We start from the raw sequence: 57,671 nt of genomic DNA, 5'->3' as shown, positions 1-57,671 counted from the left end.
TCGCGACCGGCGCCCGGCCGATCCGCCCGGACCTGCCGGGCACGGACGCCGCCGGCGTGCACGGGGTGCAGACCCTGGACGACGGGCAGGCGCTGCTCGACACGCTGGCCCGCACGCGCGGCCGGCGGGCCGTGGTGGTCGGGGCCGGCTACATCGGCGTGGAGATGGCCGAGGCGCTCATCAAACGCGGCTACGAGGTGACGGTCGTCAACCGCGCCAAGGAGCCCATGTCCACGCTCGACCCGGACATGGGCCGGCTGGTGCACCGGGCGATGGCGGGCCTCGGAATCACCATGGTCGACGACGCCGAGGTCACCAAGGTGCTCACCGGGGAGGACGGCCGGGTCCGCGCGGTGGCCACCGAGGGTGCCGAGTATCCGGCGGACGTCGTCGTCCTGGGCATCGGCGTCCGCCCCGAGACGTCCCTCGCCGAGGCGGCGGGCCTCCCGCTCGGCGCCCACGGCGGGCTGCTCACCGACCGGGCGATGCGGGTGCTCGGCCACGAGGACATCTGGGCCGGCGGCGACTGCGTCGAGGTGCTGAACCTGGTCTCCGGGCAGGAGCAGCACGTCCCGCTCGGCACCCACGCCAACAAGCACGGCCAGGTCATCGGCACCAACGTCGGCGGCGGCTACGCCACCTTCCCGGGCGTGGTCGGTACGGCCGTCAGCAAGGTCTGCGACCTGGAGATCGCCCGCACCGGCCTGCGCGAGAAGGACGCCCGCCGGGTCGGCCTGCAGTTCGAGACGGTCGTCATCGAGTCGACCAGCCGCGCGGGCTACTACCCCGGTGCCTCCCCGATGACCGTGAAGATGCTCGCCGAGCGCCGCACCGGACGACTGCTCGGCGTGCAGATCGTCGGCCGGGAGGGCGCGGGCAAACGTGTCGACGTCGCCGCGGTGGCCCTCACGGCCGGACTGACGGTGGAGCAGATGACAGCCCTGGACCTGGGCTACGCCCCACCGTTCTCACCGGTGTGGGACCCGGTACTCGTGGCGGCACGGAAGGCGGCGGCGAAGGTACGGGCCGGCGCGTAGTCCCCTCAGGCCGTGCCGCTGATCCGGGGCAGCGACGTCACGCCCGCGGTGGATGACACCGCGGCCGGCTGCTCCCCCGCCGGCTTGGCGTGCGCGGCACTCGGCCGGGTCGAGCGCAACCGGTTGCTGACCGCCTCGTCCAGCGTCACCGGCCGCTGCATCTGGGCCGCGAGGCGGCCCGCCTCCTGGCCGAGTCGCGCCACGTCCTCCCAGGGGAGCCGTACGACGAGGGAGATCTCCGCCTCGCCGTCGGGCAGTGCGTGCATCGGAGGAATAACCCGTTCGTTCATCGCCTGATCCTCACGTCGGTTGACAGGAGATACGCACGTCCGCCGGGCGGTGTTCACCGATTCACGGCCCGCATCGGGGGCAGTACTTGTGTGTGGTCATCCCCGTTCATGACGTGAACCCGCTGCGCCGCACGCCCTGGGTGACGTACGCGCTGATCGCCGCGAACGTCCTGGTCTTCCTGTTCACGCCCGGCCTGGCCGGCTCCGTGGCCGGTGGCAGCGACCTGGCGCAGCTGTGCCATCTCCAGGCCTTCACGGACCACTACGCGCTCGTGCCCCGAGAGCTGATCCACCATCAGATGCCGCGACTGGTCCCGACCGGTGACGTGGGCCTGGGTCCGCACGGCGCGGGGTGCGTGGTGGCGCCGCCCGGCTATCACAAGTCGCCGCCGCTGTCGGTGTTCACGGCGATGTTCCTGCACGGCAGCTGGCTGCACCTGCTGGGCAACATGCTGTTCCTGCTGATCTTCGGCAACAACGTCGAGGACCGGATGGGCCACATCCGCTACTTCCTCTTCTACGTCGTCTGCGGCTACGCGGCCGGCTACGGCTTCGCGCTCCTCAACGCCACTTCCGGGGACCCTCTGATCGGCGCGTCCGGCGCGATCGCCGGCGTCCTGGGCGCCTATCTGGTGCTGTATCCGAGGGCCAGGGTCTGGGTGCTGGTGCCGTTCCTGATCTTCCTGCCGCTGCGGCTGCCCGCCTGGCTGGTGCTGGGCTTCTGGTTCGGCCTCCAGGCGGTGTACTCATCCGGCCACGGGGTCTCCGGCGCCGGAACGGTGGCCTACACGGCGCACGTGGCCGGCTTTGTCGCGGGCATGCTGCTGGCGCTGCCGCTGCGTCCGGGCACCCCGCCCCCGCCGGAACCGCGCCGCCTGCTGTTCGGCAGACAGGCCCGGCCCCGGCACACCTGGTAGGTCAGCGGGCGGTTCGCGTGTGGACGTACTCCGCGAGCCGGGTCAGCGCGTCCGGGTCGGTGGACGGCATCACGCCGTGGCCGAGGTTGAAGACATGGCCCTCCAGGCCCGCGGCGGCGTCCAGCACCTCGCGGGTCTTGGCCTCGACGACGTCCTGCCCGGCGAACAGGACCGTCGGGTCGAGGTTGCCCTGCAGCGCCTTGCCGGGGCCGACGCGGCGGGCGGCCTCGTCCAGCGGGACGCGCCAGTCGACGCCGACGACGTCCGCGCCGGCCTCGCCCATGAGTCGCAGCAGCTCACCGGTGCCGACGCCGAAGTGGATGCGCGGGACGCCGTACCCGGCGACGGCCTCGAAGACCTTGGCGGAGGCGGGCAGCACCGAGCGGCGGTAGTCGGCCGGGGCCAGCGCGCCGGCCCAGGAGTCGAAGAGCTGGACGGCCGAGGCCCCGGCCTCGATCTGCACCTTCAGGAAGGCGGTCGTGATGTCGGCGAGCCGGTCGAGCAGGTCGGCCCACAGCTCGGGGTCGCCGTACATGATCGCCTTGGCGTTCTCGTACGTGCGCGAGGGGCCGCCCTCGACGAGGTAGCTCGCGAGGGTGAAAGGCGCGCCGGCGAAACCGATGAGCGGGGTCGCGCCGAGCTCGCGGGTGAGCAGGCCGATCGCCTCGGTGACGTACCAGACGTCCTCGGGGGTCAGGTCGCGGAGCTGGGCGAGGTCCGCACGGGTGCGGATCGGGTGGGCGACGACGGGGCCGACCCCCGGCTTGATGTCGAGGTCGACGCCGATGGCCTTGAGCGGGACGACGATGTCACTGAAGTAGATCGCCGCGTCGACACCGTGCCGGCGGACCGGCTGGAGGGTGATCTCCGTGATCAGGTCCGGGCGCGTGCACGACTCCAGCATCGGGACGCCCTCGCGCACCTTGCGGTACTCCGGCAGGGAGCGCCCGGCCTGCCGCATGAACCACACGGGCGTGTGGGGCACGGGTTCGCGCCTGCACGCCTTCAGGAAGGCACTGTCGTACGTCGCTGTCGGCTGCTGGCCCGTGGGGCTTGCGTTGGCACTCACGACGGCAAGTCTCGCACGGCCCGGAAACGGGCATGGCCGCGCCCTTGGCGGTCCATAGGGGTGTCTCTCCCTGCGTCGGGGCCCCGTTCCCCTTACTCTTCCCCGCATGGCTGCGGCTCAGGGACGACTGTCGGACGGCGCTGACGGGATGGACGACGCGAAGGAGACCGGGGAGGCGGAGGGGCATGCGGGCACCGGGGCGCCACCGGCCTTCCGGGCCGCGGTCGACGCGCTCAGGACCGCGCGGCTCAGGCCGCAGGTCGAGGTGGAGCCGACGCCCGCCCCGCAGCGGCTGGCCCCGTTCTCGTACGCGCTGGAGGCCGCGGTCGTCGACGGCGACCAGGACCTGGCCGACGGCCGGCTGGTGCTGCTGCACGACCCGGCCGGGCACGACGCCTGGCGCGGCACGTTCCGGCTGGTGACGCTGGTGCGCGCGGAGCTGGAGCCGGAGATGGCGGCCGATCCGCTGCTGCCCGAGGTGTGCTGGTCGTGGCTGACCGGCGCGCTCCAGGCGCGCGGACTCGCCTACGGTGAGCCGAGCGGCACGGTCACGCGCGCGAGTTCGCACTATTTCGGCGGGCTGTCCGAGCGTCCCGCCGCCTCGCAGATCGAGATCCGGGCCTCCTGGACGCCCCGGGAGGGTCTGGGCGGCGCCCCGGACACCGCCGCCCACCTCGCCTCCTGGTGCGATCTGCTGGCGCAGGTCGCGGGCCTGCCGCCGGCCGGTCCGGGCGACGCCTCGGTGGTGACCCTGCCGCAGCGCAGGGGCCCGCAGTCCCGCTGAGTCACCCCTCGCCCATCCGTCCGCCCCCCGCCCGCGCCCGCGTCCACCCGCGTCCCGGAGACTCACCCGCCGTTGACCATCTCTTTGTCGATACGGCCACTTTCTGACCTGGAATCGCCTCGACCCGAACCGACTCGACCTTCGGATGATCGATCGAGTGTCCGAATTGCGCGGAATGTTCTCACTAGATCGTGATCATTCTCTAAAGGCGGACGGGTTTGCTGCCGAAGACGACTGTGACCTTGAAAGCACGGTTCGTCCCGGCTTCCTCCCCACAAGCCGGCCCCGTCCCCCACCCAGGAGGCCTGGTGTCCGTTCTCCTAGAGCAACCCGCAAGCCTGGTCGCCTACCGCCCGAACAAGCCCACCGCCATGGTGGTCGTGGCCGACCCGCGCGTGCGTTCCACCGTCACCCGACACCTGTGGGCGCTGGGTGTGCGCGATGTCATCGAGGCCTCGTCCGTCGCGGAGGCTCGTCCCCGCATCGGCAACCCCCGCGACATCTGCGTCGCCGACGTCCATCTGCCCGACGGCTCGGGCCTGACCCTGCTCTCCGAGACCCGCGCGGCGGGCTGGCCCAACGGGCTGGCGCTCTCCGCCGCCGACGACATCGGCGCCGTGCGCAACGCCCTGGCCGGCGGAGTGAAGGGCTACGTCGTCACCGGCACCCGCACCAACATCGGGCTCCCCACCCGACCGGGCGCCGCCCCCATCGGTTCCGCCGCCGCCCGTATGCACCGCCGCCCCCCGGGTTCCCCGAGCCACCCGGGTGGTTACCGCGAGCTGTCCGGCCGTGAGGTCGAGGTGCTGCGACTGGTCGCGGAGGGCCAGTCGAACAAGGCGATCGGCGTCTCGATGGGGCTGTCCGCACTGACCGTCAAGAGCCACCTCGCCCGCATCGCCCGCAAGCTGGGCACCGGCGACCGCGCCGGAATGGTGGCGGTGGCCCTGCGGACGGGGATCATCCACTGACCCACCCCCACACCACTTCCCCGGTTCACCCATGTGAACAGGGGGTTTCACCTGCCTGACCGGTTTACGACCCTCTGACGCCCGTCGACGGAACGTTCCGTCGACGGGTGCTGTCCACACACAGATACCCTTGACAGGTGACCGACGCCCAAGAGACCGCAGCAGACAGTTCCCTGCGCACCGCCGGAGGCACCCCTCCGGATGAGACCGGGTCTTCTGTGACGGAGGCGCCGGTTCCGTTGCTGGAGCCCCGCGAGGGCATTCCGCCGGTGATCGCGGACGAGGCCGCCCTCGCCGAGGTGATCGCCGCCTTCGCCGCCGGCTCCGGTCCCGTCGCCGTCGACGCCGAGCGCGCCTCCGGCTACCGCTACGGGCAGCGCGCCTACCTGGTGCAGCTGCGCCGCCAGGGCGCCGGCAGCGCGTTGATCGACCCCGTCGCCTGCCCCGACCTGTCGGGCCTGGGCGAGGCGCTGTCCGGCGTCGAGTGGGTGCTGCACGCGGCCACCCAGGACCTTCCCTGTCTGCGCGAGATAGGCATGGTGCCCAGCCGGCTGTTCGACACCGAGCTGGCCGGGCGGCTCGCCGGTTTCCCCCGGGTCGGCCTCGGCGCGATGGTCGAGGGCGTGCTCGGGTTCGTCCTGGAGAAGGGCCACTCCGCCGTCGACTGGTCGACCCGTCCGCTGCCCGAGCCCTGGCTGCGGTACGCGGCGCTGGACGTCGAACTGCTCGTCGACCTGCGCGACGCGCTGGAGAAGGAGCTGGACCGGCAGGGCAAGCTGGACTGGGCCCAGCAGGAGTTCGACGCGATCGCGGCCGCGCCGCCCGCCGAGCCGCGCAAGGACCCCTGGCGCCGTACGTCCGGGATGCACAAGGTGCGCAGGCGCCGTCAGCTCGCCGTCGTACGGGAGCTGTGGGAGACCCGGGACCGGATCGCCCAGCGGCGGGACGTGTCGCCGGGCAAGGTGCTCTCGGACGCGGCCATCGTCGAGGCCGCGCTCGCCCTGCCGGCCAACGTCCACGTGCTCACCGGGCTGAACGGCTTCGGGCACCGGGTCGGCCGGCGGCAGCTGGAGCAGTGGCAGGCCGCGGTCGACCGCGCCAAGGCGCTGCCCGAGGTGCGGCTGCCGCAGCCCGGGCAGCCGGTCGCCGGACCGCCGCCGCCCCGGGCCTGGGCCGACAAGGACCCCGCCGCCGCGGCCAGGCTGTCCGCCGCCCGGGCCGGGGTCTCCGCGCTGGCCGAGCAGCTGAACATGCCGCAGGAGAACCTGATCGCCCCGGACACGGTCCGGCGGGTCTGCTGGGAGCCGCCCAAGGCCGTCGACCCCGACTCCGTGGCGGCGGCCCTGGTCGGGCACGGTGCGCGCGCCTGGCAGGTGGAGCAGGTGACGCCGGTCCTGGTGGCGGCGCTGACGGCCAAGGGGGACCAGGTCCAGTAGGCCCGGCCCCCGGGGCGTCCCACCGGGGCGTTTCGGCTACTTCGTGGCTCCCCTCATGAAGCCGTTGTAGATGAAGCGCTGCAGGCAGAGGAAGACGATCAGGGTCGGGAGGATCACCAGGACCGCTCCCGCGGAGATGATCTCCCAGTGGGCTCCGTAGGGGCCGCGGAAACGGAACAGGGACGTCGAGATCACGCCAAGATCCTGGGAGGGCATGTAGAGGAAGGGGATGTAGAAGTCGTTGTAGACGGCTATCCCCTTCACGATGACCACCGTGGCGATCGCCGGTTTCAGCAGCGGGAGGATCACCCGCCAGTAGATCGTGACGGCGTTGGCGCCGTCGAGGCGGGCCGCCTCGTCCAGGGAGATCGGGATCGATCGTACGAACTGCAGGAAGATGTAGATCGAGACGATGTCCGTGCCCATGTAGAGCGCGATCGGCGCCCAGCGGGTGTCGAACAGGCCGAAGCTGTTGACGATCTGGAAGGTGGCCACCTGGGTGGTCACCCCGGGCACCAGAGCGGCCAGCAGGAACAGGGCCACCACCAGCTTCTTGAAGCGGAAGGTGAAGCGGTCGATCGCGTACGCCGTCATCGAGCCGATGAGAACGGTGCCGCCGACGGCGAAGACCACGATGAACAGGGTGTTCCCGAAGGCCCGGAGCATCCCGCCGTCCTGGAACGCGGTCACGTAGTTGTGGAAGTCGAACAGGTCCTTCGGGAGCGTGAGCGCCCCGCTGCCGTTCGCCATCTCGTCCGACGACTTCAGGGAGGTGAGCAGGACGACGCCGAGCGGCAGCAGGACGACGAGGGCCGCGACGACCAGGCTCAGGTGGACGAGCGTGCGGGCGACGGTCCGGCGTGTCATACGAGGTCCACCCTCTCGTCGGGTACCAGGCGCCGTTGCAGCCAGGTCACCGCCAGCACGATCAGCAGCAGGACGACCGCGGCCGCCGAGGCGAGCCCCGTCTTGTCGTACTGGAAGGCCAGCTTCACGGTCTGGGTCACGAAGGTCTCGGTGCCGGTCGCGCCGCCGGTCATGATGTACGGCACCTCGAAGACGGAGAGGGAGCCGGAGACCGAGAGGATCACGGTGAGGGTCACCACCGGTTTGATGCCCGGCGCGATGATGTGACGGAACTGCTGCCAGCGGTTCGCGCCGTCCAGATCGGCCGCCTCGTACAGCTCGCCCGGGATCGACTGGATGGCGCCGAGGAAGAGCACGAAGTTCAGGCCCAGGTAGCGCCAGACGGAGACGCCGGCGAGGGAGATGTTCGCCGAGACGGGCGTGCCCAGCCAGGCGTGGTGCGTGTGCACGCCGAACAGCCGCAGCACGGTGTCGAGGGTGCCGCCGTCCTGGAAGAAGTAGAGGAAGACGAAGCCGATCGCCACCCCGTTGATCAGGGACGGGAAGAAGAGCACACCCTTGAAGAAGTTCTGGAAGCGGACCTTGAAGCTCAGGATCGTCGCGAAGTAGAGCGCGGCGACGATCTGCACGGCGGAGGCGGCCAGGTAGTAGCCGCTGACGAAGAAGACCTCGAAGAGGTCCGGCCGGGTGAAGATCTCGGTGTAGTTGTGGGCGCCCGTGTAGTGCAGTTCGGGGCTGACGCCGTCCCAGTCGGTGAAGCTGTAGGCGACCATGTTGGCGATCGGCGCGTAGGTGAAGGTGATCAGCAGGGCGAGCGGGACGAGCAGGAACAGCCAGGGCGTGAGGGTCCGCCGCACCCGCGCCCGGCGCGGGGCCGGGGCGGGGGCGGCCGGGGCGGTGGCCGTGCTGCTCGGGGGCGTCGCCCGGTGGGTGGTGTCCGTCATCAGGACCCCGCGGCCTTGGCTGCCCGGGTCCACTTCTGGCCGAGGTCGTTCAGGAAACCGTCGAGGCTGCCGCCGCGGGCGCCGCGCGCCAGGTCGACCAGCTTCTGCCGGTAGTCGGGGGCGTACAGGCCCACCTCGGACTGGGAGTCGATCAGCTTGACCTTGGCGCCGGCCGCGTCGTTCAGCTCGATCAGCTTCACGCCCGCGTCCTCGTAGGGCTTGAGGACGGTCGGCAGCGGCGCGTCCTTGAGCGGGGAGACCGCCAGGTTGTCCCGGTCGTAGCCGGACTTGTCGGTGAACCAGTCGATCCAGGCGCGGGCCGCCTCCTTGTGCGCGGAGTGGACGTTGACGGCCTGGTTGTAGTCGGGGCCGACGACGGCGCAGAACCTGCCGCCCACCTGCGCCGGGAAGGGCATGAAGCCGATGTCGTCGGGACTCACGCCGGCCTTCTTGGCCGCGTCCTGGAACTGGATGACCGCCCAGGTGCCGAGCCACTGCGTGGCGATCCTCCCCTTCGCCAACTGGGCCTTGGAGGCCTCCCAGTTGGTGGTCGTCGGGTCGTTCTCGGCGAGGTGCTGGTGCACGATGTCGTACAGCAGCGTGTCGCCCACCCGCAGGTCCGCGCCCGGGGCCCACGGGTCGCCGTCCGCGAGCCTGGTGGTGGCCTGGGTGTCGCAGTGCACGGAACCGTTGACGAACGTCCAGGAGGTCAGCGGCCACTGGGCGGCGAAGTTGGTGTAATAGGGCGTGGCGCCGGTCTTGTTCTTGATCGCCCGGAGGTCGGTGAGGAACTCGGCGGGGGTGGTGGGCCACCGGGTGACGCCGGCCTGCTTCCAGACCCGCTTGTTGTAGACGAAGCCGGGGGTCACACCGATCGGGCTCTGGCCGTACACCTTGCCGTCGACCGTGGTGAAGTCGGTGAAACGGTACTTCTTGGCCCGTTCGCTCTGGGTGCCGAGGGAGGCGAAGAACCTCGGGTAGTCGCTCTTCTTGATGACCGCGGGGATCAGCAGGACGTCCCCGTAGTTCTCGGTGTTCATGCGGATCTTTACTTCGGCCTCGTAGTCGGTGAGGGCCTGGAACTTCACCTTCACCTTGGGGTACGTCCTGTTGAACTCGGCCGCGTACTTCTTCATCGTGCCGTCCTGCACGAGGTCGGTCCGCTGGGTGAGGACCGTGATGGTCCCGCTCACCTTCGCGGGGTCGGCGGGCGCGTCGGCCTCCGCGCCCTTGGCCGAGCCTCCGGTACCGGTGCAGGCCGCGAGCAGCAGGGCGGTGGCTCCCAGGGCGGCGGCGAGGTTCGTACGGCGGTTCATGTGCATCGACTCCGTTCTCGGTACGGAAGTGCACGTGCGAGGTGGGTGACGAGGGGCTGACGGGATGGCTGATTCCGCACTCTGACAGCGCTTTCCTCAACCGGTAAAGTCCCAATCCCGCCAAGGATGTGGAAAGTACGCCCACCGCTGCCGTAGACCGGTTTAGGGAGTGCGCATGCCGGAGGTCACACCGCTCACCGAGGGCTGGACCCTGCTGCACGAGGGGAAGGCGCTGCCCGCCCGGGTGCCGGGGTGCGTGCACACCGATCTGCTCGCGGCCGGGGTGATCCCGGACCCCTTCCTGGGGCGCGCCGAGAGCGAGGTGGCGTGGGTCGGGCGGCGCGAGTGGACGTACGAGACGCGGCTGCGGGCGGGGTCGGCGCACGAGCGGACCGACCTCGTCTTCGAGGGTCTCGACACCGCCGCCGAGATCACCCTGGACGGCCGGCTCCTCGGCCGGGTGCGGAACATGCACCGCTCCTACCGCTTCGACGTCACGGGCCTCGCGGGGCGGCTGGCGGTGCGTTTCCGGTCCGCCTACGCGGAGGCCGAGGCGGTGCGCGAGCGGGTGGGCGAGCGGCCCGCCGCCTACGCCGAGCCCTACCAGTACATCCGCAAGATGGCCTGCTCCTTCGGCTGGGACTGGGGGCCCACGCTGGTGACGGCCGGAATCTGGCGGCCGGTGCGGCTTGAGCACTGGTCGACGGCCCGGATCGGCCGGGTGCGCCCGCTGGTGACCGTCGAGGACGGTCTGGGGGTCGTCGAGCTGCACGTCGAGGTCGAGCGCGGCCGGGCCGCGGCGCGGCTCGGCCTGGAGGCCCGGGTGGGCGGCCGGCGGGTGCGGGCCGAACTCGACGGGCCGGGCGCGGTGGTGCGCGTCGAGGTGCCGGACGCCGAGCTGTGGTGGCCGCGCGGATACGGTCGCCGGCCGCTGTACGACGTGGAGTTGACGCTCTCCGACGGCGAGGGGGCGCTCGACGTGTGGCGGCGCCGGGTGGGCTTTCGGACCGTGGAGCTGGACCGGCGGCCGGACGCCCACGGCACCGGGTTCACCCTGGTCGTCAACGGGGAGCGGCTGTTCGCGCGGGGGGTCAACTGGATCCCGGACGACGTGTTCCCCTCCCGCGTCACCCGCGACCGGTACCGGGAGCGGCTCGGCCAGGCGGCCGGCGCGGGCGTGGACCTGGTACGGGTCTGGGGCGGCGGGATCTACGAGAGCGAGGACTTCTACGACGTCTGCGACGAGCTGGGCCTGCTGGTCTGGCAGGACTTCCCGTTCGCCTGCGCCGCCTACCCCGAGGAACAGCCGCTGCGGGGCGAGGTGGAGGCCGAGGCGCGGGAGAACGTCGTACGGCTGATGCCGCACCCCTCGCTGGTGCTGTGGAACGGCAACAACGAGAACCTGTGGGGTTTCCGGGACTGGGACTGGGAGCGGCGGCTGGCCGGGGACTCCTGGGGCGAGGGCTACTACCTGGGCGTACTGCCGCGTGTGGTGGCCGAGGAGGACCCGACTCGGCCGTACACGGCGGGCAGCCCCTGGTCCGGCTCCTGGGACCACCATCCGAACGATCCCGCCCACGGCACGCACCACTCGTGGGAGGTGTGGAACCGGGAGGACTACGCCGACTACCGGCTGAACGTGCCGCGTTTCGTGGCCGAGTTCGGCTGGCAGGCGCCGCCCGCGTACGCCACGCTGCGGCGGGCGCTGCCCGGTGAGGACCTCGCGCCGGACTCCCCCGGCATGCTGCACCACCAGAAGGCGGACGACGGGAACGGGAAGCTGGAGCGCGGGCTGGCCCGTCATTTCGCCGTGCCCGAGGGCGACTTCGACCGGTGGCACTACCTCACCCAGGTCAACCAGGCGCGCGCCGTCGCCGCCGGGATCGAGCACTGGCGGTCCCGCTGGCCGGTGTGCGCGGGCACGGTCGTCTGGCAGCTCAACGACTGCTGGCCGGTGACCTCCTGGGCCGCGATCGACGGGGACGGGCGGGAGAAGCCGCTGTACCACGAGCTGAGGCGGCTGTACGCGGACCGGCTGGCGACCTTCCAGCGGCGCGGGGGAGCACTGGTGCTGGCGGCCGTCAACCAGTGCGCCGAGGCATGGACCGGGGTGCTGCGGCTGCGCCGGATGACCGTCGACGGGGAGGTGCTCGGGGAGGCGGGCCTGCCGCTGGCCGCCGGGCCCCGGTCGGTCGCGGACCTCGCGGTGCCGCGCGAGCTGCGGCCGCAGGGGCCGAAGGAGTTCCTGGTCGCGGACGCGGACGGGCTGCGGGCCCTGCACTTCGCGGCCGAGGACCGCGACATCCCGTACCCCCGGCCCGAGTTCGAGGTGGGCGTGGCGCCCGGCGGGGTGACGGTGACGGCCCGCACCCTCGTCAGGGACCTGCTGCTCCAGGCCGACCGGCTGGACCCGGCCGCGCGGGCCGACCGGGGGCTGGTCACGCTGCTTCCCGGCGAACGGGTCACGATCGGCGTGCGCGGCTGGAAGACTCCTGACCCGGCCGCCGCCCGGGCCGCCCTGTACTGCGTGGAGCCCACCCCATGACCGCACCCCGCGTCACCATCAAGGACGTCGCCGCGCGCGCCGGCGTCTCCAAGGGGGCCGTGTCGCTGGCCTTCAACCACAAGCCGGGGCTGTCCGAGGCGACCCGGGACCGGATCTTCGCGGCGGCCCGGGACCTGGGCTGGGCGCCCAGTCTCACCGCCCGGTCGCTGGCCGGGGCGCGGGTGGACGTGGTGGGCCTGGCGATCTGCCGGCCCGCCCACATGCTGGGCCTGGAGCCCTTCTACATGGAGTTCATCTCGGGCGTGGAGAGCGTCCTGACCGAGCACTCCTGCTCGCTGCTGCTCAGGCTCGTACGCAATCCGGAGGAGGAGGCCGGGCTGCTGGAGTCCTGGTGGAAGGGGCGGCACATCGGTGGGGCGATCCTGGTGGACTTCCGGGCGGACGACCCCCGGGTGGCGGCGGCCGAGCGGCTCCGGATACCCGTGGTGGCGGTCGGGCACCCCTCGCTGACCGGCGCTCTCACCTCCGTGTGGACCGACGACGCGACCGCCGTCACCGAGGCCGTCCGTTATCTGGCGGCGCTCGGGCACCGGCGGATCGCCCGGGTCGGCGGTGCCGCCGCGCTCGGGCACACGAACATCCGTACGGCGGCCTTCGACGAGGCCGCGCGGACGCTGGGGCTGGCCGGGGCGCTCCAGGTGGCGACCGACTACTCCGGCGAGGCGGGCGCCCGGGCGACGAGATCGCTGCTCACCGCGGCGCCCGCGGACCGGCCGACCGCGATCGTCTACGACAACGACATCATGGCGGTGGCCGGTCTCTCGGTGGCCGCCGAGATGGGCCTCAGGGTGCCCGCCGACGTGTCCCTGCTGGCCTGGGACGACTCCCAGCTGTGCCGGCTGACCCATCCGACCCTGTCGGCGATGAGCCACGACGTGCACGGATTCGGCGCGGACGCGGCCCGGACGCTGTTCGGGGTGATCATGGGAGAGGGGCCGGGCTCCCATCGGGTGCCGACGCCGGTGCTCACGCCACGGGCGTCGACGGCGCCTCCGGGGGTGTGACCTTCGCCGCTTGGAGCACCAGGGGTGGGCAGCTACATTACCCACAAGTAGCATGGGTTCTGAGCGCGCGCTCAGCGCATCGCAGCAGTGCCATCCCGCACCCTGGAGGAGAGCCATCGTGCCTCGTACCGTCAGGGACGTCGTGTTTGTCGACGGCGTCCGCACCCCGTTCGGCAAGGCGGGCCCGAAGGGCATCTACCACGAGACCCGTGCCGACGACCTCGTCGTGAAGGCGATCCGGGAGCTGCTGCGCCGCAACCCCGGCCTCGACCCGAAGAAGATCGACGAGGTCGCCATCGCCGCGACCACGCAGATCGGTGACCAGGGCCTGACCCTGGGCCGCACGGCCGGCATCCTCGCGGGGCTGCCGCAGTCGGTGCCCGGCTACTCCATCGACCGCATGTGCGCCGGCGCCCTGACCGCCGTGACCACCACCGCCGGTTCGATCGCGTTCGGCGCCTACGACGCCGTCATCGCCGGTGGCGTGGAGCACATGGGCCGCCACCCGATGGGCGAGGGCGTGGACCCGAACCCGCGCTTCGTCAGCGAGAAGCTGGTCGACGAGTCCGCCCTGTTCATGGGCATGACCGCGGAGAACCTGCACGACCGCTACCCGACGATCACCAAGCAGCGCGCGGACGAGTACGCGGTGCGCTCGCAGGAGAAGGCCGCCAAGGCGTATGCCAACGGCAAGATCCAGCAGGACCTGGTGCCGATCTCGGTGCGCCGCACCAGCCCGGAGGCCGGTGAGACGGGCTGGGGCCTGGTCACCGCCGACGAGCCGATGCGTCCGGGCACGACGCTGGAGAACCTCTCCGGCCTCAAGACCCCCTTCCGCGTGCACGGCCGGGTCACCGCCGGCAACGCGGCCGGTCTGAACGACGGCGCGACCGCCTCGATCATCGCGAGCGAGGACTTCGCCCGCGAGCACGGCCTGCCGGTCAAGATGCGCCTGGTCTCCTACGCCTTCGCGGGCGTGGAGCCGGAGGTCATGGGCTACGGCCCGATCCCGGCGACCGAGAAGGCCCTCGCCAAGGCGGGCCTGTCGATCGAGGACATCAACCTCTTCGAGATCAACGAGGCCTTCGCCGTCCAGGTGCTGGCCTTCCTGGAGCACTACGGCATCGCGGACGACGACGAGCGCGTCAACCAGTACGGCGGCGCCATCGCCTTCGGTCACCCGCTGGCCTCCTCCGGCGTCCGGCTGATGACGCAGCTGGCCCGCCAGTTCGAGGAGAAGCCCGAGGTCCGCTACGGCCTGACCACCATGTGCGTCGGCTTCGGCATGGGCGCCACGGTCATCTGGGAGAACCCGCACTTCGACGGAGGCGACAAGTGAGCACCACCGAACTCCTCAAGGGCGCGGCCGAGCTGTTCCCCGACGAGGTCGTGACGTCGGCGCACGTACGCCACCTCGACCTGCCCTTCGGCGCCGGTCGCTTCGCGCTCATCACGCTGGACAACGGCTTCGACCACACCAAGCCGACCACCTTCGGCCCGGGCTCGCTGGCGAACCTCAACACCGCCATCGACCAGGTCGAGAAGGAGGCCGCGGCCGGCGAGATCGTCGGTGTCGGCATCACGGGCAAGCCGTTCATCTTCGCGGTCGGTGCCGACCTCAAGGGCGTGGAGATCCTCAAGGATCACGACCACGCGCTCGCCATCGGCAAGGGCGGCCACGAGGTCTTCAAGCGCCTCGGCGGCCTCGCGGTCCCGACCTTCGCCTACTACAACGGCGCCGCGATGGGCGGTGGCGTCGAGGTCGGCCTGCACTGCAAGTACCGCACGGTGTCCGCGGCCCTGCCCGCCTTCTCGCTCCCCGAGGTGTTCCTCGGCCTGGTCCCCGGCTGGGGCGGCTGCACCCTGCTGCCGAACCTGATCGGCGCCGAGAAGGCCGTCTCGGTGATCATCGAGAACTCGCTCAACCAGAACAAGCAGCTCAAGGGCGCGCAGGTCTACGAACTCGGCATCGCCGACGCCCTGTTCGAGGGCGCGGACTTCCTGGAGCAGTCGCTGCTGTGGACGGCGGCCGTCCTCAAGGGCGAGATCGTCGTCGAGCGTCCGGCCGTCGACCGCGGTGAGGCCTGGGACCAGGCCGTCGCCAAGGGCCGCTTCATCGCGGACTCCAAGGTGCACGGCGCCGCTCCGGCCGCCTACCGCGCCCTGGACATCATCGAGGCCGCCAAGAACGGCGACCTCCAGCAGGGCTACGACGCCGAGGACCAGGCCCTCGCCGACCTGATCATGGGTGGCGAACTGCGCGCCGGCATCTACGCGTTCAACCTGGTGCAGAAGCGCGGCAAGCGTCCGGCGGGCGCGCCGGACAAGAACCTGGCGCGTCCGGTCACCAAGGTGGGCGTCGTCGGCGCCGGTCTGATGGCCTCCCAGCTCGCCCTGCTCTTCCTGCGCCGCCTGGAGGTGCCGGTCGTGCTGACCGACATCGACCAGGAGCGCGTCGACAAGGGCGTGGGCTACGTCCACGCCGAGATCGACAAGCTGCTCGGCAAGGGCCGCATCAACCAGGACAAGGCCAACCGCCTCAAGGCCCTGGTCACCGGTGTGCTGGACAAGGCCGAGGGCTTCTCCGACGCCGACTTCGTCATCGAGGCCGTGTTCGAGGAGATCGGCGTCAAGCAGCAGGTGTTCGCCGAGGTCGAGGCGGTCGCCCCGGCGCACGCGATCCTCGCCACGAACACCTCCTCGCTGTCCGTCTCCGAGATGGCGTCGAAGCTGAAGCACCCCGAGCGGGTCGTCGGCTTCCACTTCTTCAACCCGGTCGCGATCCTCCCCCTCCTGGAGATCGTGCGCGGCGAGCAGACCGACGACGCGTCGCTGGCCACCGCGTTCGCCGTGGCCAAGAAGCTGAAGAAGACCGCGGTCCTGGTCAAGGACGCCCCGGCGTTCGTCGTGAACCGCATCCTGACCCGCTTCATGGGCGAGATCCAGAACGTCATCGACGAGGGCACGCCGGTGGCGGTCGCGGAGCAGGCGGTGGAGCCGCTGGGCCTGCCGATGTCCCCGCTCGTCCTGCTGGAGCTGGTCGGACCCGCGATCGGCCTGCACGTCTCGGAGACCCTCAACCGGGCCTTCCCGGACCGCTTCACGGTCTCCCCGAACCTCGCGGCCGTCGTCAAGGCGGGCAAGCGCGGCTTCTACGTCTACGACAGCGGCAAGCCGGAGCTGGACCCCGAGGTCGCCGCGCTCCTGAAGCAGGGCGACAGCGTCCTGTCCGAGGAGCAGGTCCGCGAGCGCGTCCTGGACGCGGTGGCGCAGGAGATCGGGCTCATGCTCGACGAGGGCGTCGTCGCCGAGGCCCAGGACATCGACCTGTGCCTGATCACGGGTGCGGGCTGGCCCTTCCACCTGGGCGGCATCACGCCGTACCTGGACCGCGAGGGCGTCTCCGAGCGCGTGAACGGCAAGAAGTTCCTGGCTCCGGGCGTGGCGAGCGTCCCGGCGTAACGCGATCCGCTGGCTCGTACGGCGCCCGGCACACCACATGGTGTGCCGGGCGCCGGCGTGTCAGGTGCCGAGGGTCGGGCGGGCGTCCTCGACGTGGACCACCCGCAGTTCCCTGCCGTCCCGGTCGCGCCGGGACCGGCCGAGCATGCCGACGGCCAGGTGCGAGGGCTCCTCGGGGTCGTCGCCCGGCACGAAGGTGACGACGTCCGGGTGGTGCCCGGTCACCAGCCACCCCTCGCCGTTGCCGAGTTCGAGCACGCGGAAGTCACCGGCCGCGGTGGCCACCTGCACGGGGCCGAACTCCCTGAGGACGTCCACGGCCTGCGCGGCGAGGTCCGCCGCGGGCTGTTCGAGCACCACGCAGGTGCCGTGCTCGAACAGCACCCACGACTTGCCGGAACCGGTGAGGAAACGCCGCCAGGCGTCGATGAGTTTCTCGGTGTCCACGGTGGCCATCATGGCGCACTCGGGGCTTCGTGGTCACAGCCGCTTCGCGCTGCGGAACAGCCCGGCGTAGAAGCCGTTGCCGTCGATGCGGGAGACACCGCCCTTGTCGCCGATCGTGGGACCGTTCTGCTCCTTGCGGCTGGAGACGAACACCTTGTGGCCGTCGGTGTCCAGCCCCAGGTAGAGGGCGACGTGGTCGATGTGGTCGCCGGTGCGGTGGTCTGATGCCGGGGAACTTCAGGTTGTTGGAGGCGACCAGCAGCAGCTGCGGTTCGCCCGGCCAGGACAGCAGCGCGAAGGACAGCAGGCGCGTCTCGCCGTTGCGCAAGCGGACCATGCGCGGCGCGAGTCCGCCCTCGTCACCGAGGGCGGAGGTGTTCACCGAGGTCAGCGGCGCGGTCTCGCCGCGGGCCGCGACGAGTTCGCCGGCGCGGATCTCGACGACGGCGGTGCCCGTCCACTTCTGGTAGGTGCTGCCCAGCTTGTCGAGGACCGCGTCGCCGGAGAGCGGCCGGCCGGCGCTGCACAGCGCGGCGGACCGGGTGAGGTCGGTCACGGACTCGTCGACGGAGGCGCGCAGGGCGGTGGCGCCGTCCTCCGCGAAGTGCTGCTGCGAGGTCAGCACCGCCTTCGGCACACCGGCGTCGCCGGGTCGGCCCAGCACCAGCGCGGTGAGGCCGGCGAGCGACAGCAGGAGCACCGACAGGACCGCGATCGGCGGGCGGATGCCTCCGATGAGCGACATGCCGGCTCGGCGACGGGCTCGGTGCTGCCGCGCCGGGGGCGGTGACGCCAAGGGAGGGTCCTCTCACGGTCTTCGGGTGCTCGGGGCCGCCTGTGGCACAGGTGGACCCGCAGCACTGAGACAGGTAAGAGATTTACAAGGTTGCTTACTTACTTATGTGATCTGAACGACAGCGGCCCTGATGCGATCAGGACAGCTCGGTCAGCGGCCTCAGGGCGTCCTCGGCCGCGCCGCGGTGGGGCCTTCGGGCCTGTTCACCGGGATATCTTGATACGACCATGAGAGCCACCCGATCGCGCATCATGACGATCGCGACACTTCTGCTGGTCGCCGCCGGTCTCGCCGGTGGCCTGACCGCGCTGCTGCTCCACGCCACCCGCGACCGGGGCACGAGCACCGCGGCACCCCCCTCGGACCGAGGTGGCGGACAGGTCGACCTGGCGAGCGAAGTGGCGGACTACACCAGCCGGTTCGGCCCGGACCACGGCTACCGGCAGCCCGGTGACGCGGATCGCACGGCCATCGCCGAAGGCGTCGGCCTGCTCCTGGACGGCCGCCGCGCACAGGCCGAACGGCTGCTCTCCGGACGCGACTTCACGGTACGCACGATCCTCGACCGGGTGTCCGGGCACCGCTACGCCGAAGTGGCCGACCGCACCGACGCCTCCGACGCACCGCGCGGCTGGGGACGGGTCTACCTCGACCTGGAGCACCGTCCGCGCTGGTCGGTCCAGGTCCCGCACCCGGTCGCCGACCTGCACACCGAGCAGCTGGGCGTGCGTGTCCTGCGCGCCTCCCCGGGCGGGGTTCTGGTGATCGCGGGCGCCCATCGCAAAGCGGGGCAGGGGAATTCGGCGGACGTGGCGCACCGCCAGGACACCGTCTTCTACGCCATCTGCGCCGAGCTGGTCCGCCGCGGCCTGCCCGGGGTCCAGCTGCACGGCATGGCCGCCTCCGCCGCCCCGGGCTACGACGTGGTCGCCTCCACCGGCGCCGGGACGGCGGGCCGCCCGGACGGCGGTCTGCTGGCCGACGCCCTGGGCGCGCGCGGCTTCCGGGTGTGCCGGGCCTGGGTCCGCGACTGCCCGCTGGAGGGTCAGGAGAACATGGAGGGCCGGGCCGCCGAGGCCGCCCGTGTTCCGTTCCTGCACGTCGAGTTCGCCCCCGGGGTGCGGGCCGGCGGGCAGGCCGCCGAGCGCGCGGCCTCCGCCGTCGGCGCGGTCACCCGGCGCTGGGCGACGGCGCCTGTGACAACCTGAGGACATGGCGGACGACCGAGACACCCCGGACGGCACGGACCGGACCGCTCCCCTGCCGCTGCTCGTCGTGGACGGCGCGAACGTCGTCGGGTCGCGTCCGGACGGCTGGTGGCGGGACCGCCGGGGGGCCGCCGAGCGGCTACGGGACCGGCTGGCCGCCGAAGGGCTGCCGGGCCGGGCCGAGGCCATGGAGATCGTGCTGGTCGTGGAGGGCGCCGCCCGTGGGGTGGAGTCCGTGCCGGGGGTACGGGTGGAGTCGGCGCCCGGCAGCGGGGACGACCGGATCGTGGAACTGGTGGCTCACGACTTGGGCCGGCCGCGCCTGGTGGTCACGGCCGACCGCGAACTGCGACGCCGGGTGACCGGACTGGGCGCCGAGGTGACCGGCCCCCGGGCCGTCCTCGGCTGATCCGTCCGGAATCCGGCGGGCAGGGTTCGGGGCCGGTGCCGGCAGGCCGGGTACGTTACGGCGTGTTGCCCTTCGGGGAGGGGGCGGACCCGTCGGCGGCGGCCTCCTCCCGCCGGCCCAGTCGGCTGTGCGAGTGGCCGTAGAGGAAGTACACGGCGAAGCCGATCACCATCCAGATGGCGAACCGGAGCCAGGTCTCGGCCGGCAGGTTCACCATCAGCCACAGGGTGGCGAGCACGGAGACGACCGGCAGCACCGGCACGAACGGCGTGCGGAAGGAGCGGGGCAGGTCGGGCCGGGTACGGCGGAGGATGATCACGCCGAGGGCGACCACGACGAAGGCGAACAGCGTGCCGATGTTCACCAGGTCGGCCAGCGCGCTCAGGCTGGTGAAGCCGGCCAGGATCGCGATGACCACGCCCAGCAGGATGGTCGGCCGGTGCGGGGTCTTGAACCGGGGGTGGACGTGGGAGAAGAAGCGGGGCAGCAGTCCGTCCCGGCTCATCGCGAAGAAGACCCGCGTCTGGCCGAGCAGCAGGATCATGCAGACGGTGGTCAGACCCACGGCGGCGCCGAAGCTGATCACACCGGCGAACCAGGGGTGCCCGGTGGCCTTGAACGCGTCGGCGAGCGGGGCGTCCAGGGACAGCTTGGTGTAGTGCTCCATGCCGGTGACCACGATGGACACCGCCACGTACAGGGCGGTGCAGATGACGAGGGAGCCCAGGATGCCGCGCGGCATGTCCCGCTGCGGGTTCCTGGTCTCCTCGGCCGCGGTCGCCACGACGTCGAAGCCGATGAAGGCGAAGAAGACGACCGAGGCGGCGGTGAAGATGCCCAGCACACCGAAGTTGGACGGCGCCCAGCCGGCCATCAGCTGGAGCAGCGGCGCCTTGAGGTTGCCGCCGGCCTGCACCGGCTCGGACTTGGGGATGAACGGCGAGTAGTTGCCGGACTTGACGAAGAAGGCGCCCGCGACGATCACGATGAGCACGACGGCCACCTTGACGGCGACGACCACCTCGGTGACCCGCGCGGACAGCTTCATGCCGAGGACGAGGATGCCGGTGAGGACCAGGACCAGGGCCGCGGCGAGGATGTCGAAGCCGAAGCCGTGGGCTCCGTCCCGGCTGCCGAGGTAGGCGGGCAGGTGCCAGCCCGCGTTGTCCAGCAGCGAGCGGATGTAGCCCGCCCAGCCGACGGCCACCACCGCCGTGCCGAGCGCGAACTCCAGCACCAGGTCCCAGCCGATGATCCAGGCGGGCAGTTCACCGAGGGAGGCGTACGAGAACGTGTACGCGGATCCGGCCACCGGGAGGGTGGAGGCGAACTCCGCGTAGCACAGCGCGGCGAGGGCGCAGACGACGCCGGCCACGACGAAGGCCAGGGAGACCGCCGGGCCCGCGTTCTCCTTGGCCACCTTGCCGGTCAGGACGAAGATGCCGGTGCCGATGATGACGCCGACGCCGAAGACGGTCAGGTCGAGCGCGGACAGGGATTTCCTGAGCGCGTGCTCGGGCTCCTCGGTGTCGCGGATGGACTGCTCGACCTTCTTCGTCCGGAAGAGGGTGCTGCTCACGGGCGGACCTCCCACGCTCGGCGTCCTCGACATGATCGAGAGGGGGCGTGGTACGTATGCCCCGGCGCGGCCCGATTCACGCAGATGGGCCGGTTTCCCCACCCCCCGCGGCGGGGAAACCGGCCCGTCCGGACGGCTCGTGGGCCGGTCCGGCCGGTCCGGTCGCGGCGCTAGTGCTGCGACCGGAAAGGTTCACCGGCTCGCCAAACCTTTCCGGTCACAGCACTAGTCGCGGGCGGTTTCCACCGAGTCGACCTCGGCCGCCGCGCTGGTGTACCTGCCGTCCAGCCGGGAGACCAGGCCGGTGACCTGGCGGGCGATGGCGGGGGCGGTCAGCCCGATCTCGGTCATCACCTCGGCGCGGGAGGCGTGGTCGAGGAAGCGGGGCGGGATGCCGAAGTCGCGCAGCGGCACGTCGACGCCCGCGTCCCTGAGGGCCTGGGCGACGGCCGAGCCGACGCCGCCGACGCGGCTGTTGTCCTCGACGGTGACGACCACCCGGTGCCGCTCGGCGAGCGGTGCCATGGCCTCGTCGACCGGCTTGACCCAGCGCGGGTCGACGACGGTGGTGGAGATGCCCTGCTGGTCGAGGAGGGCGGCGATCTCCAGGCACATGGGGGCCAGGGCGCCCACGGAGACCAGGAGCACGTCCGGGCGGTCGGTGCCCGGCTCGCGCAGCACGTCCATGCCGCCGACGCGTCCGACGGCCGGTACGGCGGGGCCGACGGCGCCCTTGGAGAAGCGCACCACGGTCGGCGCGTCGTCCACCTCGACGGCCTCGCGCAGCTGGGCGCGGACCTGGTCGGCGTCGCGCGGGGCGGCCAGCCTGAGGCCCGGTACGACCTGGAGGATGGACATGTCCCACATGCCGTTGTGGGAGGCGCCGTCGGTGCCGGTGACGCCGGCCCGGTCCAGCACGAAGGTGACACCGCACTTGTGCAGGGCCACGTCCATCAGCACCTGGTCGAAGGCACGGTTGAGGAAGGTGGCGTAGACGGCGAAGACCGGGTGCACTCCGGCGTGCGCCAGGCCGGCCGCGGAGACGGCGCCGTGCTGCTCGGCGATGCCGACGTCGTAGATCCGGTCGGGGAAGGTGTCCGCGAACTTCTTCAGGCCGACGGGCTGCAGCATCGCCGCCGTGATGGCCACGATGTCCTCGCGCTCCTGGCCGAGGCGGACCATCTCGTCGCCGAAGACGGAGGTCCAGTCGGCGCCGGAGGCCTTGACGGGCAGGCCAGTGTCGGGGTGGATGGGGCCGATGCCGTGGAAGCGGTCCGCCTCGTCCTGGAGGGCGGGCTGGTAGCCGCGGCCCTTCTCGGTCAGGCAGTGCACGATCACCGGGCCACCGAACCGCTTGGCGCGGGCCAGCGCCGACTCCAGCGCCTCGATGTCGTGGCCGTCGATCGGGCCGACGTACTTGAGGCCGAGGTCCTCGAACATGCCCTGCGGGGCGATGAAGTCCTTCAGCCCCTTCTTGGCGCCGTGCAGGGTCTCGTACAGCGGCTTGCCGACGACCGGGGTGCGGTCGAGGATGTCCTTGGTCCGGGCGAGGAAGCGCTCGTAGCCGTCGGTGGTGCGCAGGGTCGCCAGGTGGTTGGCGAGGCCGCCGATGGTCGGGGCGTAGGAGCGCTCGTTGTCGTTGACGACGATGACGAGCGGGCGGTCCTTGGCCTCGGCGATGTTGTTCAGCGCCTCCCAGGCCATGCCGCCGGTCAGGGCGCCGTCACCGATCACGGCGACGACGTGGCTGTCCCGCCGCAGCAGTTCGTTGGCCTTGGCGATGCCGTCGGCCCAGCCCAGCACCGTGGAGGCGTGGCTGTTCTCGATGACGTCGTGCTCGGACTCGGCCTGCGAGGGGTAGCCGGACAGGCCGCCCTTCATCTTCAGCCGGGAGAAGTCCTGCCGGCCGGTGAGCAGTTTGTGCACGTAGGACTGGTGGCCCGTGTCCCACAGCACCTTGTCCCTCGGGGAGTCGAAGACACGGTGCAGGGCGATCGTCAGTTCCACGACACCGAGGTTGGGGCCGAGGTGGCCGCCGGTCTTGGAGACGGCGTCGACGAGGAAGCTCCGGATCTCCCCTGCCAGCTGGTCCAGCTCCTCCAGGCTGAGCCGGTCCAGATCGCGCGGTCCCGTGATGCGGGTCAGCAGCGGCACCCGTGCCTCCTTGCAGTAAAAGCTGATCGAGCTGTTGCCGGGCCAGTCGAGTCTAAGACAGGCCGGTGCCCGGTACCTCGAAGGCACCGGGCACCGGGCGTACCTGAGGGCTGCGGCGCTACGCGCGGCCCGCGGTCTTCTGCGTCTTGCGGGTCACCGCGTCGATGACCACGGTCGCCAGCAGCACGCCACCGGTGATCATGTACTGGACCGGCGAGGCGATGCCCTCCAGGGCGAGGCCGTACTGGATCGAGACGATCACCAGCACACCGAGGAGCGCGTTCCAGGTGCGGCCGCGGCCGCCGAAGAGGGACGTGCCACCGATCACGGCCGCCGCGATGGCGTTCATCAGCAGGTCACCGCCGCCCGCGCCCTGGTTGGCGGAGGCGATCTTGGAGGCGATGAACAGGCCGCCGACGGCCGCGAACGTACCGGAGATCGCGAAGACCGAGATCCGGATCATGTCGACGTTGATACCGGCACGCCGGGAGGCCTCGACGCTGCCGCCGAGGGCGAAGATCTTCCGGCCGAAGGGCGTGCGGCGCAGCACGAAGTCGGTGACGAGCAGCACACCGACGAAGATGACCACGGCCAGCGGCAGGCCCTTGTACTGGTTGAACATGATCGCCGCGGCGAACGCGACGACGGCCAGCAGCGCGGTGCGCAGGATGGTCTCGCTGAGCGGCTTCGAGGGCACCCCGGCGGCCTCGCGGCGCTTGTTGCCGAAGTAGGCGCTGAGGAAGTACAGCACCGTCACCGCGATGGCGAGCCCGTAGGCGGCGGCCACGTCGGAGAAGTAGTACGTCGTCAGCGAGGCGACCATGCCGTTGCTGTCGAGGTTGATCGTGCCGTTGTCGCCCAGGATCTTCAGCATGAAGCCGTTCCAGAACAGCAGACCGGCCAGGGTGACGGCGAACGCGGGCACGCCGATCTTCGCGAAGACCACGCCGTGGATGGCGCCGGCGACGGTGCCGGTGAGGATGGCCAGGACGAAGGCCACCCACTCGCTCATGCCGTGCGTGACGTTCAGCACGGCGAAGGTGGCGCCGGCGACGCCGGAGACGGAGCCGACCGACAGGTCGATCTCGCCGAGCAGCAGCACGAACACGATGCCGACGGCGATCATGCCCGTGCCCACCATGGCGATGGAGATGTCGGAGAGGTTGTTCGCCGTCAGGAAGTTGGAGTTCAGGCTCTGGAAGATGATCCAGATGATCGCCAGACCGATGACGACCGGGATGGAGCCCAGGTCACCGGCCTTCACCTTCCGCTTGAACTCGGTGACGTAGCCCGCGAAGCCCTGTTCGCGCACCAGCAGGCGGGGGTCGACCACGGTCGCCGCGCCGGCGGCCGCCTCGGGGTTCTCCACCACGCGGTCCTGCTCGGGCGTGGGAGTCTTCTCGATCTTGCTCACTTCTTGATCTCCCCGTTGCTGCGCGCCGCACGACGGGTCACGGCGTTGTCCGTGGCGCCGGTGATGGCGGAGATGATCTCTTCCTGCGAGGTCGACTTGACCTCGAAGACGCCGTTGTTGCGCCCCAGACGCAGTACCGCCACCTTGTCGGCGACGGCCTTCACGTCGGCCATGTTGTGGCTGATGAGGACCACGGCGTGACCACGTTCCCGCAGCCGCTCCACGAGGTCGAGGACCTGGGCGGTCTGCTCGACGCCCAGAGCGGCGGTGGGCTCGTCGAGGATGACCAGCTTGGGCTCGCCCAGCATGGAGCGGGCGATGGCCACGGTCTGACGCTGACCGCCGGAGAGCGAGGCGATCGGGATACGGACGCTGGGGATGCGGATCGACAGCGTGTTCAGCAGTTCGAGCGAGCGGCGCTCCATCTCGACCTCGTCGAGGACGCCGTACTTGCGGACCTCACGGCCCAGGTACAGGTTGCCGACGACATCGATGTTGTCGCACAGCGCCAGATCCTGGTACACCGTCGCGATGCCCAGGTGCTGGGCGTCGTGCGGCCTGTTGATCTGGACGGCCTTGCCTTCCCACTCGATGACGCCTTCATCGATGGGGTGCACGCCGGCGATCGTCTTGACCAGCGTGGACTTTCCGGCGCCGTTGTCGCCCACCAGGGCGACCACTTCACCGGCGTGGACCTCAAGCTCTACGTCGGTGAGCGCCTGAACGGCACCGAACCGCTTGGAGACCCCGCGCAACGCCAGCACGGGCGTAGCGGACACGTGAACCATCTCCTTCGCCGCCTGACCCGGCGGGAGGTTGTGCAGAAGAGTATGGGGGTCCGTCCGGCGCCCCGCGGCGAGCTTGCGGGGCTGTCTGATGCGCGGGGCGCCGGAGGAGATGTGGGGCGACTCGGTGCTACTTGAGACCGATCTTGTCGCAGTCCGCCTTGTACTGGGCCGTGCAGATGTCGCTGACCGTGTAGATGCCGTCCTTGATGACGGTGTCCTTGATGTTGTCCTTGGTCAGGGAGTAGACCGGGATGATCTTCGCCGGGATGCCCTTGTTGGTCGGGCTGTCGACCGTGCCGGTGGCGACGGAGCTGAGCGGCTTGCCCTGGGCGGCGTCGACGGCCATCTCGGCGACCGCGTTGGCCTCCGTCGGGTACGGCTTGTAGACGCTCATGTACTGGGTACCGGCGACGATGCGCTGGACACCGGTGAGCGCCGCGTCCTGGCCGGTGACCGGGACGTTGAGGCCCGCAGCCTTGAGGGCGGTGATGATACCGCCGGCCATGTCGTCGTTGGCGGAGTAGACGCCGACGATGTTCTGCTTGCCGACGGCCGAGATCGCGGCCTCCATGTTGGAGTTGGCGTTCACCGGGTTCCAGTCCTTGGTGTCGTAGGACTTGCCGATGTTCACCTTGCCGTTGAGGACGGAGAGGGCGCCCTGCTTGAACTGGGCGGCGTTCGGGTCGGTGATCGACCCGTTCATCATCACGATCTTGCCCGACTTGGCCTTGGAGCCGAGGGCGGTGAGCAGGGCCTGGCCCTGGGTCTTGCCGACGGTGGCGTTGTCGAAGGACGTGTAGCCGCTGATCGGGCCCTGCGCCAGGCGGTCGTAGGCGATGACCGGGATGCCGGCGTCGTGGGCCTTCTGCACGGAGTTCTTGATGGCGACGTAGTCCACCGCGTCCACGATCAGCACGTCGACCTTCTGCGTGATCATGGTCTCGACCTGCTGGTTCTGCACCGTCGCGTCCTGCTTGGCGTTGGCGTAGACGACCTCGCCCTTGCCGTTGGTCAGGTCCTTGACCTTCTTCTCGATCAAGGGCCGGTCGAACTTCTCGTACCGCGCGGTCGTGTTCTCCGGCAGGAGCAGACCGACCTTGATGTTGTCGCCCTTCTTCGGGGACGACGAGGCAGAACTCTTGTTGCCGGACTCCTTCGCGCTGCCACAGGCGGCGAGAGAGACGGCCATCGCACCCGCGGCAACGGCAAAGGCGGCACGACGCATACGCGTGTTCACTTCAGAAACCTCCCTGACGAGGCCGCGACGTTGCGGCCGAGGTGGCTGGAAGTCAACTCGGCCACACGTGCGACGTCAAGAAGTAAATCCTTAACGAGATGGCAACGGTGCCATCCGTTTTCTAAGTGAAGGCAGGGGCGGCCACCGGGAGTGCCCCGGCAATGGAGCCGTCCAAAAGGGTCGAATCGCCCATCTCACTGAGGGCGAGGGCGAGCGCGCCGAGCACCTCGGCACGGCCCCCGAGGGCCCCCGGCAGGACCGACAACCGGCGCGCCGCGCTGGGGATGGCGTACCGGCCGACGGACTCCCTGATGGGCCCGAGCACCAGTTCCCCGGCCTCGGCGAGGTCGCCGCCCAGCACCACCCTGCTCGGGTTCAGCAGGTTGCAGAGATTGGCCACTCCGCTGCCGATGTGGCGGCCGACGTCGGCGATCACCCGGCGGCAGCCCGGGTCGCCGTCCCTGGCCAGCCGTACGACGCCCTCCATCGTGAGGTCGGTGCCGTGGCTGGACTGGAGCAGCGGCAGGACGTAGCGCGCCGCCGCGAAGGTCTCCAGGCAGCCGCGGTTCCCGCAACGGCAGACCGGGCCGGCTTCGTCGAGTGTGATGTGTCCGATTTCTCCGGCCGTGCCGCCCGGGCCGCGGTAGATCTTGCCGTTGATCACCAGACCGGCGCCGACACCGCTGGCGACCTTGATGTAAGCAAGATCACGCACGCCCTTCCCGCTGCCCCAGACCAGCTCGCCCAGGGCGCCGAGGTTGGCGTCGTTGTCCACGTGCACGGGCACGCCGAGACGTCCGCGCAGCTCCTCGGCGGGCTTGGTGCCGGTCCAGCCGGGCAGGATGGCGGTCGACCCCAGGGTCCCCGACTCCACGTCGATGGGACCGGGCACGCCCAGGCCCACCCCGGCGATCTTCGACCGGTCGACGCCCGTTGCCGCGATCAGGCGGTTGACCAGCTCTTCCGCCCGGTCGAAGCCCTGGGTGGAGGAGGCGTCGACGTCCAGCGGCTCGGACTCCTCGGCGAGCACCTGGTGGGCGAGGTTCCCGATCGCCACGCGCAGGTGGGTGTGTCCGAAATCGACGCCGATCACAATGCCGGCGTCCCCGCTGAGCGAGACGCTGCGGGCCCTGCGCCCGCCCGCCGAGGTCGGTGTGACCTCGACGGTGCCGCCGTCCTTCAGTTCCCGCACGATGTTGGAGACCGTCGCGGCGGACAGCCCGGTCGTCCGCGCGATCTCCGCCTGCGTGAGCGACCCGGCCAGCCGCACCGCTCGTACGACTCGTTCCAGGTTGGCTCGGTGCAGCGACGACTGCGACCCCGGAGTCTCCATCGACCCATCCACTCCCGCCATCGGCCGGGCGGCCCCTGCGCCGCCCGTGGCCCAGGTCACATCCACGGAACCGGGCCACTTACAAGTTATGAACTCCAAGCTCTGCTGAACGGGTTACCGCAGTCAAGTCCTTGACGGAAATCGCTGTCACTTCGGTAGTACCGCCATGGACACCTCCGTGCCACCCGGGGGCCACCTCCGGCGGCTAGGGAACTGGAGTTCGAATTGCTAAGGCGAAGGGAGGAACGGCGGAGCGCCGGGGCGCCCCGCCCCTACTTCAGCGCCCCCGCCGTCAGCCCCGCGACCACCTGCCGCTGGAACACGACGTACGCCGCCAGCACCGGCAGCATCGCCATCACCAGGCCCGCGAACAGACCCGACCAGTCACCCTTGTAGCCCTGGCTGGCGGCCAGCTGGACCAGGCCCTGGGTGAGGACGCGCTTGTCGGGATCGGTGTTGAGCACGGTGGGGAGCATGTACTGGTTCCACTGGCCCAGGAAGTTGAAGATCCCCACGCTGATCAGGCCGGGCCTGGCCATCGGGAGCATGATCTGGAAGAAGGTCCGGGTGTGCGACGCGCCGTCCACGAAGGCCGCCTCCGCCACCGAGGTGGGCAGCGTCCGGAAGAACGCCGTCAGGAAGAAGACGGTGAACGGCAACGAGTACGCGATGTAGACCAGGATCAGTCCGTGGATCGTGTTCAGCAGCCCCATGTTGTTCACGACGTAGAACAGCGGGACCAGCGCCAGCATGATCGGGAAGCTCATGCCTCCGACGAACAGGTAGTAGATGAACCGGTTGCCCGGGAAGTCGAAGCGGGCCAGGACGTACGCCGCCATCGAGCCCAGCACGAGCGTGCCGATCAGTGAACCGCCCACCACCAGAACGGTGTTGAGGAAGTAGTCGCTCATGTTCGCGTCGGTCCAGGCCCGCGCCCAGTTGCCGAAGTGCAGTTTTCCCGGCAGCGACCAGGGCGAGCTGAAGATGGAGTTGTCGTCCTTGAAGGACGTCATCACCGCCCACACCAGCGGCATCACCACCATGATCGCCCAGATGACCAGGATGCCGTGGGAGAAGGCGTTGAGGACGCCCCCTTCCCTCTTCGGCCGGGCGGGCGCGGGCGCGGGTGCGCCGGCCTTCGCGACCGGGGCGCCGGACTCGGCCGGCCGGGGCCCGGGGGTCTGCGTCGTCTCCATCAGTCAGAACTCCAGCCGCTCGCGGCGGCCCAGCCGCATCACGACCGCGGCGAAGGCGAGCGTGACGACGAGGAGGGCGACGCCGATGGTGGTGGCGTAGGCGGCCTGACCGTCCCGGAACGCCTTCTGGTACACGTACAGGACCATGACGGTGGTCGAGTAGTCGGGCCCGCCCGGTCCGGTCGTCATGATCTGTACGACCGCGAACGACTCTGCGCCGAGCGCGAGGATCCCCATGTAGACCCAGCCGGACTGCACCGTGTCCCACAGCAGCGGCAGGGTGATCCGGAAGAAGGTGGCGGCGCGCCCGGCGCCGTCCAGCAGCGCCGCCTCGTACAGGTCCGCCGGGATCGACGCCATGCCCGCCGAGAACAGCACCACGAAGAAGCCGACCGTGGACCACACCAGCACCGCCATCACGCACCACAGTGCGAGACCCGGGTCGCCCAGCCACAACGGCTGGACATGGCCGAGACCGATTCCCCTGAGCAGTGAGTTGATCGCGCCGCTGTCCGGGTTGTACGCGAAGGCGAACAACAGCGAGACGATCGCGATGGACAGGACCTGGGGAAAGAAATACACGATCTTGTAGAAGGAGGAGCCCCGGACACCCGAGATCACGGGGCCGCCCCTTCTCCGCCGTCCGCCCACATTGATCATGAAGGCGAGGAAGAGCGCCAGACCGAGTGTCACCAGGGGCAGCACCAGGGCGAAGAGGAGGCTGTGCTGCAGCGACTTCCAGAAGATGTCGTCGTTGAACATCCTCCGGTAGTTGTCGAAGCCGACCATCTTGAATTCGGGGCTGAGGCCGGTCCAGTCCGTGAACGAGTAGTAGATGGACTGGATGAACGGCCACACCACGAAGAGCGCGTACAGTCCCAGGGGCAGCGCCAGAAACCCCACGATGAACCGGTACTTGCCGTGCTGCATCGCCACTCCGGTGCTGATGAGGATTCCGGTTACTGGTGCTTGTAGTGCTTGATCGTCGTGTCCTTGGCGGTCTCGTCGGCGTAACCCTGGATCTTCTTGACGGCCTCCGCCGGAGTGAGGCGGCCGGCCATCATCTCGCCGAGACCGCCCACCCCGATCTTCTCCTTCTGCAGCTGCACGTACCAGTCCTGCAGACGCGGATTCACCACGTTGGATCCGGCCTTCTGCAGCGCCGCCACGCCCGACTTCAGCCCCGGGGTGAGCGTGATGCCCGTGGTCCCGCCGTTGTACGCGGTCAGAGACTTCACCTTGGCGGTGAAGTTCTTCGAGGACGCCTCGGAGAGCATGATGCGCAGCTGCTCCATGCCGCCCGCCGCGTTCGCCGCCTTGGCCGGCACGATGAACGGCTCGCCGCCGGAGGCCCAGATGGTGCCGAACGGCATCTTGTCCGAGCCGTCGATGCCGGTGGGCGCGGAGACCGCGAGGTCGAAGTCGGCCGGGATGACGTTCGCCGACTCGTTCTCCACCCAGGAGCCGTTCGGGATGAACAGCGCCTTGCCCTTGGCCCAGGCGGTCTGCGACTGGATGTGGTCCAGGCCCGGGGTGCCCTGGAGGATGTAGCCCTTCTTGTACAGCTCGTAGTACGCCTCGAAGCAGGCCTTGACCGCCGGGTGCTTCCAGGCGTTCGGCTCCAGGTTGTCGATGGCGTCCAGCACCTCCCGGCCGCCGACCTTGCCGATCATCGGATAGAGCGAGAAGGGGAGGTAGTACGGGTACTTGCCCGCGTACGTCCAGCCCGCCATCCCCTTCTTCCTGGCCTTCTCGCACACCGCGAGCATCTGGTCCCAGGTCTCGGGGTACTGCTCGTCCAGCGAGTCCAGCGCCTTCTGGGAGTACCAGACGCCGTACACCGTGTACGCGTAGTACAGGATCCACACCGGGGCGCCGTCGAACTGGCCCATCTCCACGATGCCGGGACGCAGCGTGTCGCGGACCTTCTTCTTCGGGTCGTCGTAGGACGGCGCGTCCAGCAGCGGGGTGAGGTCCGCCAGCTGCTTCTTTCCGACGAGCACACCCATGTCCATCTGCTCGGCGCCGGAGTTGTCGATGAGGTCCGGCGGGTTGCCCTGGTTGAAGCGGGGCTGGAGGGTGGACTGGATCTTCTGGGTGGCGGAGAACTTCACCTTCGCCTTCGGGAAGTCCTTTTCGTAGATCTTGACCGCGTCCTGGGCGTACTCCTTGCCGAAGCCGCCGTCGAAGAGGACGAATTCCATCTGCGCGGTGTCGTTGACGGCGAGGGGGTTCTTCGCGGTCTTCTTGCCCGCCTTGTCCTTGGTCTGGCCGCCGCCACCACTGCTGGCACAGGCGGAGAGGAAGCCGGCGGACGGAAGCGAAATCAGGCCGAGCGCGGCGGACCGCTTGATCAGATCACGGCGGCCGACGCCCTCGCCACCGTGGTGCGCTGCGGAAGTGGATCCCATGCTCAAGTCCTCGCCTTCTCCAGGACTCAGGCGGTGAACCGGATCCTTGCCGGCACCGCGGTCGGGTAGTGCGGGTCGTGCAGGAAACGCCGACAGGTATAGTCCACTTCCGGTCGGCGGAGCAAGGCGGAACGCAAGGTTGACCACGGGCTTTTCCGAAGTGAGACCTCGCGGAAATATGGCCGTCCGGCAGATGCCGGACCGGAGAAATTCGCGACACAGGCCCCTGAATGCCACATCCAACGCCCTTGACATCAAGGGGCACTTGACCACTACTGGTTCCTGCGCAGCGAAGTTGACAACGTTGTCCAGCGCGCAGGGAAGGTACCCGTTTTGACGCAGCGGAGAACTCGGCTCGGATACGGTCCGGCGGTCGTCCTCACGGCCGCCTTCGTCATGGCGGTCGGCTCGCAGGGCGCGGCGGTCGCCCTGCCCGCCAGGGCACCGGCCGCCGACCGGGAGTTCGCATCCTCGTTCGAGCCGGGTGATCCGGCACCCGACTGGCTCAACACCGTGGACACGGGACCGGACGGCGACAAGCACTCCTCGGGCGTCGACGGCGGCTACAGCAGCGGCATCCCCGGCAATGTCACCGATCATGTGACCGACGTACGGGCGAGCGGGGAGAACACCGGCGCGGGCGAGGTGAAGGAGAACCTCGCCGACGGGGAGCCGGGCACCAAATGGCTGACGTTCCAGCCCACCGGATGGGTGGAGTTCGACCTGGACCGGCCGGTCCGGCTGGTGACCTACGCCCTCACCTCGGCCAACGACTTCGACGGCCGCGACCCGAGGGACTGGACCCTGCGGGGCTCCACGGACGGCAAGGACTGGAAGACCGTCGACACCCGTTCGGACGAATCCTTCTCGGCGCGGTTCCAGACCAAGTCCTACGACCTCGCCCAGCCGGCCGAGTACCAGTACTTCCGGCTGGAGGTCACGAGGAACAACGGCGCCCCGGACATCCTGCAGCTCGCCGACCTCCAGTTCTCGACCGGCGGCGGGGGCGGGCCTGTGCCGCAGGACATGCTCTCGCTGGTCGACCGGGGCCCGAGCGGCTCGCCGACCGCCAAGGCACGGGCCGGCTACACCGGGCTGCGGGCGCTGCGGTACGCGGGGCGCCACACGGCGAACGGCCGGGCGTACTCGTACAACAAGGTCTTCGACGTGAACGTGAAGGTCGGCCGGGACACCCGGTTGTCGTACCGGATCTTCCCCTCGATGGCCGACGGCGACCGCGACTACGACGCCACCCATGTCTCCGTCGACCTGGCCTTCACCGACGGCACCTATCTGAGCGGCCTGGGCGCCGTCGACCAGCACGGCTTCCCGCTCTCGCCGCGGGGACAGGGCGCGGCGAAGTCGCTGTACGTCAACCAGTGGAACGACGTGGAGTCGGCGATCGGCTCGGTCGCGGCCGGCAGGACGGTCGACCGGATCCTGGTGGCGTACGACTCCCCGGGCGGCCCGGCGAAGTTCCGGGGCTGGATCGACGACATCGCGCTCCGGCCGGCGCCACCCGAACGGCCGAGGGCGCACCTGTCGGACTACGCGCTGACCACCCGCGGCACCAACTCCAGCGGCAGTTTCTCGCGCGGCAACGACTTCCCGGCGACCGCGCTGCCGCACGGCTTCAACTTCTGGACGCCGGTGACCAACGCGTCCTCGCTGAGCTGGCTGTACGAGTACGCGCGGGCGAACAACGACGCCAACCTGCCGACGATCGAGGCGTTCAGCGCCAGCCACGAGCCGAGCCCCTGGATGGGTGACCGGCAGACCTTCCAGCTGATGCCGTCCGCCGCCGCCGGCACCCCCGACACCGGCCGGAAGGCGCGGGCGCTGGCCTTCCGGCACGAGAACGAGACGGCACGGCCGTACTACTACGGGGTGCGGTTCGAGAACGGGCTGCGGGCGGAGATGACGCCGACCGACCACGCGGCGGTACTGCGCTTCACCTATCCGGGCACGGACGCGAGCGTGCTCTTCGACAACGTCACCGAGCAGGCGGGCCTGACCCTCGACAAGGACGACGGGATCGTCACCGGCTTCTCGGACGTGAAGTCGGGCCTGTCCACGGGCGCCACCCGGCTCTTCGTCTACGGCGTCTTCGACAGACCGGTGACCGGCGGCGGCTCCAGCGGGGTCAAGGGCTATCTGCGCTTCGACGCGGGCGCCGCCCACACCGTCACCCTGCGCCTGGCCACCTCCCTCGTCAGCGTCGACCAGGCCAGGGACAACCTCGCGCAGGAGATCCCGGACGGCACCTCCTTCGGCACCGTCGAGGCGCGCGCCCAGCGGACCTGGGACCAGCTGCTCGGCAAGGTCGAGGTGGAGGGCGCGAGTGAGGACCAGCTGACCACGTTGTACTCCTCGATGTACCGGCTGTACCTGTATCCCAATTCCGGCTTCGAGAGGGTCGCCGGCCGGGACCGGTACGCCTCGCCCTTCTCCCCCATGCCGGGGCAGGACACCCCGACGCACACCGGAGCGAAGATCGTCGACGGCAGGGTGTACGTCAACAACGGCTTCTGGGACACCTACCGGACCACCTGGCCCGCCTACTCCCTCCTGACCCCCGCTCAGGCCGGCGAGATGGTGGACGGGTTCGTGCAGCAGTACAAGGACGGCGGCTGGACCTCGCGCTGGTCCTCCCCCGGTTACGCCGACCTGATGACCGGCACCTCCTCGGACGTGGCGTTCGCGGACGCCTACGTCAAGGGCGTCGGCTTCGACGCCAGGGCGGCGTACGAGGCGGCGCTGAAGAACGCCACCGTCGTCCCGCCGATGCCGGGCGTGGGCCGCAAGGGCATGACCACCTCGCCGTTCCTCGGCTACACCAGCACCGACACCGAGGAGGGCCTGTCCTGGGCGATGGAGGGCTACGTCAACGACTACGGCATCGCGAAGATGGGCCAGGCCCTCTACCGGAGGACCGGCGAGCGGCGCTACCAGGAGGAGTCGGAGTACTTCCTCAACCGCGCCCGGGACTACGTCGACCTCTTCGACCGCCGGGCGGGCTTCTTCCAGGGCCGGGACGCGCGGGGCGACTTCCGGCTCCACCCCTCGAAGTACGACCCGCGGGTGTGGGGCTACGACTACACGGAGACCAACGGCTGGGGTTACGCCTTCACCGTCCCGCAGGACAGCCGGGGCCTGGCCAACCTGTACGGCGGCCGCACGGGACTCGCCGACAAGCTCGACGAGTTCTTCGCCACCCCGGAGACCGCCTCCCCCGACCTCGTCGGCTCCTACGGCGGTGTCATCCACGAGATGACCGAGGCCCGGGACGTCCGGATGGGCATGTACGGCCACTCCAACCAGGTCGCCCACCACGTGATCTACATGTACGACGCGGCCGGTGAGCCCTGGAAGGCCCAGCGGTACGTCCGCGAGGTCCTCTCCCGGCTCTACACGGGCAGCGAGATCGGGCAGGGCTACCACGGGGACGAGGACAACGGCGAGCAGTCGGCCTGGTACCTGTTCTCCGCGCTCGGCTTATACCCGCTGGTCATGGGCAGCGGCGAGTACGCCATCGGCTCCCCGCTGTTCACCAAGGCGACCGTGCACCTGGAGAACGGCCGGGACCTGGTGATCAGCGCTCCGGGGAACAGCGCGACGAACGTCTACGTGCAGGGGGTGAGGGTCGACGGCCGCCCCTGGACGTCGACCTCGCTGCCCCACTCGCTGCTCGCCCAGGGCGGAACGCTGGAGTTCTCCATGGGCTCCAGGCCCTCGGCCTGGGGCTCGGGCAGGGACGCGGCCCCGGTCTCCGTCACCCAGGACGACAGGATCCCCACCCCCCGCGCGGACGTGCTGAAGGGGGACGGCGCCCTGTTCGACAACACCTCGGCGACGGACGCGACGGTGACCTCCGTGGACCTGCCGGTGGGCGGCGCCACCAGAGCCGTCCAGTACACGCTGACCTCGTCCACCGACCACACGAAGGTACCGGCCGGCTGGAGCCTCCAGGGCTCGGCGGACGGCACCACCTGGCAGACGCTGGACCACCGCACCGGCGAGTCGTTCACCTGGGACCGGCAGACCCGGGCGTTCAGCATCGCGACGCCGGGCTCGTACGCGAGGTACCGGCTGGTGTTCGACGGCGAGGCGACGCTGGCGGAGGTGGAACTGCTGGCCTGAGCGCACGCCCCTCGGCCGCCCGGCTCGCGGACCCGGCGGCAGCGCCACCGGGTCCGCCCCGGGCTGTTCAGCCGACCTGACAGGGCAGGGTCGTCGCGCTGTCACCGCCGTCGCCCTGGACGACGTACCCGAACGTCGTGCTCTGTCCGGGACTGAGGGAGCCGTTCCAGTCGACGTTGTGGACCATCACGTCCTGTCCGCCGTACGTCGCGTCGCCGCTCCACAGACTGGCCACCGACTGGCCGGCCGGCAGCGTCCAGTCGACCATCCAGCCGAGCATCGGCACGTCACCGCTGTTGGTGACGGTCACCTCGGACTGGTAGCCGCCGGGCCAGCTGCCGGTGGTCTTCCGGGTGGCCGTGCAGGTACCCGGCGGGGGCTGGGTGGGGTTGCCCGGGTCGTGGATGCCCGTCACCTCGCCGTTGCCGCCGTCGAAGACGACGTCCGAGCAGGAGTAGAAGGTCTCCGTGCTGTCGGAGCGCTGCCACACCATGTAGATGATGTGCCGCCCCGACTTGTTCGCCGGAAGCTTGCCGGTCCAGGAGTAGTTGGCCTCGACCGTGCCGGGACTGCCGTGCAGCGGCGGGTGGTCGACGGTGAGGAACGGCTGGTCCTCCATCTCGTCCCAGGTGAGCGGCTTCTTCGGGTCGTAGCCGTCCTTGGTGACGTAGACGTAGAACCAACCGGGGTGGGCCGCCCAGGCGTTGTAGGAGAAGTCGACGGTGGCGCCCGAGGTCAGGTGGGTCACCGGCCAGTCGTCACGGGCCGCGTCGAAGCCCGTGAAGTTGGGGTTGCCGCCGCTGCACAGGTGGCCGTCCGGCACGAAGCCGCGGGTGCGGCCGGCGCCGTCCGAGCGCAGCACCGAGAACCAGTTGTAGAACGGCGTGGTGCCGCCGGCCTGCTGGGCCGCCTTGCAGGCCGGGTTGACCGGCTTGATCTCACCGGTGCTGGTGAGCGCGTCCTGCCAGCACAGGAAGGTGCGGCTGCCGGGCTTCATGGGGGTGCCGTGCGCCTCGGCGCGGTGGCCCGTGGCGAGGATCAGGGCCAGGGCCGGGACGGTGGAGAGCAGAGCCACGAGCACGAGGAAGAGGGCGCTTCTGCGGGTGCGGCGCGGTAATCGCGGGGTAATTACGATTGTCGTAGACATGACATGCGAACCTCGGTCGTCGACGGTCGCGCGGAAGGGTGCGGGGCCTCGCACATGGAGGCCGCGGAGGGTGAGGCGGGAGCGGTTCCGCCGGGCGGGTTCCGGTCCACCCATGGGAGCGCTCCCACCTCACCGTCCTGTGAAGTTAGCGCCGAGCGCCGCAGATGTAAACGCCTGACACGGACGAGGAGTTCACCGACGGCGGGGCGGAGGGCGGAGGAGTGAGGGACGGAGGAGAGTTCACCGCCCCCGCGCCGAGGCCAGCAGCACGTCGACGTCCGCGCTGAACCCGGCCGTGTCCGTGAGGCCGAACGCCACGCGCTGGAGCAGATAGCCATGGAGCAGGCCCATCACCACTCGGGCGCCGTTCTCGGGGGCCACGGCGCCGGGGACGGCGCCCGCCCGCCGGCCCCGGTCGAGCGCTTCGGCGATGCTGCGGCGGACCGCCTCGAATCCCTCGACGGCCGGGACGCGTACGGCGTCGTTGCGCAGGAGTTCGGACCACGCCTGCACGGCACAGCGCAACAGCTCGTCCACCGGTACGGAACGGCCGGTGGCGTCGGTGACGGTGTCCACGCTGAGCGCTTCGAGCGAGGCGGCCACCAGTTCGGCCACGGACGGGGCCGCACTGTCCTCGGCCAGCCGCTCGACCGGCTTGAAGACCAGCCCGAACGCGTCCTCGGCGATGGCGAGGATGATCTCTTCCTTGCTCGCGAAGTAGCGGTAGGGCGCCCCGGCCGACACGCCCGCTTCCGCGGCGATGTCGGGCATGGACGTCTGATGGAACCCGTCGCGGGAGAAACAGCGGCGCGCCGCCGCGACGATCTCCGCGCGCCTGGCCTCGCGCCGCTCCGGTGAGATGCGTGGCACGTCCGCCTCCAAAACAGTGAATGATCATTCATCTTGACACTCGTCGTCTCGCGGGTCCACTCTAAAAGTGAAAGGTCATTCACGGAAATGCGGCCGTGCCGCCCGACCCGATCACAAGGAGCAAGCCTGTGGCCCCCCTCCACGTGGACATCGCGAGTTTTCGCTACGACACCACCCGTGCGCTCTTCGACGGCACCGTCGGCTTCGACGGCCTCGACGCCACCTTGCACACCGCGTCCACCATCCCGGAGATCTTCGCCGGTCTGACGGCCGGCCGGTTCGACGTCGCCGAGTTCGGTCTCACCTACTACCTGCGGGCACTGGACGCCGGTGCCGACCTCGTGGCGCTGCCGGTGTTCCCCAACCGGGTGTTCCGGCATTCCTGCGTGTTCGTGAACACGCGCAAGGGCATCCGGGGACCGGAGGATCTCGTCGGCCGCACGATCGGCGAGTTCGGCATGTACGGCCAGGACTCGGGCGTCTGGGCGAAGGGCATCCTGTCCGACGAGTACGGTTTCGCGCCGGAGAGGAACCGCTGGGTCCTCGGCGGTCTGGAAACGCCGTTGCCCGCCCCGTTCGAGTTCACCACGCATCCCCGCCCCGACGACGTCGAGATCACCTTCGCTCCCGCCGGGCGCACCCTGGCCGACATGCTCGACCGCGGTGAGATCGACGTCCTGTTCAGCGCCAACGCGCCGACGCCGTACCTCGCCGGATCACCGAACATCGCGCCCCTGTTCCCGGACCACCGGGCGCGCGAGCGGGACTGGTACCGCCGCACCGGCATCTTCCCGATGATGCACACCGTCGCCGCCCCCCGCGGCCTGCTCGCCTCCCGTCCTGGGCTGGCCCAGTGCCTCTACCAGGGCTTCTCACAGGCCAAGCGGGCCGCAGCGGAGTCCTACCGCGATATGCGACGGCTCTACCAGGTCACCACGATGGTGCCGTGGATGAACGACCTGTTCGAAGAGAACGAGAAGCTGTTCCCGCACGACTGGTGGCCCTACGGCCTCGACTCCAACCGCGCGGCTCTCGAGACCTACCTGCGCTATCACCGTGAACAGGGCCTGTCCGCGGTACCGCGCACGGTCGACGAGCTGTTCGTCGCGGAGCTGAGGGACACCTGAGGCGGGAGGGGCCGCGCGAGGCGGCGCCCCCGACGCTGTGCCCCTGGGGTGCCGGACATGTATCGATTCTGTCCCGGTGGCCTGGGGGAACCCTGTGCTCAGGCTGAGCCGTGCCCATGGACCCCGGGGTCCGTCCGGCGCCGACGAAGGGGCCGCACCCCCGTCCTGCGGGGATGCGGCCCTCGACTGCCGTGCGTTGCCGCTTGCCTGGCTTGCTCGCGGCTTGCCGCCTACTTGCGGATCAGGCTGCGCAGCACGTACTGCATGATGCCGCCGTTGCGGTAGTAGTCCGCCTCACCGGGAGTGTCGATGCGGACGACCGCGTCGAACTCGACGCCCGTGTCGGTGGTGACCTTGACCGTGCGCGGGGTGGTGCCGTTGTTCAGCTCCTCGACGCCGGTGAAGGAGAAGGTCTCCTCGCCGGTCAGGCCGAGGGACTGGGCGTTCGCACCCTCCGGGAACTGCAGCGGGAGCACGCCCATGCCGATGAGGTTCGAGCGGTGGATGCGCTCGTACGACTCGGCGATGACGGCCTTGACGCCGAGGAGGGCGGTGCCCTTGGCGGCCCAGTCGCGGGACGAGCCGGAGCCGTACTCCTTGCCCGCGAGGACGACCAGCGGGATGCCCTGCTCGATGTAGTTGCGCGAGGCGTCGTAGATGAACGACACCGGCGCGTCCGCCTGGGTGAAGTCGCGGGTGTAGCCGCCCTCGGTGCCCGGCGCGATCTGGTTGCGCAGACGGATGTTGGCGAACGTACCGCGGATCATGACCTCGTGGTTGCCTCGGCGCGAGCCGTAGCTGTTGAAGTCGCGGCGCTCCACACCGTGCTCGGTGAGGTACTTGCCGGCCGGGGTGTCGGCCTTGATGGCACCGGCGGGCGAGATGTGGTCCGTCGTCACCGAGTCGCCGAGCTTGGCCAGCACGCGGGCGCCGGAGATGTCGGTGACGGGCGCCGGCTCGTGGGCCATGCCCTCGAAGTACGGGGGCTTGCGGACGTACGTCGACTCCGGGTCCCACTCGAAGGTGTTGCCGGTCGGGATCGGCAGCGCCTGCCACTGGGCGTCGCCCGCGAAGACGTCGCTGTAGGACTTGGAGAACATGTCCTCGCCGATGGCGTTGGCGACGACGTCGTTGACCTCGGCCTCGGAGGGCCAGATGTCCTTCAGGAAGACCGGGTTGCCGTCCTGGTCGGTGCCCAGGGCGTCGCGGGTGATGTCCACCTTCATGGAGCCCGCGAGGGCGTAGGCGACGACCAGCGGCGGGGAGGCCAGGTAGTTCATCTTGACGTCGGGGTTGATACGGCCCTCGAAGTTCCGGTTGCCGGAGAGGACCGAGGTGACCGCGAGGTCGTGGTCGTTGACGGCCTTGGAGACCTCCTCCGGCAGCGGGCCGGAGTTGCCGATGCAGGTGGTGCAGCCGTAGCCGACGAGGTTGAAGCCGACCTTGTCGAGGTACGGGGTCAGGCCCGCCTTGTCGAAGTAGTCGGTGACGACCTTGGAGCCCGGGGCGAGGGTGGTCTTGACCCACGGCTTGCGGGTCAGGCCCTTCTCGACCGCCTTCTTGGCCACCAGGGCGGCGGCGACCATGACGTACGGGTTGGAGGTGTTGGTGCAGGAGGTGATGGCGGCCACCGTCACCGCGCCGTGGTCCAGCTCGTAGGTCGTGCCGTCGGGGGCGGTGACCTGGACCGGGTTGGACGGTACGGCGCCGGTGCCCTGGCCGTGCTGCGGGGCGCCCGCACCGTTCTCCTGGCTGCCGTAGGCCGGGGCGTCGGAGGCCGGGAAGGACTCGTCGCTCGCCTCGTCGACCGGGGAGGCCGCGGCGGCGGACGTCTGCGCGACGGGGGCCTCGACGTAGTTGAGGACGTCCTTGGCGAACTGCTGGGCGGCCTCGGCGAGGACGATGCGGTCCTGCGGGCGCTTCGGGCCGGCGATCGAGGGGACGACCGTCGAGAGGTCCAGTTCGAGCTTCTCGGAGAAGTCCGGCTCGGCCTTCGGGTCAAGCCAGAGGCCCTGCTCCTTGGCGTACGCCTCGACGAGCGCGACCTGCTGCTCGGAGCGGCCGGTGAGCTTGAGGTACCTCAGGGTCTCGTCGTCGATCGGGAAGATCGCGGCGGTGGAGCCGAACTCCGGCGACATGTTGCCGATGGTGGCGCGGTTGGCGAGGCTGGTGGCGGCCACGCCCTCGCCGTAGAACTCGACGAACTTGCCGACCACGCCGTGCTTGCGGAGCATCTCGGTGATGGTCAGCACCAGGTCGGTGGCGGTGGTGCCGGCGGGCAGCTCGCCGGTCAGCTTGAAGCCGACGACGCGCGGGATGAGCATGGAGACCGGCTGGCCGAGCATCGCGGCCTCGGCCTCGATGCCGCCGACGCCCCAGCCCAGCACGCCGAGGCCGTTGACCATGGTGGTGTGGGAGTCGGTGCCGACGAGGGTGTCGGGGTAGGCCTGGCCGCCTCGGACCATGACCGTACGCGCGAGGTGCTCGATGTTCACCTGGTGGACGATGCCGGTGCCGGGCGGGACGACCTTGAACTCGTCGAAGGCGGTCTGGCCCCAGCGCAGGAACTGGTAGCGCTCCTTGTTGCGGCCGTACTCCAGCTCGACGTTCTGCTTGAAGGCGTCGTGGGTGCCGAACTTGTCGGCGATGACGGAGTGGTCGATGACCAGCTCGGCCGGGGCCAGCGGATTGATCTTGGCCGGGTCGCCGCCCAGCTCCTTGACGGCCTCACGCATGGTCGCGAGGTCCACGACGCAGGGAACACCCGTGAAGTCCTGCATGATCACGCGGGCCGGCGTGAACTGGATCTCCTGGCTGGGCTGCGCCTGGGAGTCCCAGCCGCCGAGGGCGCGGATGTGGTCGGCGGTGATGTTCGCGCCGTCCTCCGTGCGGAGCAGGTTCTCCAGCAGGACCTTGAGGCTGTAGGGCAGGCGAGCCGAGCCCTCCACCTTGTCCAGCCGGAAGATCTCGTACGACTCGTCGCCCACCTGCAGCGTGCTGCGGGCGTCGAAGCTGTTCGCCGACACGACAGTCTCCTTCATTGATGTGCGCGTACCACCGTCAATCCTGCCGCCACGCCAGGTTGGCCGATCCGGTAAGGTCAGGCTAAGTTAGGCAAGCCTTACTAGAGTGGCGGCTACGGTGCGCCTCGGCAGATATCTCGATGTCGAGATAACTCTAATACACCGGGGCTCGATGGTCATGCCCGGCCCGGTCCCGTCCCGCCGATATTCAGTGGCATGGCCCACACTCCCGCCCACCGGCCCGCGCGACCGCGACGGGCCAGGGCGGATTGACAGTCCATCACCCGAACGGACCCCCTTGACGGGCGCCATCTCATATCTGAGATAGCCTCAGCCCCATGGCAGACGATTACCTCGTACGCATCGGCAAGCTCATCCGTGACGCCCGGCAACACCGAGGCTGGACACAGGCGCAACTCGCGGAGGCTCTGGGCACCAGCCAGAGCGCGGTGAACCGCATCGAGCGCGGCAACCAGAACATCAGCCTTGAGATGATCGCCCGAATCGGTGAAGCCCTCGACAGCGAGATCGTGTCGCTCGGCTACGCGGGCCCGATGCATCTGCGGGTGGTCGGCGGCCGCCGGCTGTCCGGCGCCATCGACGTGAAGACCAGCAAGAACGCCTGCGTGGCCCTGCTCTGCGGCTCCCTGCTGAACAAGGGGCGCACGGTGCTGCGCCGGGTGGCCCGGATCGAGGAGGTGTACCGCCTTCTGGAGGTGCTCAACTCCATCGGGGTGCGCAGCCGCTGGATCAACGACGGCGTCGACCTGGAGCTGGTGCCGCCGGCCGCGCTGGACATCGCGGCGATCGACGCCGACGCGGCCGTACGGACGCGGTCCATCATCATGTTCCTGGGCCCGCTGCTGCACCGTATGGACCACTTCAAGCTGCCCTACGCCGGCGGCTGCGACCTGGGGACCCGGACCATCGAGCCGCACATGATCGCGCTGCGCAGGTTCGGGCTGGACATCGCCGCGACCGAGGGCCAGTACCACGCGGTGGTGGACCGCTCGGTGCGCCCCGACCGGCCGATCGTACTGACCGAGCGCGGGGACACGGTCACCGAGAACGCGCTGCTGGCCGCCGCCCGGCACGACGGCGTCACCGTCATCCGCAACGCCTCCTCCAACTACATGGTCCAGGACCTGTGCTTCTTCCTGGAGGCGCTCGGTGTCGAGGTGGAGGGCATCGGCACCACCACCCTCACCGTGCACGGCGTCCCCGACATCGACGTCGACGTGGACTACTCCCCCTCCGAGGACCCGGTCGAGGCGATGAGCCTGCTGGCCGCCGCCGTGGTCACCGAGTCGGAGCTGACGGTGCGCCGGGTGCCGATCGAGTTCCTGGAGATCGAGCTGGCGGTCCTGGAGGAGATGGGCCTCGACCACGACCGCGGCGCGGAGTACGTCGCCGACAACGGCCGTACGCGCCTGGTGGACCTCACCGTCCGACCCTCCAAGCTGGAGGCGCCGATCGACAAGATCCACCCGATGCCCTTCCCCGGCCTGAACATCGACAACGTCCCCTTCTTCGCCGCCATCGCGGCGGTCGCGCAGGGCCAGACCCTGATCCACGACTGGGTCTACGACAACCGCGCGATCTACCTGACGGACCTCAACCGCCTCGGCGGCCGTCTCCAACTCCTCGACCCGCACCGCGTCCTGGTCGAGGGCCCGACCCGCTGGCGCGCCGCCGAGATGATGTGCCCGCCCGCCCTGCGCCCCGCCGTGGTCGTCCTGCTGGCGATGATGGCGGCCGAGGGCACGTCGGTGCTGCGCAACGTGTACGTCATCAACCGGGGGTACGAGGACCTCGCGGAACGGCTGAACTCCATCGGGGCACAGATCGAGATCTTCCGGGACATCTGAACGGCGAGGTTTCGTGCCCCTTGGAGGCAAGGGGCACTACACCTCAATATGCCAGCTGACCTGCGGATACTTACCTTCACGACCCTCCACTGATCACTGTTGTTTTTCAGCACCTTGCGCAACGCACGTGCAAGATGATCTTGAATGTTTGACGATACGTCAGGGATTCCTGAGCAACCGTCAGCCTTCACGGAGCGTTGTCGCCGAAGCGGCCTCCTCGGCTCGTTGGTCGCTCGCGACTTCGGCAGGCTGTGCCAGCTCGTGCGTACAGTCAGCGGCTTACGGCAGAGCGACATGGCCGAACTCTCCGGGCTGAGCCAGGCCTTCCTGTCCATGCTGGAGTCAGGCGCGCGACGACTGACGAACATCGACAAGGTCGTCGAACTGCTCACGGGACTCAACACTCCGGCGGAGTTCACCGGCCCCATGCTCCGAACGCCGAATGGTGCGGGTAATGAGTCCGACGAGTGGCCTGACGTGCGTGCGTAAGCGAGTAGTGGAAGGCCCGTCCCACGTGCGGTGCTCCGCAGTACGGCCAAGTCAGGCGCGCCGCGCCGGCACTCTTGCGCTGACCTCTGCTTCCGGGGATGCGCTCAGACCAAGTCCACTTGATCGATGACATGCCAGCGATAGGCCCGGTCTTCACGGCGCATCTCGACAAGATGTAGGTGGTCGACCGGCACGCTGACACTGTCGATGTCGCGGAGCGGGCGGATCGCCTCCCGGACGATGCTGGCGTCCGTCGGGCGGTTGCAGTACGCGATGCCGATATGCGGCCTCAGTGCCGCGGTCGGCTTCCTGAAAGGAAGTTGGCATTGCGCGCCTGCGGCGGACAACTGGGAATGCAGGTCAAGCACCGGAGTCCACGGGGCAACGCTGTAGCGGACCGCGCCGCGGGACGCGGTCATGGGAACGGCCTGGAGCCGGAACCGGCCCGTCGGCATCGCGGCGGTGGTGGCGAGGAGCGTGTCCAGTTGCTCCAGCGAGACTTCTTCGATGGTGCCGATCCGGCCAAGGGTCAGATGCAGGCCATCGGCGTCGATGGAGTCGAAGTTCAGGTTCCGGATCTTGTTCTGGCAGTGTCGAGCATGCTCGGCGAGCGCCGAACCGGCAGGAAATACGAGCATCCAGTAATAGGCGCGCGTCGACGGAGTCCACCCACGCCGGTCCCAGTGGTTGCTCATCTCATCCACTCGGTCGAAGGCCGCCCAGTCGTGTGCCGCGATGGCCTTGGGGTCAGCCACGTCCGGCGGCGGGGCGGGAGGAAACGCGCTGGTGTCGTGACTGAGCAGCACCCGGTGCCCTTCTCTTACTGCTATCGCTCGAGAGTGCCATCTTGGCAGAGTTGGTCACCGCTTGGGTCAAGGGAGCGTTGTGCCAGCGTCGTAGCGACTCGGCGTAGTCCCTCACCGCCGGCACCTGATGCCAGGCTGCCGCAGTGGCGTGAAGTTCACCGGCGCGCTGGATGACCGATCGTATCGGCGGACCGCCCCCGGCTTCGAGGACCTCCAGGCCAAGCATCATGGCGTGGTCCACGTCCGGCTGAGGGCCGGCGAGGAGTGCAGTGGCCACGTCCAGGCGAACCAAGGCCCGGCTCCAGGCGGAATCGGACTGCTCGACGAGTTCGTCGACCTGCTCCGCGTACTGGATGACTTCCCGGGTGTTGCCGAGGGCGACATGCGCGGTTGCGGCGTTCGCCAAGGTGCGGGCGATGCTGTACGGGGAGAAGGCTATGCACGGTGTCAGACCGTCGGGAAGCCGGTGGTCATTGCTGAGGTCTTCGGCTTCTGCGATGGCCCGCTGTGCACCGAAAGCGTCGCCAAGCTTGCCAAGAGCGCGTGCTCGGCCGTTGGCCAGTAGCCGGATCGCCTGCGCGTTGCCCCGATCGATGGCCAGGCCGGCATCGGCCCACTCGAGTGCCTGGTGGTATCGCCCCGCGTAGTAGGCGCCCAGAGACCTGGTGCCGAAGATCCACATCATCAGCTCCGAGTCGTCGATCTCTCGAGCGAGCTGAAGGGCTTCGGTGCTGTACGCGTCGGCGTGGGCCTCATGACCTGCGTTGACCGCCATGTAGCTGAGCAGTCCGGAGGCTTGGGCGGCCAGGCGGAACAGTTCGGCGCGCTGCCGAGGTGGCTGGCGCCCTTCCAGCAGTGTCTGGATGAAGTTTCGCAACTCGGCGGTCTTGGGGCCGAGCTTGTGCGGCCCGTCAGCCTCGTACCGGTCCACTATGGCACTCACCTGTTGGGCCAGCACGCTCAAAGTGGCGGGCTCGGTGTTGGACGAGATGGTGCTGCTCAGTCGCTTGGCAACGTCAAGCGGGCTCTCCCAGGGTTCCATGGCAACTGGTCCGTGAACCGGCGCCACGTGCGGGCCCGGTGCCTCCATCGGATCCTGGGTGTCTCGAGCGAACAGCTGCGGCAGGGCATGCTCCGGCACCCCCAGCCGCTCCAGCACAGTCACGATCTTGTCGTAGTGGGTCAGCCGTCTCGATCCGGACTCGAGAGCAGAGAGGAACGGCTGACTCAGGCCGGTGACGCGAGCCATCTCCTCCTGCCGTAACGAGGCCAGCCTGCGGACCCTGGCGAGAGCTGGCCCGAAGTCGCCGTCGCGCATGGCCGTGACCACGTCGGCGTCCTGCCACACATGGTCAGGCACGCTGACCGGATGGGGCTCGGCTGCCACCAGCAGCCGAGTGCAGGGGCCACAACGCGGCTCACGGTTGTACCGGCTCAGGTTGAGCCCACATCCATCGCACCGCCTTGACTCGCCCGCCACCACTACCACCGTCCTCCCCCTGCCGGCTTCTTGCGGACCTCCAGAGCCGGATCACACCAGTGATATCACCGCCGAAATGTGCCATCAGCCGCTTCCTGCCACATCGTTGATGGCCACACCAGGCCCCCGGCCGCTGCACCAGCGACGAAGCCATGGCGGCGTCCCGCTGGCCACACACGGCATGGCCACGCCGAGGAGGCCGCGGCGCACCGAGAGCAGCGGATGGCACCGCCACTGGAATGAGAGGTCATCGTGCACGACGGCAGGGAAGAACACGACTGGTCACAACGCCAGATCGCCTACTACCGCGCAAGGGCCGCAGAGTACGACAACGCGTACGACGAGCGCATGGACATGCCCCGGCTCGTCAAGGTCCTCGACGAGCTGCCCGTCAGCGGGAACGTCCTGGAAGTCGCGTGTGGTACGGGTCAGTGGACCCAGTTGCTCGCCGGCCGCGCGCGCAGCCTGACCGCACTGGACGCCGTCCCGGAGATGCTTCGTATCGCCCGAGCCCGGATGCAGGACACACCGACTCGCTTCATCGAAGCAGACGTCTTCACCTGGGAGCCGGACCGCCAGTTCGACACCGTCTTCTTCGCCTTCTGGCTCAGCCACGTGCCGCCCGTGGAGATGGAGGCCTTCTGGGACTTGCTGCGATGGGCGCTGGCTCCCGGTGGCTGCGTTGTGTTCTTCGACGACGCACCCGCGAAGGCGGAGATCGAAGAAGCCGTGTCTGAAGCGCAGGTACCCACCGTGCGTCGTCGTCTCGCTGACGGGTCCCAGCACCTCACCGTGAAGGTGCTGCATGACGCTGCCGGCCTCACCAAGCAGCTGGACGGCCTGGGCTGGGAGGCACACATCGAACCGGTCGACATGTACCACTTCGCCGGCATCGCCCGTCCCCGGGGGAGCGAATGAGCACGATCAACGGCTACTGCGCCCGACCGAGCGTCCGTGCCGGGGAGGCGGTCCAGCTGCATATCGCGACGTCGGCCTCTCGTTTCCGCGTCGACTTCTACCGGTGCGGGGCGGCTCTTGAGCACGCGGGGCACGCCGAGTGGCCGGGCCGCACCGCCGATCCCGGAACATTCGACGAGGACTGGCAGTGGCCTGCTTACGAGTTTCTCGTACCCCCCGACTGGAGGTCGGGGGTCTACATGGCCGTCCTGGGCACGGAGGTGGACCACCGCACGCCATCCATGGACTCTCGTGAGGCGCGGATCCTGCTGGTCGTCACTCCCGCCGCTCCCTCGGACCGCAAGATCCTCTACAAGATCCCGACCTTCACCTACCAGGCCTACAACACGGCCGGTGGCGGTAGCCTGTACAGCGCCTCTCGCGTGACCATGCGCCGCCCCGGGGGCGGAGTCGGGGGCCCTGTCAAGGGGATGCCCGACCCCTACGACGCCGCCTCTCCCCGCCAGACGTTCGCGCACTGGGACGCCCCCTTCATCGCGTGGATGGAGGCGAACGGGCTGGAGAGCGACTTCTGCACCGACCTGGACCTCCACGAGGGTCGGCTTCTGTACGACGGATACCGCCTTCTGGTCTCCGCCGGACACGACGAGTACTGGAGCACCGAAGCCCGCCGGAACGTCACCGCCTTCCGCGACGCCGGCGGCAACATCGCCAATTTCGGTGCCAACACCTGCTGGTGGCGGGTGGACGTCGCTCCGGGTGGTGCCGGGCTGGGCTGGGCTGCGACAAGTTCCCTCCTGGGGCCTCCGCCTCGACGGACCCGGACAGCTCGTACGGCTGCCCGGACCACTGGTGGGAGTCCGAGCCCGAGAACGCCCTGCTCGGCGTGAGCTACCGCAACGGCGGCGGCCACTGGGACGGCCCACGCGCACCGCTCGGGTTCACCGTGGCAGACGGGGACCACTGGATCTTCTCCGGTACCGGCTTGAAGACGGGCGATGTCTTCGGACGCGAGGCAGCCCTGGTCGGTTACGAATGTGACGGGGCAGCGTACGAACTCGACGCGGTCGGCCGGCCGCGTCCGACGGGTCAGGACGGTACGCCGGAGGACTTCGAGATCCTCGGCATCGCTCGTCTGCCCCCTGACTGGAGCTTCCCTGTCCGCGAGCCGGCGAGCAGCCCCCGCGCGGCCACCCTCGGCCTGTACACCGCGGCCGGCACGGTCTTCACGGCCGCGACCACGGACTGGGCGCGCCTGCTGGCCACCGACCCTCAGGTCGCCTCCATCACTCGCAACGTCATCACTCGACTCTCCTGACGAAAGGATCAACATGTCCGAGTACCCGCGTCCACTCAGCGTGGTCATCGGCGTCAACGGCATCGGCATGGGGCACTCCGTCAGGCAGAGCGTGATCGCGCAGTACCTCCGCGACCGCGGACACCTCGTGCGGATCGTCACCAACGGCTCCGCCCGCGTGGAGTACTTCCGCGATCTCGGCTTCCCCGCGTGGGACGGGTGGATGCCGACGCTTCTCGCACGAGGCGACCGCTTACATGCAGGGGATGCCGTGCGCGCCAACGTCTGGCAGGCACCCGCCGGTGCCGCCAAGCACCTGCGTCTGCGCCGGATACTTCGGGACACCGGTGTCCCGGACGTGTTCATCACCGACTACGAGCCCAACACCCCACGTCTGGCCTACCACTTCGGGAAGCCGCTGATCTCCGTCGACCAGCAGAGCAAGTACCGGCACCTCGACCTGCCCCCTGTCGGCCGGTACGCCCGCACTGCTGACGAGCAACGTCTGCGCTACTTCGCGCCCCGCGTCGATCGGTCGTTCATCTGCTCCTTCGTCCCTCTCAAGGCCGACGACCAGAAGCTGGAGTTCATCGCGCCTGTCGTCCCCGACGTGGTTCGGTCCGCCCGGGTCAGCACCGAGCCCCTCGCTACGGCCTACTTCTCACGCTACTTCGACCACGGTCCGGAGGAGTCCGTCCGAGCCCTTGCCGAGGTCTTCCGCAAGCACGTCCCGGATCGCGCCCTGCGCATCTATGCCCAGGCGTCAGAGACCAGGGGCCTGCGCCAGTACGCCGACGACAGGATCGAGATCTGCACCTTCGACCGCGAGGCGTTCATCGCCGACATGGCACGCTCCGAGGTGGTCTTCTCCAACGCCGGCTTCAACCTCATCAGCGAAGCCTTCGTCCTCGGCAAACCGGTCCACCTGATCCCCCTCCCCACCTATGACCAGCACTGGTGCGCCAAGGTCGTCCACGAAGCGGAACTGGGCACCGCATCACCGCACATAACCCCCGGAGCTGTACTCGACTTCCTCAGCCGGAGCCGGGAACTTCACAACAACGTCGTACGCCACCGGGACCAGCACCTCCTGGCCGACCCGCGGGAACGGATCGCCTCCTGTCTGGAGACACTTCCCGCGACCAGTCAGCGGCCCCTCGCACCGTCCGCGCGGTAGGCGGCCATGGCGACTTCCCCGCTCCCCGTCTCCCTCGGCATCGGAGTATCAGCGGCTGCCGTCGTGACCTGCTATCGCTTTGTGGTCTCTCCGGCGGTACGAGCCCTCGCCCGCCGCCGCCGGGTCCTGCTGGCCGTGATCATCGCACTCCCTCTCACGGTACTGGCCGCGTTCCGGTCGTCACCCGAGCCCGGCCCACTGCGCTGGTTCGTCATCACCGTGATCGTTCTGCTCACCTGGCAGGGGGCGACCAGCGACTACGACGTCACAGAGCCCATCGCGCCCCAGCGCCTCGACAAACGGCTCCTGCTCCTCCTCGCGGCTGCCTCGTGTCTGTGGCCGGCGGCCCTGCTGCCGTGGATGGCCTTGTACTGCGGCAGGCTGCGCGGCTGGAAGCACCACGCGATGATGCCCCTGCGTCTGCTCAAGGCGTACCTCGCCTGGTTCTTCGTGGCGATGCTCTTCGGTGCCTCGTGTTCCATAGCGGCGCTGCTGCTGGTCCTCGGCTGCGTCTCGTTCTCCCACTACGTCAAACCGGTGTGGAGCAAGGCCCACCTCGGTCCCCACCTCTGGTCGTGGGCCTGGTACAACCGCACTCACTACCTCATGGCCTCCGCCTACTCCTGGGGTTGGGCACGCTTCCTGCGAGCCGAGACCACGGCCCGAGTGCTGCGCCGGGCACGCGTCCTCGATCGGCCCGTCAACTTCCTCACGATGGCCGTCGAGGCTGCTGGACTCGTCGCGTTCCTCGACCGCCGTCTGCTCATCGTGGTCCTCCTGGCAACCGCCCTCTTCAACGTTGTCGTCGCCCTCGCCTCTGGCATCCTCTTCTGGGAGAACATCGGCGCCAACGTCGCCCTCGCGATCACCGTCACGCTGCTGCCCGGCGCGGAGTACGGCCCGGCGTTCGGCGCGGCCGACACACTGATCGCACTCGTCCTGCTCCTGCTCAGCAGCGCTGACCTGCTGTGGCAGCCCTGGCACCTCGGGTGGTGGGACTCGCCCTTCACGGCACGTGTCCACTGGCAGGTCGAGACCGTCTCAGGGACGAGGTTCGGTCTCTACAACGACTTCATGTGCCCCTACGAGCGCGAGTACGGCCGCATCCTGGGCTACTTCCTCACCGACGAGCCCGTCCTCCACGGCCACCTCGGCATCGTCTGGGACCGGGAACTGCGTGACCTTCTCGTCCAAGCGGAAGGCGACCGGGACCGACTGCACGCGCTCAAGCAAACCTACGGACGCGTACAGGCGGACGAGCAACAGGCGCGCGAACACATCGCCTACCTGACCAGGATGTTCACCCAGCTCAACGTCGGCGCGCAGAAAGGCCCCCTGCCCCGATCGCTGCGCCGCCTCAAGGCCCCCGGCGGCCAGCTCTACAGGTGGGGCGACCTTCCTCCCTATCGCGGTGAGGAACCTGTCCGCCGCATCACGATCCGCTACGAGGAGCGCTGCTACCGCCCCTCCACCGGCGACTTCGTCCTGCTCACCAACCGCACCGTGCAGGAGATCGACCTCCTGGCACCCGGCCCAGACCACGGGAGTACCTCATGCGCAAAGTCTTCGTCGACTGCGGCGCGAACCTCGGAATCGTGCTGAACCGCTTCATCCATGAACTTCCCGACCACGACTTCTACGCGTTCGAACCGAACAAGGACCTGCACCCTTCCATCCACCAGCAGGTCGCGCAGGCCTCCCACTCACAGCGCGTCAAGATCTCCCAGAGCGCGGTATGGACCCACGACGGGACGATCGACCTCTTCCTCGGCCACCACGAGAGCTCCACCGTGATGCCCGGCAAGCGCGTACCGCCGGTGTACGACCAGCAGATCGACTACAGCTCACCTGTCCCTGTCCGCGCGACCGACTTCAGTTCGTGGCTGCGCCGGACCGTCACCGCCGACGACCACGTCGTCGTGAAGATGGACATCGAGGGCGCCGAGTATCCGGTCCTCAGCAAGCTGCTCGCCGACGGGACGATCAACCTCGTCTCCGTGCTGTACATCGAGTGGCACTACGACCGCTTCCCCGCCATGAGCCGAGCCGACCACGACCAGGTCGCAAACGCCGTATCCGCCTGTGTCGAAGTCCGCGAATGGGACTGACCCGAAGGAGGGGACACCACGCCATGCACTCGAAGCAGATCTACCTGATCAAGCACGGTGAGACGGAGGAAAACCTGCGGGGCATCCACCAGGGCCAGGCGGTCGGCGGCAGACTCAGCCAGCGCGGAGTCGACGACATCCGCAGGGTCGGCGACAGCCTCGCCGCAGCCGGCATCACCGTGGACCAGATGCTCCTCAGCCCGATGTCCCGCTGTCGGCAGTCCGCCGCGCTGCTGACCGCCACGCTCGCCCCCGCTGACGTACTAGTGGACGCGCGCCTGGCCGCCAAGAACAGCGGCTACCTCGGAGGCCGGCCCAGGCACCTCGCGGCAGCGGAAGCGAACCGCCGAGGCGTCCCCATCCACCAGCTCCGCACGCCGGGCGGCGAGTCGTCCGAGGACGTGCAAGCCCGCTACATGCACCTGTGGGACGACGTCTGTGCGGGGCCGAACCGCACGACCATCCTCGTCGGGCACGGCGGAGGAATCGCCTGCCTGCTGCTACGGCTGACCGGGCAGGGCTTCGATCGCTACCTCGATCACGTGCCCGGATCCGCAGGCCTCACATGGGTTGAGGTCGACGACACCGCCCCTCGAATCCGGCTGATGAACCTGCCGGGTGCGGACCTGGCCGGTCGGCTCAGCACCCGTACCGACCGATGAGAGCGCGGGCGGTACGGGTGCGAGAAATCCGGTCAGGCGTCCTCAGCGCCGCCGAAACGCTCCCGATAGGACTCCAGGTCCTCCTCGGTGATCTTCGCGAAGAGCACCGGCGGAACGGTGAACGCCGTCCCGGCCGGGACGGTGTCCAGAGCCTTGGCCTGCTCGGCGGTCACCCAGGTCGCGGTGTCGCCTTCCAATGCAAAGGCTCCCCGCATGGCGGCAGCGGTAGCGGGAATGAACGGCTCCGAGACCACCGCGTACAGGTGGATCAGGTTCATTGCGGTGCGCAGGGTCAGCGCGGCGCCGTCCGGGTCGGTCTTGATCTCCAGCCAGGGCGCCTTCTCCTCCAGGTAGGAGTTGCCCGCGGACCACAGCGCGCGCAGCGCAGCGGCGGCCTTGCGGAACTGGAGCGCCTCCATGTGCTCCTGGTACTCGGCGAGGAGCCGCGCGATCTCCTCACCCAGCTTCGCCTCTGCCTCGCCGGCCGAGTGGCCGGCCGGGACCTCGTCGCCGAACCGCTTGCGCGAGAAGGAGAGCACGCGGTTGACGAAGTTCCCCAGGGTGTCAGCCAGGTCCTTGTTGACCGTGGCGGTGAAGTGCTCCCAGGTGAACGACGAGTCGTCGGACTCCGGGGCGTTGGCGATCAGGAAGTAGCGCCAGTAGTCGCCGGGAAGGATTTCCAGGGCCGCGTCCGTGAAGACGCCTCGCTTCTGGGACGTGGAGAACTTGCCGCCGTAGTACGTCAGCCAGTTGAAGCCCTTGACGAAGTCGACCTTCTTCCACGGCTCGCGCACGCCGAGTTCGGTGGCCGGGAACATCACCGTGTGGAAGGGGACGTTGTCCTTCGCCATGAACTGGGTGTAGCGGACGGTGTCGCCGGCCTCGTACCACCACGACTTCCAGTCACGGATCTCGCCGTCCGGGGCGGCGTCCGCCCACTCCCTCGTCGCGCCGATGTACTCGATCGGAGCGTCGAACCAGACGTAGAAGACCTTGCCCTCGGCCGCGAGGTCGGGCCAGGTGTCGGCCGGCACCGGGACACCCCAGTCCAGGTCACGGGTGATCGCCCGGTCGTGCAGGCCCTCGGTCAGCCACTTGCGGGCGATGGACGAGGACAGCTGCGGCCACTCCTCGCCGACGGCGTCGATCCACGCCTCGACCTCATGCTGGAGCTTGGACTGCAACAGGAAGAGGTGCTTGGTCTCGCGGACCTCCAGGTCCGTGGAGCCGCTGATCGCCGAGCGGGGGTTGAGCAGGTCGGTCGGGTCGAGGACGCGGGTGCAGTTCTCGCACTGGTCGCCGCGGGCTTTGTCGTAGCCGCAGTGCGGGCAGGTGCCCTCAACGTAGCGATCCGGCAGGAAGCGGCCGTCGACCGGCGAGTACACCTGGCGGATCGCCCGCTCCTCGATGAACCCGTTCTCGTTCAGCCTCCGCGCGAAGTGCTGGGTGATCTCGACGTTCTGCCGCGACGAGCTGCGCCCGAAGTAGTCGAAAGCCAGCTCGAACCCGTCGTACACAGCCTTCTGAGCGTCATGGGCCTGAGCGCAGAACTCCTCGACCGAGAGCCCGGCCTCCTTGGCGGCCAGCTCGGCCGGCGTGCCGTGCTCGTCGGTGGCGCAGATGTAGAGAACGTCGTGGCCGCGCTGGCGGAGGTACCGGGAGTACACATCCGCCGGAAGCATCGACCCGACCATGTTGCCCAGGTGCTTGATCCCGTTGATGTAGGGAAGCGCGCTGGTGACCAGGTGTCGAGCCATCCTCGGATGCTCCATTTCGTACGTACGGCGCCGGAGCCGGTGCCACGGCGGGCCAAAGTCGGGACGCCACAGCCGTCACGATCGCTCAGCTCGCGGCTTGTCGTCACTCACTGTGACGATACGGGTCTGCAGGCCACCGCCATCGTATCGAACCAGCGGTTTGCCCTTCCCACAGGTTTCGCGACCTGCTCACCAAGAGCCAAGGAGGCGCTCGGCCGTCCGAGACAGGCGGCCAAGCGAGTCTCGTACGGCCGAGGCACCTCCCATCTTAGAGCGTCCACAGCGCAGACGATCCGCATGCACCACTCATGCCCCGTGCGAAGCCCAAGAGGTGAACAGCGTGATCAAATACCGCGAGTTCCGGCAGCTCCGCGTCGTCGTGGTCGGGCAGGGATACGTCGGACTCCCGCTCGCCGTCAGAGCCGCCGAGATCGGGCACCGGGTCGTCGGCTTTGATGTGGACGCCCAGCGCGTCAAGCGGCTCGTACGCGCGGAGTCGTACATCGAAGACATCCCGGACTCACGCCTTGCTCCGCTCCTTGCCGCAGGCGTCTATCTCCCGACCATCGACGCGGTCGACTGCGCGCACTTCGACGTAGCGATCGTCGCGGTCCCCACGCCCCTTCGGGACGGGGTCCCGGACCTCTCCCACGTCGAGGACGCCGCACGGATGCTTGGCCAACACCTCACACGCGGAGCGACCGTGATCCTGGAGTCCACTACGTACCCCGGCACGACCGAGGAAGTCTTCGGCCCACTCCTCGAAAACGCCTCCCGCCTGACCGCCGGCCAGGACTTCCACCTCGGCTACAGCCCCGAGCGCATAGACCCGGGAAACGCCACGTGGAAGCTGGAGAACACTCCCAAGGTCATCTCTGGCATCGACCCCGCGTCCAAAGAAGCCGTCCACCAGTTCTACGCGTCCCTCGTCGAGACAGTCGTCCCGGTCACCAGCTGCAAGGAGGCCGAGCTGACCAAGCTGCTCGAGAACACCTTCCGGCACGTGAACATCGCCCTCGCGAATGAGCTGGCGATCTTCGCCCATGAACTGGACATCGATGTGTGGTCGGCGATCGACGCGGCCTCCACCAAGCCGTTCGGATTCATGCGCTTCACGCCGGGCCCGGGTGTCGGAGGCCACTGCCTGCCCATCGACCCTTCGTATCTCTCCTGGCGCGTCCAGCGCACCCTGGGGCGCAACTTCCGCTTCGTCGAGCTGGCGAACGACGTCAACAACCACATGCCCGACTACGTGGTCCGGCGCCTCATCGACGGCCTCAACCGGCGCAGGAAGTCCGTCAACGGCTCTCGGATCCTGCTGCTCGGCCTCGCTTACAAGGCCAACACCGGGGATGCCCGTGAGACTCCGGCAGCCCGTATCGCCGAGCTGCTCATCGGCATGGGTGCAGTGGTCCAGGCGGCCGACCCTCACGTCCTCGACGACGCTCACCCTCGGGCTGCCGACCTGGAGAGGCTCCAGCGAGTCGAGGTAACCCCCGAGTGTCTCGCGGCAGCCGACGCAGTGGTCCTGCTCGCCGACCACGACGCCTTCGACTTTCCCCTGATCACTGCACACGCCCCGTACATCCTCGACTGCCGCCGTCGGCTCACCGGCGCGCACGTCGACTCTCTCTGAAGGGAAGCCACGTGAAGATCGTGATCACCGGCGGCGCCGGGTTCATCGGCAGCAACCTGGCCCGGACTTTGCTGGAGCTCCGCGAAGTCAGCCAGATCCGTGTGATCGACAACCTCTCCACCGGTGATAAGGAGAGCATCGCGGGTCTCGACGTCCACTTCTTCGAGGGCGACATCCAGGACGCCGCCCTCCTGGAGCGGGCATTTCACGGCGCGGACGCCGTCGTGCACCTGGCCGCCCTGCCATCCGTGCCTCGATCCGTGAAAGACCCCCTGGCCAGCCACCACGCCAACGCGACCGGCACCCTCCAGGTCCTCGAAGCAGCCCGTCGGGCCGGCAACCTGCACGTGATCGCCGCATCCTCGTCCTCTGTCTACGGCGCGAACCCGTGCCTCCCGAAGCACGAAGGCCTCACCACCGCCCCGCTGAGCCCCTACGCTGTCACCAAACTCGCCACAGAGGCATACCTGGGCGCGTATCACCACAGCTTCGGCCTGCCGGTACTCCCCTTCCGCTTCTTCAACGTCTACGGGCCCGGCCAGCGCGCCGACCACCCCTACGCCGCGGTCATCCCCAAGTGGATCAGTGCCGCCCTCAACGGACACATCGTCACCGTCCACGGTGACGGCACCCAGACACGCGACTTCACGTATGTAGGCACAGTCTGTGAGGTTCTCGCTGACGCTGTCCTGCGCCGAGTCGTCGAACCCAAGCCCGTGAACCTGGCCTTCGGCACTCGCATCTCCCTTCTGAGCCTTATTCCGGAGATCGAAGCCGCAACCGGGCTCCGGGCTGTCACGGAGCACAGAGGCCGCCGTGTCGGGGATGTCCCACACTCCCAGGCGGACCAATCACGCCTGCTTGCCCTCTTCCCGACGATCAGACCCACACCACTGCAGGAGGGGATACGAGCAACGGCCAATTGGATCAGTCGTACGAACGAGCACTGCGCATGCGGAGGGCGGTAACGCCGCTGCAGGTTGCCAGGGCGCCTCGCGGTTCCGCCTCGGTAGAGCCGGGGATCCGAGCATCCATACTGCGAGTGATCCCTACCGGCGTTCGTCAACAACTGGGACCGTTTCTCTGCCAGCCTCGTGCCCACGCTGCAACGGAGGCCGCTTCCCCCCGCACGGGACGATCGCAGAGCCCCGCACTGAGACCAACGGGACAGGATCTGCCCCAGGTCAGAGGGATTCCCCGTATCTGCGTTCCAGGGACTTTTCAGGGACTTTCAGCGCTGTCCGAGGGACTTCCGAGGGACTTTCCGCCGCGTAACGCGGCAAGCCCCCGAAAGACCGGAAAGGGCCTCCGACGCAGGTCAGAGGTCCTTTCCCAGGCTAAGCCGCAGGTGGCGGCAGACGAGTCGGGCTGTACGCCGGGTATTCCTGAGCACCTTTCTGACCTGCGCTTTTGCGAGCCGTATCGGTTGTGACCTGCTAGTGCCGCATCAGGCAACGTTCGCCCTGTTCACGACCTCACGGAGGCGTTCGTCGGCGGCATGCTTGTTCCGCCAGATGATGTAGCGGCGGAT

46 protein-coding genes and 2 pseudogenes (1 of these 48 running past the window's edge) are annotated in these 57,671 nt (G+C 69.2%); 25 read left to right on the top strand and 23 right to left on the bottom strand.

The annotated features are described in order from the left end of the window. On the top strand, positions 1-1,037 hold the 3' portion of the coding sequence (locus tag ACFYMM_RS36685) for an FAD-dependent oxidoreductase (protein ID WP_388395084.1). It extends 361 nt beyond the left edge of the window; the window shows 1,037 of its 1,398 coding nt (coding positions 362-1,398); its start codon lies off the left edge, out of view; its stop codon occupies positions 1,035-1,037. 5 nt (positions 1,038-1,042) lie between these two features. Here ACFYMM_RS36685 and ACFYMM_RS36680 read toward each other — a convergent pair whose 3' ends face one another. Then, positions 1,043-1,327 (bottom strand): hypothetical protein, encoded by a 285-nt coding sequence (locus tag ACFYMM_RS36680; protein WP_388395082.1) that lies wholly within the window; start codon positions 1,325-1,327, stop codon positions 1,043-1,045. Between the two features lie 92 nt (positions 1,328-1,419). On the opposite strand from ACFYMM_RS36680, the gene ACFYMM_RS36675 reads away from it, so the two are divergent. After that, entirely contained in the window at positions 1,420-2,244 is an 825-nt protein-coding gene (locus tag ACFYMM_RS36675; RefSeq protein WP_388395080.1) for a rhomboid family intramembrane serine protease, read from the top strand. 1 nt (position 2,245) lies between these two features. On the opposite strand, the gene hemE is transcribed toward ACFYMM_RS36675, so the two are convergent. Further along, on the bottom strand, positions 2,246-3,313 hold the full coding sequence (gene hemE, locus ACFYMM_RS36670; RefSeq protein WP_388395077.1) for a uroporphyrinogen decarboxylase: 1,068 nt from the start codon (positions 3,311-3,313) through the stop codon (positions 2,246-2,248). A gap of 106 nt (positions 3,314-3,419) precedes the next feature. Here hemE and ACFYMM_RS36665 point away from each other — a divergent pair, with 106 nt between their 5' ends. The 3 genes from ACFYMM_RS36665 (at position 3,420) to ACFYMM_RS36655 (ending at position 6,504) form a co-directional block, all read left to right on the top strand. Then, positions 3,420-4,097, top strand: coding sequence for a DUF3000 domain-containing protein (locus ACFYMM_RS36665; protein WP_388395075.1), 678 nt, complete (start codon positions 3,420-3,422; stop codon positions 4,095-4,097). 308 nt (positions 4,098-4,405) lie between these two features. Beyond that, the gene (locus ACFYMM_RS36660; RefSeq protein WP_388395074.1) at positions 4,406-5,068 is read left to right on the top strand and encodes a LuxR C-terminal-related transcriptional regulator; all 663 of its coding nucleotides are present in this window, start codon (positions 4,406-4,408) and stop codon (positions 5,066-5,068) included. 137 nt (positions 5,069-5,205) lie between these two features. Beyond that, the gene (locus ACFYMM_RS36655; RefSeq protein ID WP_388395072.1) at positions 5,206-6,504 is read left to right on the top strand and encodes a ribonuclease D; all 1,299 of its coding nucleotides are present in this window, start codon (positions 5,206-5,208) and stop codon (positions 6,502-6,504) included. 36 nt (positions 6,505-6,540) lie between these two features. On the opposite strand, the gene ACFYMM_RS36650 is transcribed toward ACFYMM_RS36655, so the two are convergent. Genes ACFYMM_RS36650 through ACFYMM_RS36640 form a run of 3 tightly spaced genes read right to left on the bottom strand, consistent with a single transcriptional unit; the run spans position 6,541 to position 9,631 of the window. After that, positions 6,541-7,371: a carbohydrate ABC transporter permease gene (locus ACFYMM_RS36650; RefSeq protein ID WP_388395069.1), complete on the bottom strand. Its 831-nt coding sequence runs from the start codon at positions 7,369-7,371 to the stop codon at positions 6,541-6,543. Further along, on the bottom strand, positions 7,368-8,315 hold the full coding sequence (locus tag ACFYMM_RS36645; RefSeq protein ID WP_388395066.1) for a carbohydrate ABC transporter permease: 948 nt from the start codon (positions 8,313-8,315) through the stop codon (positions 7,368-7,370). The genes ACFYMM_RS36650 and ACFYMM_RS36645 overlap by 4 nt, the downstream gene beginning before the upstream one ends. Next, a complete protein-coding gene (locus ACFYMM_RS36640) occupies positions 8,315-9,631 on the bottom strand; it encodes an extracellular solute-binding protein (RefSeq protein WP_388395064.1) in 1,317 nt (438 codons plus the stop codon). Before ACFYMM_RS36640 ends, ACFYMM_RS36645 begins: the two co-directional genes overlap by 1 nt. Positions 9,632-9,806: 175 nt before the next feature. Between ACFYMM_RS36640 and ACFYMM_RS36635 the strand changes: the two genes are divergently transcribed. The 4 genes from ACFYMM_RS36635 (at position 9,807) to ACFYMM_RS36620 (ending at position 16,663) form a co-directional block, all read left to right on the top strand. Next, positions 9,807-12,176 (top strand): glycoside hydrolase family 2 protein, encoded by a 2,370-nt coding sequence (locus tag ACFYMM_RS36635; RefSeq protein WP_388395061.1) that lies wholly within the window; start codon positions 9,807-9,809, stop codon positions 12,174-12,176. Continuing rightward, positions 12,173-13,201 carry a LacI family DNA-binding transcriptional regulator gene (locus ACFYMM_RS36630; protein ID WP_388395058.1) on the top strand — a complete coding sequence of 343 codons (1,029 nt, stop codon included), beginning with the start codon at positions 12,173-12,175 and terminating at the stop codon, positions 13,199-13,201. Before ACFYMM_RS36635 ends, ACFYMM_RS36630 begins: the two co-directional genes overlap by 4 nt. Before the next feature lie 118 nt (positions 13,202-13,319). Beyond that, complete coding sequence (locus ACFYMM_RS36625; RefSeq protein ID WP_388395056.1) at positions 13,320-14,540, top strand: thiolase family protein; 1,221 nt, start codon at positions 13,320-13,322, stop codon at positions 14,538-14,540. Further along, positions 14,537-16,663, top strand: a complete 2,127-nt coding sequence (locus ACFYMM_RS36620) for a 3-hydroxyacyl-CoA dehydrogenase NAD-binding domain-containing protein (RefSeq protein WP_388395053.1) — start codon at positions 14,537-14,539, stop codon at positions 16,661-16,663. The genes ACFYMM_RS36625 and ACFYMM_RS36620 overlap by 4 nt, the downstream gene beginning before the upstream one ends. Before the next feature lie 60 nt (positions 16,664-16,723). Here ACFYMM_RS36620 and ACFYMM_RS36615 read toward each other — a convergent pair whose 3' ends face one another. Both ACFYMM_RS36615 and ACFYMM_RS36610 read right to left on the bottom strand, forming a co-directional pair. Then, positions 16,724-17,119 carry a hypothetical protein gene (locus ACFYMM_RS36615; RefSeq protein ID WP_388395190.1) on the bottom strand — a complete coding sequence of 132 codons (396 nt, stop codon included), beginning with the start codon at positions 17,117-17,119 and terminating at the stop codon, positions 16,724-16,726. A 24-nt stretch (positions 17,120-17,143) separates the two neighbouring features. After that, positions 17,144-17,332: pseudogene (locus ACFYMM_RS36610) on the bottom strand (hypothetical protein); the annotation flags it as partial. A 2-nt stretch (positions 17,333-17,334) separates the two neighbouring features. On the opposite strand from ACFYMM_RS36610, the gene ACFYMM_RS36605 reads away from it, so the two are divergent. The 3 genes from ACFYMM_RS36605 (at position 17,335) to ACFYMM_RS36595 (ending at position 19,523) form a co-directional block, all read left to right on the top strand. Next, the gene (locus tag ACFYMM_RS36605) at positions 17,335-17,580 is read left to right on the top strand and encodes a hypothetical protein (protein ID WP_388395051.1); all 246 of its coding nucleotides are present in this window, start codon (positions 17,335-17,337) and stop codon (positions 17,578-17,580) included. A 553-nt stretch (positions 17,581-18,133) separates the two neighbouring features. Continuing rightward, a complete protein-coding gene (locus ACFYMM_RS36600) occupies positions 18,134-19,114 on the top strand; it encodes a hypothetical protein (RefSeq protein WP_388395049.1) in 981 nt (326 codons plus the stop codon). A gap of 4 nt (positions 19,115-19,118) precedes the next feature. Continuing rightward, positions 19,119-19,523, top strand: a complete 405-nt coding sequence (locus tag ACFYMM_RS36595) for an NTP pyrophosphohydrolase (RefSeq protein WP_388395046.1) — start codon at positions 19,119-19,121, stop codon at positions 19,521-19,523. 55 nt (positions 19,524-19,578) lie between these two features. On the opposite strand, the gene ACFYMM_RS36590 is transcribed toward ACFYMM_RS36595, so the two are convergent. The 9 genes from ACFYMM_RS36590 to ngcE all read right to left on the bottom strand — a co-directional run bounded on the left by ACFYMM_RS36590 (position 19,579) and on the right by ngcE (position 31,635). Then, a complete protein-coding gene (locus tag ACFYMM_RS36590) occupies positions 19,579-21,102 on the bottom strand; it encodes an amino acid permease (RefSeq protein WP_388395044.1) in 1,524 nt (507 codons plus the stop codon). Positions 21,103-21,327: 225 nt separating this feature from the next. After that, positions 21,328-23,256 (bottom strand): 1-deoxy-D-xylulose-5-phosphate synthase, encoded by a 1,929-nt coding sequence (dxs, locus tag ACFYMM_RS36585; protein WP_388395042.1) that lies wholly within the window; start codon positions 23,254-23,256, stop codon positions 21,328-21,330. Positions 23,257-23,374: 118 nt separating this feature from the next. After that, positions 23,375-24,670: a sugar ABC transporter permease gene (locus ACFYMM_RS36580; RefSeq protein ID WP_388395040.1), complete on the bottom strand. Its 1,296-nt coding sequence runs from the start codon at positions 24,668-24,670 to the stop codon at positions 23,375-23,377. Next, on the bottom strand, positions 24,667-25,458 hold the full coding sequence (locus ACFYMM_RS36575; protein ID WP_388395037.1) for an ATP-binding cassette domain-containing protein: 792 nt from the start codon (positions 25,456-25,458) through the stop codon (positions 24,667-24,669). The genes ACFYMM_RS36580 and ACFYMM_RS36575 overlap by 4 nt, the downstream gene beginning before the upstream one ends. A gap of 127 nt (positions 25,459-25,585) precedes the next feature. Then, entirely contained in the window at positions 25,586-26,683 is a 1,098-nt protein-coding gene (locus ACFYMM_RS36570; protein WP_388395189.1) for a sugar ABC transporter substrate-binding protein, read from the bottom strand. A gap of 133 nt (positions 26,684-26,816) precedes the next feature. Beyond that, positions 26,817-28,028 (bottom strand): ROK family transcriptional regulator, encoded by a 1,212-nt coding sequence (locus ACFYMM_RS36565; protein ID WP_388395034.1) that lies wholly within the window; start codon positions 28,026-28,028, stop codon positions 26,817-26,819. 272 nt (positions 28,029-28,300) lie between these two features. Beyond that, positions 28,301-29,224 carry a carbohydrate ABC transporter permease gene (locus ACFYMM_RS36560; protein ID WP_388395032.1) on the bottom strand — a complete coding sequence of 308 codons (924 nt, stop codon included), beginning with the start codon at positions 29,222-29,224 and terminating at the stop codon, positions 28,301-28,303. A 3-nt stretch (positions 29,225-29,227) separates the two neighbouring features. Continuing rightward, positions 29,228-30,154 carry a carbohydrate ABC transporter permease gene (locus ACFYMM_RS36555; RefSeq protein ID WP_388395030.1) on the bottom strand — a complete coding sequence of 309 codons (927 nt, stop codon included), beginning with the start codon at positions 30,152-30,154 and terminating at the stop codon, positions 29,228-29,230. A gap of 29 nt (positions 30,155-30,183) precedes the next feature. Beyond that, complete coding sequence (gene ngcE, locus ACFYMM_RS36550) at positions 30,184-31,635, bottom strand: N-acetylglucosamine/diacetylchitobiose ABC transporter substrate-binding protein (RefSeq protein WP_388395027.1); 1,452 nt, start codon at positions 31,633-31,635, stop codon at positions 30,184-30,186. A 396-nt stretch (positions 31,636-32,031) separates the two neighbouring features. Between ngcE and ACFYMM_RS36545 the strand changes: the two genes are divergently transcribed. Further along, positions 32,032-35,775 (top strand): GH92 family glycosyl hydrolase, encoded by a 3,744-nt coding sequence (locus ACFYMM_RS36545; RefSeq protein ID WP_388395187.1) that lies wholly within the window; start codon positions 32,032-32,034, stop codon positions 35,773-35,775. A 67-nt stretch (positions 35,776-35,842) separates the two neighbouring features. On the opposite strand, the gene ACFYMM_RS36540 is transcribed toward ACFYMM_RS36545, so the two are convergent. Together ACFYMM_RS36540 and ACFYMM_RS36535 are read right to left on the bottom strand one after the other, a co-directional pair. Further along, on the bottom strand, positions 35,843-36,922 hold the full coding sequence (locus tag ACFYMM_RS36540; protein WP_388395024.1) for a lytic polysaccharide monooxygenase: 1,080 nt from the start codon (positions 36,920-36,922) through the stop codon (positions 35,843-35,845). A gap of 240 nt (positions 36,923-37,162) precedes the next feature. Further along, positions 37,163-37,792 (bottom strand): TetR/AcrR family transcriptional regulator, encoded by a 630-nt coding sequence (locus ACFYMM_RS36535; RefSeq protein ID WP_388395021.1) that lies wholly within the window; start codon positions 37,790-37,792, stop codon positions 37,163-37,165. A 128-nt stretch (positions 37,793-37,920) separates the two neighbouring features. Here ACFYMM_RS36535 and ACFYMM_RS36530 point away from each other — a divergent pair, with 128 nt between their 5' ends. Then, positions 37,921-38,919 carry a 4,5-dihydroxyphthalate decarboxylase gene (locus ACFYMM_RS36530; RefSeq protein ID WP_388395018.1) on the top strand — a complete coding sequence of 333 codons (999 nt, stop codon included), beginning with the start codon at positions 37,921-37,923 and terminating at the stop codon, positions 38,917-38,919. A 230-nt stretch (positions 38,920-39,149) separates the two neighbouring features. On the opposite strand, the gene ACFYMM_RS36525 is transcribed toward ACFYMM_RS36530, so the two are convergent. Then, positions 39,150-41,945, bottom strand: coding sequence for an aconitate hydratase (locus tag ACFYMM_RS36525; protein WP_388395015.1), 2,796 nt, complete (start codon positions 41,943-41,945; stop codon positions 39,150-39,152). A 335-nt stretch (positions 41,946-42,280) separates the two neighbouring features. On the opposite strand from ACFYMM_RS36525, the gene ACFYMM_RS36520 reads away from it, so the two are divergent. Next, complete coding sequence (locus ACFYMM_RS36520) at positions 42,281-43,810, top strand: helix-turn-helix domain-containing protein (protein ID WP_388395012.1); 1,530 nt, start codon at positions 42,281-42,283, stop codon at positions 43,808-43,810. A 261-nt stretch (positions 43,811-44,071) separates the two neighbouring features. Continuing rightward, a complete protein-coding gene (locus ACFYMM_RS36515) occupies positions 44,072-44,299 on the top strand; it encodes a helix-turn-helix domain-containing protein (RefSeq protein ID WP_388395010.1) in 228 nt (75 codons plus the stop codon). 104 nt (positions 44,300-44,403) lie between these two features. Here ACFYMM_RS36515 and ACFYMM_RS36510 read toward each other — a convergent pair whose 3' ends face one another. Then, the gene (locus ACFYMM_RS36510; protein WP_388395007.1) at positions 44,404-45,054 is read right to left on the bottom strand and encodes a 2'-5' RNA ligase family protein; all 651 of its coding nucleotides are present in this window, start codon (positions 45,052-45,054) and stop codon (positions 44,404-44,406) included. Beyond that, the gene (locus ACFYMM_RS36505; RefSeq protein ID WP_388395005.1) at positions 45,047-46,492 is read right to left on the bottom strand and encodes a helix-turn-helix domain-containing protein; all 1,446 of its coding nucleotides are present in this window, start codon (positions 46,490-46,492) and stop codon (positions 45,047-45,049) included. Before ACFYMM_RS36505 ends, ACFYMM_RS36510 begins: the two co-directional genes overlap by 8 nt. Positions 46,493-46,933: 441 nt before the next feature. Here ACFYMM_RS36505 and ACFYMM_RS36500 point away from each other — a divergent pair, with 441 nt between their 5' ends. Genes ACFYMM_RS36500 through ACFYMM_RS36470 form a run of 7 tightly spaced genes read left to right on the top strand, consistent with a single transcriptional unit; the run spans position 46,934 to position 52,747 of the window. Then, positions 46,934-47,503, top strand: a complete 570-nt coding sequence (locus ACFYMM_RS36500) for a class I SAM-dependent methyltransferase (protein WP_388395185.1) — start codon at positions 46,934-46,936, stop codon at positions 47,501-47,503. After that, complete coding sequence (locus ACFYMM_RS36495; protein ID WP_388395003.1) at positions 47,500-48,393, top strand: N,N-dimethylformamidase beta subunit family domain-containing protein; 894 nt, start codon at positions 47,500-47,502, stop codon at positions 48,391-48,393. Before ACFYMM_RS36500 ends, ACFYMM_RS36495 begins: the two co-directional genes overlap by 4 nt. Then, positions 48,390-48,821, top strand: a complete 432-nt coding sequence (locus tag ACFYMM_RS36490) for a N,N-dimethylformamidase beta subunit family domain-containing protein (protein ID WP_388395000.1) — start codon at positions 48,390-48,392, stop codon at positions 48,819-48,821. The genes ACFYMM_RS36495 and ACFYMM_RS36490 overlap by 4 nt, the downstream gene beginning before the upstream one ends. A 13-nt stretch (positions 48,822-48,834) precedes the next feature. After that, positions 48,835-49,977 (top strand): glycosyltransferase family protein, encoded by a 1,143-nt coding sequence (locus ACFYMM_RS36485; protein ID WP_388394998.1) that lies wholly within the window; start codon positions 48,835-48,837, stop codon positions 49,975-49,977. 6 nt (positions 49,978-49,983) lie between these two features. Then, complete coding sequence (locus ACFYMM_RS36480; protein WP_388394996.1) at positions 49,984-51,579, top strand: hypothetical protein; 1,596 nt, start codon at positions 49,984-49,986, stop codon at positions 51,577-51,579. Next, the gene (locus tag ACFYMM_RS36475; RefSeq protein WP_388394993.1) at positions 51,531-52,085 is read left to right on the top strand and encodes an FkbM family methyltransferase; all 555 of its coding nucleotides are present in this window, start codon (positions 51,531-51,533) and stop codon (positions 52,083-52,085) included. The genes ACFYMM_RS36480 and ACFYMM_RS36475 overlap by 49 nt, the downstream gene beginning before the upstream one ends. Before the next feature lie 23 nt (positions 52,086-52,108). Next, complete coding sequence (locus ACFYMM_RS36470) at positions 52,109-52,747, top strand: histidine phosphatase family protein (protein WP_388394991.1); 639 nt, start codon at positions 52,109-52,111, stop codon at positions 52,745-52,747. A gap of 32 nt (positions 52,748-52,779) precedes the next feature. On the opposite strand, the gene metG is transcribed toward ACFYMM_RS36470, so the two are convergent. Further along, positions 52,780-54,504 (bottom strand): methionine--tRNA ligase, encoded by a 1,725-nt coding sequence (gene metG / locus ACFYMM_RS36465; RefSeq protein ID WP_388394988.1) that lies wholly within the window; start codon positions 54,502-54,504, stop codon positions 52,780-52,782. A 340-nt stretch (positions 54,505-54,844) separates the two neighbouring features. On the opposite strand from metG, the gene ACFYMM_RS36460 reads away from it, so the two are divergent. Together ACFYMM_RS36460 and ACFYMM_RS36455 are read left to right on the top strand one after the other, a co-directional pair. Next, positions 54,845-56,140 (top strand): nucleotide sugar dehydrogenase, encoded by a 1,296-nt coding sequence (locus tag ACFYMM_RS36460; protein ID WP_388394985.1) that lies wholly within the window; start codon positions 54,845-54,847, stop codon positions 56,138-56,140. Positions 56,141-56,151: 11 nt separating this feature from the next. Next, positions 56,152-57,108, top strand: coding sequence for an NAD-dependent epimerase/dehydratase family protein (locus ACFYMM_RS36455; protein ID WP_388394983.1), 957 nt, complete (start codon positions 56,152-56,154; stop codon positions 57,106-57,108). 479 nt (positions 57,109-57,587) lie between these two features. Here ACFYMM_RS36455 and ACFYMM_RS36450 read toward each other — a convergent pair. Further along, positions 57,588-57,671: pseudogene (locus ACFYMM_RS36450) on the bottom strand (transposase); the annotation flags it as partial.

The organism is Streptomyces sp. NPDC006739 (assembly GCF_042869815.1).
In the GTDB taxonomy this organism is placed as follows: Bacteria; Actinomycetota; Actinomycetes; order Streptomycetales; family Streptomycetaceae; genus Streptomyces.
This window is presented reverse-complemented; position numbering and strand designations above follow the sequence as displayed.

Excerpts from the sequence above, each read along its gene's own strand:
- ACFYMM_RS36570 (WP_388395189.1), bottom strand. The coding sequence starts at position 26,683 with ATGCGTCGTGCCGCCTTTGCCGTTGCCGCGGGTGCGATGGCCGTCTCT.
- ACFYMM_RS36555 (WP_388395030.1), bottom strand. The coding sequence starts at position 30,154 with ATGCAGCACGGCAAGTACCGGTTCATCGTGGGGTTTCTGGCGCTGCCC.
- ACFYMM_RS36480 (WP_388394996.1), top strand. The coding sequence starts at position 49,984 with ATGGCGACTTCCCCGCTCCCCGTCTCCCTCGGCATCGGAGTATCAGCG.
- ngcE (WP_388395027.1), bottom strand. The coding sequence starts at position 31,635 with ATGGGATCCACTTCCGCAGCGCACCACGGTGGCGAGGGCGTCGGCCGC.
- ACFYMM_RS36645 (WP_388395066.1), bottom strand. The coding sequence starts at position 8,315 with ATGACGGACACCACCCACCGGGCGACGCCCCCGAGCAGCACGGCCACC.
- ACFYMM_RS36640 (WP_388395064.1), bottom strand. The coding sequence starts at position 9,631 with ATGAACCGCCGTACGAACCTCGCCGCCGCCCTGGGAGCCACCGCCCTG.
- ACFYMM_RS36630 (WP_388395058.1), top strand. The coding sequence starts at position 12,173 with ATGACCGCACCCCGCGTCACCATCAAGGACGTCGCCGCGCGCGCCGGC.
- ACFYMM_RS36545 (WP_388395187.1), top strand. The coding sequence starts at position 32,032 with ATGGCGGTCGGCTCGCAGGGCGCGGCGGTCGCCCTGCCCGCCAGGGCA.
- ACFYMM_RS36565 (WP_388395034.1), bottom strand. The coding sequence starts at position 28,028 with ATGGAGACTCCGGGGTCGCAGTCGTCGCTGCACCGAGCCAACCTGGAA.
- ACFYMM_RS36520 (WP_388395012.1), top strand. The coding sequence starts at position 42,281 with ATGGCAGACGATTACCTCGTACGCATCGGCAAGCTCATCCGTGACGCC.
- ACFYMM_RS36680 (WP_388395082.1), bottom strand. The coding sequence starts at position 1,327 with ATGAACGAACGGGTTATTCCTCCGATGCACGCACTGCCCGACGGCGAG.
- ACFYMM_RS36650 (WP_388395069.1), bottom strand. The coding sequence starts at position 7,371 with ATGACACGCCGGACCGTCGCCCGCACGCTCGTCCACCTGAGCCTGGTC.
- ACFYMM_RS36485 (WP_388394998.1), top strand. The coding sequence starts at position 48,835 with ATGTCCGAGTACCCGCGTCCACTCAGCGTGGTCATCGGCGTCAACGGC.
- ACFYMM_RS36635 (WP_388395061.1), top strand. The coding sequence starts at position 9,807 with ATGCCGGAGGTCACACCGCTCACCGAGGGCTGGACCCTGCTGCACGAG.
- ACFYMM_RS36475 (WP_388394993.1), top strand. The coding sequence starts at position 51,531 with ATGCGCAAAGTCTTCGTCGACTGCGGCGCGAACCTCGGAATCGTGCTG.
- ACFYMM_RS36595 (WP_388395046.1), top strand. The coding sequence starts at position 19,119 with ATGGCGGACGACCGAGACACCCCGGACGGCACGGACCGGACCGCTCCC.
- ACFYMM_RS36470 (WP_388394991.1), top strand. The coding sequence starts at position 52,109 with ATGCACTCGAAGCAGATCTACCTGATCAAGCACGGTGAGACGGAGGAA.
- ACFYMM_RS36495 (WP_388395003.1), top strand. The coding sequence starts at position 47,500 with ATGAGCACGATCAACGGCTACTGCGCCCGACCGAGCGTCCGTGCCGGG.
- ACFYMM_RS36575 (WP_388395037.1), bottom strand. The coding sequence starts at position 25,458 with ATGGTTCACGTGTCCGCTACGCCCGTGCTGGCGTTGCGCGGGGTCTCC.
- metG (WP_388394988.1), bottom strand. The coding sequence starts at position 54,504 with ATGGCTCGACACCTGGTCACCAGCGCGCTTCCCTACATCAACGGGATC.
- ACFYMM_RS36600 (WP_388395049.1), top strand. The coding sequence starts at position 18,134 with ATGAGAGCCACCCGATCGCGCATCATGACGATCGCGACACTTCTGCTG.
- ACFYMM_RS36605 (WP_388395051.1), top strand. The coding sequence starts at position 17,335 with ATGCCGGGGAACTTCAGGTTGTTGGAGGCGACCAGCAGCAGCTGCGGT.
- ACFYMM_RS36540 (WP_388395024.1), bottom strand. The coding sequence starts at position 36,922 with ATGTCTACGACAATCGTAATTACCCCGCGATTACCGCGCCGCACCCGC.
- ACFYMM_RS36560 (WP_388395032.1), bottom strand. The coding sequence starts at position 29,224 with ATGGAGACGACGCAGACCCCCGGGCCCCGGCCGGCCGAGTCCGGCGCC.
- ACFYMM_RS36615 (WP_388395190.1), bottom strand. The coding sequence starts at position 17,119 with ATGGCCACCGTGGACACCGAGAAACTCATCGACGCCTGGCGGCGTTTC.
- ACFYMM_RS36500 (WP_388395185.1), top strand. The coding sequence starts at position 46,934 with ATGGACATGCCCCGGCTCGTCAAGGTCCTCGACGAGCTGCCCGTCAGC.
- ACFYMM_RS36665 (WP_388395075.1), top strand. The coding sequence starts at position 3,420 with ATGGCTGCGGCTCAGGGACGACTGTCGGACGGCGCTGACGGGATGGAC.